Source organism: Streptomyces sp. NRRL S-1813 (assembly GCF_000719605.1).
Lineage (GTDB): Bacteria > Actinomycetota > Actinomycetes > Streptomycetales > Streptomycetaceae > Streptomyces > Streptomyces decoyicus.
The window spans coordinates 1-40,813 of sequence record NZ_JOHB01000050.1 but is presented as its reverse complement, the minus strand read 5'-3'; the positions used below and the strand labels follow the sequence as shown (position 1 = coordinate 40,813).

Sequence of the window (40,813 nt, the reverse complement as noted above, 5' to 3'; positions counted from 1 at the left end):
CCTCCCCCCGGGGCCCCCACCCCACCCCACCTCACTTCCGCCGGTCGTTGCTACGGTCCCTCGGCTCGGCTCGGCTCGGCTCGGCTCGGCTCGGCCCGTCCCGCGTCCTGCCTGTTCCTGTGCCTGTTGCCCTCCTCCCGCCCAGCTCGTAGTGGCTTTCATGCGGAGGTCACGGAGGTCACGGAGGTCACGGAGGCCGGAGGAGCCGGTTGAGGCCGTGTCGGCCGGGGAATGCCGCGACCGACGGGATTGTTGTGCCGCAGGCGACGCCGTACGGTCCGTGGTTGACGGACGCCCCCAGCGGCGACGGAGAGGAGCAGGCCGTGCCCGAGAGCAGCCCCGAGACGCATGTCATCGATTTCCGCGCCGCGGAGCAGCTGTTGGCGGCCCGTGACCCCCGCGGTGCGATCCGGCTGCTGGACTCGGTCATCACCGCGCACCCCGAGAACACCGCAGCCCGACTGCTGCGCGCCCGCGCCTTCTTTCTCGCTGCTCAACTACGGCCTGCGGAGCTGGAGTTCCAGATCGTGCTGGAGCGCGAGCCGGACAACGCCTTCGCGCACTTCGCACTCGGCCGCACCCTGGAGCGTGCCGGGCGCTCCGAGGAGGCACTGCGCCATTTCCGACTTGCAGCGGCCCTCGAACCGCGCCCGGAGTTCATCGAAGCGGCACGCTTCGCACCCGGCGCTGGCGGCGGCGATCGCGACCCCGGCAGCCCGGACCGCGATCCGGAGTAGCCGCGCCGACCGTGCCGGTCGGGTGCCGGCCTCTCTGCCGCCGGAGGCGATGCGCGCATTGTCGCCCTGCAGCATCTCCCGTCTCGCTATAGCTTCTACGGTCTGGTGTTCCGTCGCCGGCCGGTGCCTTTCCGTATGCCGAACGAGTCGTTCCGGCCGCGGTCCGGGGCGTAGGGCGGTATGTCCTTGCCCGGCTGGTAGTGCGGTCCCTGGCGGATATGGCGGATCACCATCGCCAGGTCCGTGGCCGCCACCATCGCCAGTGCGGCACACGCTGCCGCCCATTCCGGTCGCCCGGCATTGGCGAATGCCACGGCTCCTGCGATCGCCCACAGCAACCCCCACAGCGCCAGCCCGCGGCGGATTTTCAACGGGCTGCGAGCCTGAAGGGGCTCATTTCCCGTACGCATCGTCACCCATCTCCCACCTCCAGGATCCTCCCGATCGGCGCCCCAGTCACCTGTCCCTGACACCTCTTTTCGTGGTGGATGCCGTTCTTTTTGGTGCGTGCTCCAAGGGATTCCTCTCGGTGGAGGGCGGGTCGGGGTGCGGGTGGGGCAGTGGGACGCCGGCGGGGTGGCTGTTGATCCAGGACAGTCCGCCGATATCGAGCAGCGACCGGGCGCGGGTCACGGCGACATAGGCCAAGCGCGCCTCGTTGATGTCGATCGGGCCGGGCAGCGGGGCTCCGTCCTCCCCGGCCTCGTCAAGATCATCGGGCCCCGTGAAATCGTCCGCGATACGCACGCTCGCCCACTCCCGTCCCTTGGCCCGATGGACCGTGGACACCGTCACGTCGGCGGAGTCCTCGGGCGACAGCTGATCCAGGGCACGCAGTAACGCTTCCGTGCCGTGCTCGTCGACGACCTCCACCAGGGGCAGCAGATCCCGTCCGGCCGGATCGAACTCCGCGTACTCGCGCAGTTCGCCCCAGGTCTCGAAGAGCATCAGCTCGGGGTGGCCGGTGCGGCGCCCGGCCTCGAGGTCGTGTGCGGCGCGGGCGAGAGCGCTGAGTGCCTCGCCGCCGCCCGCGAGGGCTACCCGGCGGTCCGCCTCCAGCTGTCGTATCACCTCCACCATCGCTCCCACATTTGTCCGGCACAGGATCGCCTCCGGCGCGCGGACGGCACGTAACTCCGTGTGAAGAAGAGGCGAACCTGTGAGCCGGATGGGGGCACCGACGATCGTGAGCCAGCGATTGGCCTCGGTGGCAAGCGCAGGACCGAAGCGGAACGAGCGGGAGAGGCTGAGCTGTCTGCCGTCGAATCCGGTCATCACGTCGCGCGCGCCGCGCCAGCCGTAGATGGCCTGAGCGGAGTCTCCGACCAGCACCAGTTGGGCGTGGTCGCGTTGTGCGGTGAAGACCTGCTCGACCACGGGGTTGGTGTCCTGTGCCTCGTCCAGGAGCAGGAAGTCCGCCGGGATGACGGGCTCACGCAGTGCCCACATCTTGAGGTAGTGGTCGTGCTCGAAGCGGACGACGCCGCGGTCCGGATGCTGTAGGTCGGCCCAGGCCTTGCGCGCGTAGGGCAGGACCAGCTCGGTGAGTTGTGCGTGCAGTGGCTCGGATTCGGCGCCGCGCAGGGGCGGGACGTGGTGCGGCCCGATGTTTCTGTCCGCCGACTGGCAGAAGCGGGTGACCGTGCGCAGGACCGTGTACGAGAGTGCCTTGTGGGTGACCTTGCGGGCGCCGGCCCGCATGGTCATGTTCTCGTCGATGCCCAGAGCCGCGCCCGTGCGCCATCCCGCTTGCCGAGGGGCGTTCATCCGCGCCTGGTAGCGCCTGCCCACGGCGGTGTAGGCAAGGGCATGGGCGGTCCCGCAGGCCACCTCGGCGGGGAACGTCCGTGCGGCATGGCGCGCGACCGCTCTGTTGAAGGCGATATAGCGGCCTGACCGGCCCTGGCGCCGCGCGGTGCGGGCGAGCATCGCGAGGGCCGTCGTCTTGCCGGTCCCGGCGCCGGCCTGGATCACCAGATGCGAGCCGGTCGGAAATGCTTCCGCCGCGGCGGATTGTTCGGGTGTGGGGAGGTGCATGAGCGCTCCTCAGCGATGCTGATCGATTACTGAGAGTGATGACATCACTCACCGTAGCGGATTTCGGGCTGAGGGCAAGAGGGAAATGTGCGGCCTGTGGATAACTCCGGACGGTGCGCGGAAGGCCTGGTCAGGGCGCATTGTCAGTGCCGTCTGCTTCCATCGGTCTCGCGTGGCCGGGTGCCGCGCGGCGAAGTCGGGGTTGGCGGGTAGTGCGCCGCCTCCTGCGTCATGCGGTGGGAGGAGCGTGCGCGGGCCGAGGGAGGGTTCGGTCCACGCGTGCGCGTCCCGTAATGCGTCGCCCGGCGGCGGAGGGCGGTGCGGAGGCCGGGGGCGGAAGGCGTGGCGGATACGTCCGTAGACTCGCAGGTCGGGGGCGTAGGAAGCCGGGGTCAGGTCGGGCTCGGCGGCCGTTGCGGCCGGGGCGGAACGGCCGAGCCGTAACAATCAAGAATGAACGACCGAGAATTTACGACCGAGAATTCATGGCCAAGATCGACGACCGAGAAATGACGAGCTGGAAGTAAGGGATGGCATGACGAGGCGGTGGGAGGCGGCGGCAGGGGAGTCCCGGCCGTGGGGCGAGCCGCCCACGCCCACAACCGGGTCCGGTGGTGTGGGGAAAGATGGTGGAAGCGGCGCTGACATGGGGCGATGTGCCGCAATCTTCCTGCCCGCGCAGCCGCCGCGCGCCGGGAGGGTCGCCTTGTGGCGGCCCGATGGCGGCGCGCTCCCGGACGTCGAAACCGGGGGAAGGGACGATGCGGCGCCGAGCATCGACGGGGTGGCCGAGCAGGGGCAGCTGACGGTCGCCCGCCGTCATGGAAACGGCGCCCGCAGCCGTACGGTCCCCGCGCTGCTGCTCCCGCTGGCCGAGGCCGTCCCGCTGCTGGTCCGTGCCGGGCACGATCCGGCCGCCCACCCGGCCGCCGCCTGCTGGGGCGCGGCCACCCTGCATGCGCTGCATCTCGCCGCGCGCGGCAGACTGCTTCCCGGGCTGACCACCGAGGATACCGACGCCTGGCGCGCCGGCCCGCTCGACCCCGACGACATCGCGCACCTGCGGGCCATCGCCGCCGCCATGCCCGCCGACGCCCATGCGGTGCCGATCCCCGGCAGCCGCCCGCTCCAGGTGCACGACCCCGCGGCCCTGGTGCGGCTCTACGTGGATGCGGTCGCCGATACGCTGCCGCGCACGCCCGCCGCGGCGCTGGTGGCCGGTGCGCCGTTCGCCGCGAGCGCGCCGCAACACCTTCCCGGCGCCCGGGAATGGGCCGCCGAGGTCGCGGCCGGCGTCGACGCGGGAGTACGGCTCTCCCTGCGTCTCGATCTCGCTCCGCACAAGCTCTTCGACAGGGGTGAGGAGAGCGGGACCGGTGGTACCGAGGAGCGCAGTGCGGCGGCTGCGGTTCTCCAGGTGCACAGCCTCACCGACCCCACCCTGGTCGCCGACGCCCGCGGACTGTGGGAGGGCGAAGGCCCTGACCACTTCGGACTGCGCTCCCGTATCGACACCCTCCTCGCCCTGCGCCGCGCCGCCCGCGTCTGGGCGCCGCTCACCCGCCTCCTGGACCAGCCGGTCCCCGACGTACTGGCGCTCAGCGAGGACGAGTTGTACGAGCTGCTGGGGGAGGCGGCGCCACGCCTGGGCGCCGCGGGAGTGACCGTCCACTGGCCCAGGGAACTGACCCGAGGTCTGACCGCGGCGGCCGTGCTGCGCCCGGCGCCGGGCTCGGCAGCGGACGGCTTCGGCTTCTTCGACACCCGTGAACTGCTGGATTTCCGCTGGCAGGTGGCCATGGACGGGGTGCCGCTGAGCGAGGCGGAGATGGACGCCCTCGCCGAGGCGCACCGCCCCGTCGTCCGGCTGCGCGACCAGTGGGTTCTGGTCGACCCCGGGCTCGTCCGCAAGGCCAGGAAGCGCGAACTGGGCTACCTGGAGCCGGCCGATGCCCTCGCCGCGACGCTCAACGGCACCACGGAGGTGGACGGCGAGGAGGTCGAGGTGGTGCCCCTGGGGGCTCTCGCCGCGCTGCGCGGCCGTCTCACCGCTGAGGCGCGCCCCCTGCCCCAGCCGCCCGGACTGCGGGCCACCCTCCGTGACTACCAACTACGGGGCATGGCCTGGCTCGACACCATGGCCTCCCTGGGCCTCGGCGGCTGCCTCGCCGACGACATGGGCCTGGGCAAGACCATCACCGTCATCGCGCTGCATCTGCACCGACAGCCCGCGGAACCGGTGCTCGTGGTCTGCCCGGCGTCTCTCCTCGGCAACTGGCAGCGTGAGATCGAGCGCTTCGCCCCCGGCACGCCCGTACGCCGTTTCCACGGCGCCGGCCGCAGCCTCGACGGCCTGGAGGGCGGCTTCGTGCTGACGACCTACGGGACGATGCGCAGCAGCGCCGCCCAACTGGCCGGACGGTCCTGGGCCTGGATCGTCGCCGATGAGGCCCAGCACGTGAAGAACCCGCGCTCCTCGACGGCCAAGGCGCTGCGCAGCATCGAGGCCCCCGCCCGGATCGCTCTGACCGGCACGCCCGTGGAGAACAACCTCTCCGAGCTGTGGGCGCTCCTCGACTGGACGACCCCCGGGCTCCTCGGCTCCCTCAAAACGTTCCGTGCGCTGCACGCCCGTGAGGTCGAAGGCGGTGAGGACCCGCGGGCGGCCGAGCGGCTGGCCAGACTGGTGCGCCCGTTCATCCTGCGCCGGAAGAAGTCCGACCCCGGGATCGCCCCCGAACTCCCGCCCAAGACCGAGACGGACCACCCGGTGGCGCTCGGGCGCGAACAGGCCGCGCTGTATCAGGCCGTCGTCCGCGAGACCCTCTCCCGGATCGAGACCTCCGAGGGCATCGCGCGCCGCGGCCTGGTCATGAAGCTGCTCACCGCCCTCAAGCAGATCTGCAACCACCCCGCGCAGTACCTCAAGGAAGCCGCCCCCGGCCTCGCCGCCCGCTCCGGGAAGCTCGAACTCCTCGACGAACTCCTGGACACCATCCTCGCCGAGGGCGGCGCCACCTTGATCTTCACCCAGTACGTGGGCATGGCACGGCTGCTCGAAGGCCATCTGTCCCACCGGGGCATCCCGGTACAGCTCCTGCACGGTGGTACCCCCGTCGCCGAACGGGAGAGGATGGTCGACCGCTTCCAGTCGGGCCACGCCCCGGTCTTCCTGCTGTCCCTGAAGGCGGCGGGCACCGGCCTGAACCTGACCCGCGCGGGCCATGTGATCCACTACGACCGCTGGTGGAATCCGGCGGTGGAGGAGCAGGCCACCGACCGCGCGTACCGCATCGGCCAGACCCGGCCCGTCCAGGTCCACCGGCTGATCGCCGAGGGCACGGTCGAGGACAACATCGCCCAACTCCTCAGCGCCAAAAGGATGCTCGCCGACGCGGTGCTCTCCGGTGGCGAGACCGCGCTCACCGAGCTGTCCGATGCCGAACTGGCCGATCTCGTCTCCCTCAGGAGGCCCGGATGACCCCTCGCCCCACCTCCGGGCCCGCCGCCGCGGACCGGCTGGCCCGCGCGGACCGCTCGCGCACCTTCCCGCCCCTGCCGGCCCGGCCCGGTGCCCGCGGGTTGTTCGCCGAATCCTGGTGGGGCAGCGCCTGGCTGGACGCGCTGGAGACCACGGCCCTCGACAGTGCCCGGCTCGCCCGCGGCCGGACCTACGCCCGCGACGGCCATGTCGACACCATCAACGTCACCCCGGGCCGCATCGTCGCCACCGTACGCGGCAGCAGGCCCCGCCCCTACAGCGCGGAAATCCGCCTCAGGACCCTCACCGACCAGGAGTGGGACGGCCTCCTGGACTCCATCGCCGCGGACCCCGGCCGGCTCACCGCCCTGCTGGCCAAGAAGCTGCCCCAGGCCCTGGCCGAGGGCGAGGTGCGTCTCCTCCCAGGGGCGGGCGACCTCGTCCCCCGGTGTTCCTGCCCCGACCACGGCAGGCCCTGCAAACACGCTGCCGCCCTCTGCTTCCAGGTGGCCCGCCTCCTGGACGCGGACCCGTTCGTCCTGCTGCTGATGCGCGGCCGCGGCGAACGCGAACTCCTCGACGAGCTCTCCCGCCGCAACACCGTCCACACCGCCCGCGAAACCCACGCCCACACCCAAACCCACACGCATGTCCACGCGCACTCCCGCACCCCCGCGACCGCCCGGCCGCCCCGGCACCGCCGCGGCCCCGAGGCCGGGGGAGAGACCCGCGCCGCCGGTTCCGCGCCAAGCACCCCGGCGACGCCCGGCGTTGACCCCGGGGAGTCCGAGGCGCCGGGCGCCCCGCCGGTGGGCGGTGTGATGGCCAAGGCGGCGCTCGCCGACCGCCCCCGCCCGCCGCTCCCGCCCCCGCTGCCGGCGCCGGACCGGCCCGGCCGCCCGCCGGCCCTGCCGGACGGCGACACCCTCCCCTTCGACCCCGCCGCCCTCGAATTCCTGGCAGCCGACGCCGCGGCCCGCGCCCACGCCTGCGTCTCCGCCGCCGCATCCCCGGGCCACGGCGGCGGGCACCCGCCCGTCCACAGCCCGTTCCCCGCGCTGCCCCCGTGGGAGGACGCCATCCGCCTGGCCGCCACCGCCCACCCCACCGCCGGCCTGACCTCCGCCACCCGGGCCCTCTACCGCGACCTCGCCACGGCGACCGGCCGTACGACCACGGACGTGGCCCGCTCCGTCGCCGCCTGGCGGCAGGGCGGCCCCGAGGGCCTCGCCCTCCTCGACACCCCCTGGGACCCTCCGGCCGGCGACTTCGACCGGGCCCGCAGCGCCCTCCTCGCCGCGGACCTCCCGGCCCTGCGCCCGCGCCACAACCACCTCACCGACGCGGACCGCGGCATCCAGCTCCGCTTCGGCCACGACAAGCGCTGGTACCCGTACGAATCCGAGCCCGGCACCGAGGACTGGTGGCCCACCGGCCCCGCGGAGCCCGACCCCGTAGGCGCCCTCAGCACCCTGCTCGCGCGATGACTAACCTCAACGCCGTGGAAGGTCTCGACGCACTCACCCGGTCCCTCGCCCGGCGCACCCCCGAGCAGCTCGCCGCGCTCCTCACCCGTCATGCCGAGCCGCTCGCCCGCCGCCCCGCCCCCACTGAACTGCGCGGCCTGGCACAGGCGTTGTGGTCCTACGAAACCCTCCATCAACTGGTGCTGCATCTCGACCACCCCCAGATCCAGGTGCTCGCCGCCACCGCCCGCATCAGCCAGGAGCGCGCCGGGCGGGACGCCCCCGGCCCCGCCGCCCCCGCCCCGGGCGCCGGCTACCAGTCCCTGATGGCGCACCGGCTGTCCTTCGCGCATCTGGCCACCGAACCCGTCGAGCCCGAGGAGGTCTTCGCCGCGCTCGGAGCCACCTCGCCCGGACCCGCGCGCACCGCCGCGGAAACCGCGCTGCACCACCTCTGCGACGACGGCCTCGCCGCGCCGGCCGAGGACGGCACGGTCGTCGTACCGCCGCGCGCCCCGCAACTCCTGGCCGCCCACGACCTCGGCCCGTTCCTCGCGGACGCCCCCCGGCCCGCCCCGGACGACACCGCCACCCCCGCGACGCCCGCCGCCACCCCTCCCCCGACGACCTCGCCGCACGACGAATCGCGGGCCGCCGCGGCCACCCTCGCCGCCACCGTCGACCGCCTGCTGGCCGCCCTGGCGACGCAGCCCGCCGCGCTGCGCAAGTCGGGCGGGCTGGCCGTACGGGAGATCAAACGGCTGGCCAAGGCGGCCGGCGCCACCGAACCGCACACCCGCCTCCTCCTCGACCTCACGCTCGCCGCCGACCTGATCGCGCTGACCCGCAGCCCGTCCGGCATCACCGCGCTGCCCACCGGCGCCTACGACGACTGGCTCGGCCGCCCGCCCGGCGCCCGCCTCGCCCCCCTCCTGGCCGCCTGGTCAGGGCTGTGGGACATCCCCACCCACACCCCGTTCGGCGAGACCCCGACCGCCCTGGTCCGCGGACACGACCGGCACGCACCCGCCCTCCGGCACGCCCTCCTCGCCGCCCTGGACACCGTCCCCCTCGGCGCGGGAGCACCCCTCCCGCCGCTACCGTTCACGGAACCCCCGGAGCCGGCGGCGGGCATGCGCACCCCGTGGAAGGACCTCCTCCGGGCAGCGGACTGGCACCGCCCCCTCGCCGTCACCCACCAGCCGATGGCCGGGGAACGCGCCGCCCACACCCTCCACGAAGCCACCTACCTGGGGCTGGCCGCCCACGGCACCCTCACCCCCCTCGGCCGGGCGCTGCTCGCCGACCCGCGTTCCCTCGACGAGCCGCTCGCCGATCTGCTCCCGCCGTTCCTCGAACAGGCCCACTTCCAGGCCGATCTGACCGCCGTCGTGCCCGGCCGCCCCGCCGCCGCGCTCGACGCACTGCTCGCCTCCGCGGCCGACCGCGAATCCGAGGGCCACGCCGTGACCTGGCGCTTCACCCACCGCTCCGTACGCCGCGCGCTGGACGCCGGCCACAGCGCCGAGACCCTCCGGGAGGACCTCACCCGCGCCTCGGCGACCGGCACCCTGCCCCAGCCGCTCGGCTACCTCCTCCAGGACGCCGCCCGCTCCCACGGCCGGATGCGCGTCCTGCCCGCCGCCTGCTGCATCCGCTCCGACGACGAAGCCCTGGTCGAAGAGCTTGCCGCGCACCGTGCACTGCGCGACCTCGGGCTGCGTGCCATCGCCCCGACCGTCCTGGTCAGCGGCCGCCCGCCGGCCGCCACCCTGGACGCGCTGCGTGCCGCGGGCTACGCACCGGCCCTGGAATCCGACACCGGCACCGCCACCGTCGAACGCCTCCCCGCGCACCGCGCCAAGGCACCCGCCCCCACCCGCAACCCCCACGCGCCGCTGGCCCTCGCCCACCGCCTCCTGGGGCACCCGACGGAACAGGAGGCCGCTGCGGCAGGTGAGAGATGACCCGGTGGCCGACCGCACTGCGCACCGCACCACGGGCCGCAATGCGGGGGCGGGCTACTCGTACTCCGTGCCGCCCTTGCGCGTCAGATACGCGCCGCTCACCACCTTCGCGAGGGCCCGCCCGCCCAATTCCGCGCTGTAGCGGCCTTGGAGCGGACGGACGACCACCCCCTCCCGGAGGTGGACGGCACGTCCCGACAGGGTTTCGCGGCCCTCGGCCAGCTCCATCACCAGCCGCGCGTCGTACGGGCCGCTGTACAGCGTCGGCACCACCGGAAGCCTGCCGTCCAGCACCGTCGTCAGCTCCTGCTGATCCAGCCACCGCAGCTGTCCGCCGATGTCCACGGCGATATCGAACACCGCGTACGCCGGCTCGCCGCGCCGTAGCCGAGATCCTGGACGCCGTCGCCGTACCCCTCGCCGAACACGCCGACCCGCGACGCCCCCAGCTCCCCGGCGATCTTCGCCGCGACCCGCGGTACGTCATGGCCGCGCACCGCCCGCCAGTACAGGTTCTTCGGATCCTCGACCAGCGCGAGCCGCTGCGCACCGAGCCCCTTGGACGTCACCTGAACGTGCTCGTCCCGGACGTCGAGATCCCATTCCCCGTTCTGCACCAGCAGTCGGGCGCCGCCGACGCGGCTGCCCCGCCACCACTGTGCGCGAGGCCGGGCCGCCGGGCGACCGGTTTTCACCCGGGACGGGGGCCGGGCCGGCGGGCGGGACCTCAGTCGTCGGCCGGTTTCCGCCTGCCGGCCCCGCCGATGCGGCGCAGTGCCGTCGGGCCGAAGCCGAGCGGGCGCGGGAGACGCCTGGGGGCGGGTTCGGAGGCGGGGTGCGGCGGGGGCGAGGGGCGTCCCGGAACGGGCGGCGCGGCCGAGAGCGTGGCGGCAGGTGTCGCCGGGAGGGCGGCGGCACCGGTCGCTGCCGGGGGGCGCGGGCCGGCGGCCGACGATGTGCCGGTCGTGGCCGGCACAGGGGCCGGGGCCGGCTCCGGCGCGGCCGGTACGCCTGGTGCGCCACTTGCCGCCGGGCGGATCCGTGCCGTACCCCGGAGCAGGCCGAGCGCCGCGGAGAGCCGCGGGGCCGGGGCTTTCGGAGCGGCGGGCGTCACCACGTCGAGGTAGGCGCGGCTGACGACGGGCCGGCCCGCGGTGGGGGAGTGGAGCCCCGTGCCGGCGGCCAGCGACCACGGTTCCTGCACGAGGCGCCCGATGGTCTGCTGCACCTTGCGGGCGAGTGCCGGATCGTCCATCCCGTGCCGCCGCAGCGCCCCGCGCAGCGTGGCGGCACCATGGGCGGCGAGGGACAGGCCCTGTCCGCAGTCGGGGGCGAGGGAGGCGACGGCACCGCCGAGGACGACGAACCCCGTCGGCCAGGACGGCAGTTGCTCATAGCGCCGACGCCGGCTGGTCGTGCGGGACAGCCGTACCTCGCTCAGCGGCTCGGCGTCGGTGATGAGGTCGCCGATGACGGCGCTGCCCGTGCGACGGGCGAACGGCACGAACCGGCCCGCGTGTTCGGAGGGCCGGTCGTCCCCGGCGCCGGTGAGCGTGACCAGCCAGCGTCCGCCCTCGATCGGGACCAGTGTCGCCGTCTTCCCGGGAACCGGGCGCCGCGACGCGAAGGGGCCGGGAACCGGGCCGGTGAACGCCGAACGGGTGGTGAGCACCGGGACCTCCATGCCGACCGGGGCCCGGAAGATACGGGTCGCCGAGACGATCCCGGAGTCCGAGACGTCTTCGCGCGCGGTGGGCAGTCCCAGTGCGGTCAGCCGGTCCTGGGTGGCGGAGTGCCGCCCGGTGGCGTCGACGACGAGGTCGGCGTCCAGGCGGTAGGTGGCGCCGGTGGTGGTGTCGCGGACGCGTACCCCGGTGATGTGTTCCGCGGTGCCGGTCAGCTCGGCCGCTTCGGTGCCGTCGAGGACGCTCACCCCGGGGAGGGCCGGTACCTGCCGGCGGATGACCCGGTCGAGCAGATCGCGGGAGCAGGCGATCAGACACTCCCTGCGGGCCCGTCGCCCTGACCAGCCCTTCGAGGGGCGGCCGGTGAGCTCCGCCGGTTGCGGCACCCGGCGGGCGCCCTCGGCCAGCCAGCTGTCGACGCTCCCGGGCAGCAGGGCGTCGACCAGCCGGGCGCCGGCCGCCGTCAGCAGATGGGCGTGCCGCGCCTGCGGGAGGTCGGTGGGGAGGGCGGGGGTCCGCGGCAGCCGTTCCCGCTCCACGACGATGACGTCGGCGTGTTCGGACAGTGTCGCGGCGGCGAGCATGCCCGTGAAGCCGCCGCCGAGCACCACGGCGAGGTAGGGATGGGTGAACTGGAGCCCGTCGCTGCTCGTCGTGCTCGACCCGGTCATGGGCAGTCCCTCTCTCGGCGGCGGAGCACGGATCCCCGGCGGGCGCGGGACACGTCCAGAAAGGGCGGTGCCGCATACGGTCGGGAATGCCGGCGTGCGGCGGCGATGACGGCGCCGGTGGCGGCCGTGAGCGAAGCCGTCACCGAGGCCGTGAACGAAGCCCTGAACGAAGCCGTCAACGAGGACGGCAGGGACGCGGTAGCGGTCCGCAGCATGCGCAGAGGTGCCGGTGGAAGCGGTTGCGCGCGTTGTGGGTCCCGGCAGGCCGACGCGAACGCCGGCCTGCCGCCCCCCGATTTCCCCATCATGATTCCCCCTCAGGCCGTGCCCGCCCTGCCCTGCGCACCGCCACGTCCTCCTCCGCCACCCGCCCGTATCACCGGGTGGGGCGGGCGAGCGCAGCTGCCTCGCACAAAGCGCTCTGCCCCGGGGGACGCAGCCGTCGCATCTGGTCAACGGCGGACACATTTCGGGATCGTAGGCGGCGGCGATCACATCCGACAGCCGGGTTTGAGCGAGGGACGCATGGTAGCCACCCGGGCGATACCGCTGGGTAGATCTGCTGCAAAACGGCGTAAGCGGTGGAAAACGCTGCGGAGCTTTCTCGCGACGCGAGAAAGCAGCCCGGAACTTCTCGTGACGAGAGGGGCGGCGGGCTGTGAAGCGCCGCAGGGTTGGCGCGAAATAGCCGGGCAACCGCGGGCAGATGACCGACGTGCCTACCCTGTGCGGGCACCGCACCGGAGAACCTGAGGGAGAGTCGTGCGCGCGATTGTGATGCGAGAATTCGGCGGCCCGGACGTGCTGCGGCTCGAGGACGTCCCCGAGCCCGCGCCCCGCGGCGGCCACGCGCTGGTCGAGGTGGCCCTGGCCGGTATCAACTACGCGGACGTGCACGCACGGGGCGACTCCTACCTCGCGCCCGTCGAGCTGCCGTACGTACCCGGGAACGAGGTCGTGGGGACGGTGGACGGCGGACGGCGCGTCGTCGGGCTGTGCCGCGGCGGCGGATACGCGGAGCGGACGCTGCTGCACCGCCGCGTCACCTGGGACGTCCCCGACGCCGTCAGCGACGAACAGGCCGTCGCGCTCGCGCTCCAGGGCAACAGCGCCTGGCATCTGCTGTTCACCTCGCTGCGCCTCACCGCGGGAGAGACCGTCGTCGTGCCGGCCGCGGCGGGGGGCGTCGGTTCGCTGGCCGTCCAGCTCGCCGCGCACGCCGGAGCCAAGGTCATCGGCCTCGCGGGCTCCCCGGAAAAGCGCAAGCTGGCCGAGGAGTTCGGCGCCCACGCGGTGATCGACTCGACCGCCGGCGATCTGACCGAGCGCATCCTGGAGGCGGCCGGCGGCCCGGTCGAGGCGGCGCTGGAGATGACCGGTGGTGTCACCTTCGAGCAGACCCTCGCCGCCGTCGCGCCGCGCGGCCGGCTCGCCGTCTACGGGTTCGCCGGGGGCGAGCTGGCGAGCGTGCCGACCCGGACGCTGATGGAGCGGAGCATCACCGTCTCGGGCTTCTGGCTGCCGCAGCTCTACGCGGACCGTACGGCGCTGCCGACGTCGATGCGGGCGCTGTTCGACGCGGTCGCCGACGGCACCCTCAAGCCGCTGACCGGCGCGGTCCATCCGCTCGGCGAGGCGGCACGGGCGCACCACGATCTGGCCGCACGCACCCAGGCCGGGAAACTGGCCCTCGACGCCGCCCGATAATTCCGGTAGCCCGGGAAGCCGGACGGGCACCACGGCTGCGGGAGCACACCCCGCCGGCCGCCGGGAACCGCGGGCGGCGGGAGTGCCGGCTCGCAGCGCAACTGCCGTGCGCCTTCGGGCGCGGACCACTGCCAGGGGAGACAGCACATGGGCAACAGCACCGCAGCCACGGGAGCACCGGCCTCGGCCGCCGCGCCCGCCACCGGCGTGGCGTCGGGTGGCGCGGGTCCCAAGAAGGCGCGCCAGGCACCCAAGGGCGCGTCGTCCACGGGCTCCCGGGCGTCGGGATCCGGCCATGCCGAGCGGGTCTTTCTCGTCCAGACGGCCTTCGCCGAGCTGGGGGGATCCGCCCATGGGCCCGGTGAGATAGCCGAGTTCACCGGCCTGGACGACTCCGTCGTCTACCGCATTCTCCAGTCCGGCATCTACCAGCGGATCTTCGAGCGGGTGGACCGCGGCCTCTACCGGCTGCGGACCTCGGCCGCCCAGCTCGCCTTCACCGCGCTCGACCACCGCCTCGACGGCGCCACCTCGCAGACGGTGCTCCGCGAACTGCGAATGGCCACCGACGGCGGACTGGCGTTCCTCTACATGGTGGCGCCGTTCTCCGGCGCGCAACGGCAGTGCGTCGACATGGCCGTCGGCGACTCCGATCTCGCGGAGCTCGGAATGACGCCGCGCGATGTGCTGTCCGTGACGCGTTCGCTGCGCACCGGCGCCTCCGGGCGGACGATCCTCGCCTACCTGCCGGAGGTGCTCCAGCAGCGGGTGCTGGCCGAGCCCGTACCCGACCAGGCGGGACCCGGCGTCTACCGGGACAACGAGGCGCTGGTGGCGTCGCTCGCGGAGGTACGCGACCTCGGCCATGCGCTCGGCTACGAGGAGTGCATGGCCGGCTGGAACTCCTGCGCGGCACCGATCATGTGGGACGGCTCCATCATGGGAGCCGTGCTGCTTCTCCAGCTCAAGTCCGTGATGCCGGTGGCCCCCTACAGCGTCATCGAGGCGACGAAGGAGGCGGCGGCCGAACTCAGCCGCTACGGAGCCGCCCGGCCGTCCGCGGACCAGGCCTGAACCGCGGCGCCCGGCCGCCTGCCCGGCCCTGAACCGGCCCGCCTCTCCCGTGGGGCACAGGCGGCGGCACGGAGAGCTACCTGCACAATGGGCGGGGTGCGGCTCGAAGCGATCACCTGGGAACGGCTCACCGACGCGCTCGCCGGGCGCATCGCCACGATGACGGCGAAGGACGGGAGCCCCTGGCTGCGCGTGGCCGTCGACGGGGCTCCCGCCGCCGCGCCCGGCGAGCTGGCCGGCCGGCTCGCCGAGGCGCTGCGGATCCGGGGGCGGGCGGTGCACAAGGCCGGCACCTTCGGCTTTCTGCGCCCCGCCTCGCTGCGGCTCGAATACGGCCGCGAGGACCCCGACGCCTACCACGACGAGTGGTTCGACCGGCAGGCCCTGTGGCGCGAGGTGTTCCAGCCGCTGGACCCGGGCGGTACCGGGCGGGTGCTCCCGGACCTGTGGGACCCCGAGGCGGACCGGGCGACGCGCAGCGCGTACGTGGAGCTGCCGCCCGGCGGCGTTCTGCTGCTGCACGGCCCCCTGCTGCTCGGTCACTGGTTCCCCTTCGATCTCTCCGTGCATCTGAAGCTGTCGCCGGCCGCGCTCGCCCGCCGCACCCCACGGGAAGAGCAATGGACGCTGCCCGCGTTCGCGCGCTACGAGGCCGAGACGCGGCCCGAGGAGGCGGCGGATGTGGTCGTGCGGGCCGACGATCCCCGCCGGCCGGCCTGGAGCGGCCCGGCCTGAGCACCCGGCCCGCTGAGCACCCGACCGGGCCGGAGCACCCCGACCCGGCCGGAGCCCCCGGCCTCAGACGAGCTGCCGGATCTCGCCCCGGACGCGGTAGAAGCCGCCCGCCGCCGAGAGCTCATCGACGACATACCGCGCACCGGGCCGGCGTATATGGCGCGGGAACTGCACGTTCCAGGACGGTTCATAGCCGTCGGAGACGACATGGACCCGCAGTCGGCCGCTCTCCTGCACGCACTCCACCACGACCCCCGAGGCGGCGGCCGACGTCACCGTCCGCACCGTGGCCGACGGCGTGTACGTGGGCAGCGCGGCGGCCGACTTCACATCCCTGGCCACCGGCACCGTGCCCGACCTGGCGGCGGCCACGGCCGCGTCGCTCGCGTCCACACACACCAGGGATCCGTCGGTGGTGACCATGTACAGCTTCTCGTCGAGGTACTGCATGGACAGCGCCGATCCGCCGCCGGTGCCCAGCTTCCACAGGCGGGTGCCGTCGGCGGCGAAGCAGTACACCGAGGAGGCCGAGTCACCGGCGAAGACATAGCGGCCGCCGGGGGCCGTGGCACAGGAGTAGACGACCGTGTCGCACTGGTACGTGGCCTCCAGCGCGCCGCTGTCCTTCGTCAGCCGCTGGACGACGCGCCGGTCGGTGCCGGCGTACACGGAGTGGTCCTCCTGCCAGCCGAACAGCACCCCACCCGTGGTCGGGGTGTGCCACAACTCGCCGCTGCCGTCGGCGGAGTAGGCGGTCACGCCGCGGCGATGACCGTGGTAGACGGCGCGTTCGTCCCGCCGCACCATCCAGGCGTGCTCGCCCGCACTGCGCCGCGACCACTGGTACTCGTCCTCGTGGTCGATCACCGTCAGCCCGCCGTTGCGGTCGGCGACGTTGAGGATGCCTTCGCGGATGTCCAGCCAGAAGATGTCGACGTCGGGGGCGATGCCGTAGGCGGCGAAGGGGAGCTTCGAGGAGAGGTCGTAGACCGTGCCGTCGTCGCAGCCCGCGTAGATCCAGAAGTCGTCCGCCACCAGGCACTTGACGCCGTCGGGGAGCTGATAGCGCGCCAGCACCTCGCCGTCATGGCCGAGGGTGTGGACATCGCCGTTCTGGTTGCCCACCCAGCAGCGGTCCTCCGCGATGTGGATGCCGAAGGCGGCGGCACCCGTACGGAAACGCCACAGCACCGGTGCGACCGCACGGGCCGTCGACGGCGCGGAGGCGACCTGGCGCCGCGTCACCGGCCGGGCGGTGCGCTGCCCCCGGACCGCCGGCGCATAGCCCTTGCGGACCTTCTCGCCGATCTTCCTGGCGGCCGCGGCCTGCGCCTTCTCCCGTGTCGGGAACGTCGAGGTCTGCTGCTGGCCGCCCGCTCCGATGCGTCCGTAGCGCACCGAGACGACGGTGCCCTGCACCGTCACCTCGTAGAATTTGTGGGCGCCGCCGCCCTCTTGCGACAGCTCCAGATACGTCGTGGCCTCGGACATGGCGATCCCCTCCCCCGGGCGGCCCCCACGGCCGTCCCCCGCTGGAAAAAACCGTACGGCCGACCACTGACAATCGAGCCGGGACCGCCGGGCGCGGACCGCTGGTGGCCGCGCCGGGGACGGAAGTTAGCGTGATCCCGTGACCACTTCATTCAACGCATCCGACGAGTCCGCCGCGCTGCCCGGCAGCCAGGGGCCCACCGCGACCGTGGAGGCCCGGCCGCGCTCCGTCGGCACCGTCAAGATGTCCTACGCACCCGACCCCGACGGCGACCCGGACCCCGGAGAGATCGTGTGGACCTGGGTGCCCTACGAGGAGAACGACGGCCGGGGCAAGGACCGCCCCGTGCTGGTCGTCGCCCGCGAGACCGGCGGAACGCTGCTGGCCGTGCAGCTGTCGAGCAAGCGGCACAGCAACGACTGGGAATGGGTGCCGCTCGGGACCGGCCCGTGGGACCGCGCGGGCCGCGACTCATGGGTTGCCGTGGACCGGGTGCTGAGGGTGCACCCGGCCGGGATGCGGCGCGAGGCCTGCGCGCTGGACCGGGGCCGCTTCAATCTGGTGGTCAACCGGCTGCGCGAGCGCTACGGCTGGCGCTGACGGGCGCGGCGCCGGGACCTCAGGCGTCCGCCAGGTCCAGGAGTTTGGTGACGGTGTTCCAGTTACGGGCGGTGGCCGTCACCCCGAGCGGGGCGCGGCTCACCGCCGCGGCCAGCTTGGAGCGGCCGATTCCGTCGGGGCACCACAGATAGAGTTCGCGCCCGATCAGCCGGTACTGGTCGGGCGCGAACGCGTCCAGGTCGAGTGCGTCCAGCCGGGAAGTGTCGGCCGGCACCGCCGACAGGAACGTGACATGCAGGCTCCTGGGCTCCGGTACGGCCTGCGGAAACGGGTTCGCGGCGACGGCGGCGGCCAGCTCGTCGCGGGTGCGGACGAGGACCGGAACCGTCAGGCCGAGGTCGGCGGCGATCCGCTCGTGCAGCACCCGGGCCGTCTCCTGCGGCGGTGTACCCGGGTCGGCGAAGACGATATTGCCGGTCTGGAGCAGGACCGAGACGTCCTCGAAGCCCAGGGACTCGGCCAGCTCCCGCTGCTTCGCCTTGGGGAAGGAGTTGTGGCCGCCGACATTGATGCCGCGGAGCAGAGCGATCTGACGGGTCATGGCGCTGCCATTCGTAGAGGCCGGCCTCGGCGAGGGCGGACGACGGGGGAGCCGACGGGAGGAGCCGTCGCGGGAGTCAGAAGAGCGGAGCGGGCAGGACACCTTCGAGGGCCAGCAGCAGACGCTTGGTCTCCAGTCCGCCGCCGAAGCCGCCGATGCCGCCGTCACTGGCCACGACACGGTGGCAGGGGACGATGACCGGCAGCGGATTGGAACCCATCGCGGCGCCCACCGCACGGGCGGCTCCCGGCTCCCCGACCCGGTCGGCGAGGTCCTGGTAGCCGACGACGCTGCCGTAGGGAACTCCGTCGGCCAGGGCATGCAGGACCCGTGCGGGGAAGCCGGAGGACAGCGACCAGTCCAGGGGGACGGTGAAGGAGTGCAGCTCCCCGGCGAAATAGGCGGTGAGCTCGGCGGTGGCCGTCTCCAGATGAGGGACCGACGCGAGCGGCGCGCCGCCGAAGAACTGCTCCAGACGGGTCAGCTCACGGCCGGCCGTCCGCTCGTCGGCATGGAAGACGACCCGCACCAGGCCCTCCCGGGTCGCGGCGAGCAGCAGCGGACCGATGGGGGTCACCAGGCGCTTCCAGGCCCAGTCACGCCGGGCCGCCGCCTCCGGGGTGGCGTCGGGGGGTGCCGCCGGACGGGAAACCTGCTCGGAATTCGTCACCTGATCAGGGTAGGACGCACCACTGACAAGGTGACGGGGAACGGACCGGCGGAGGGCGCCGGCACCCGTTCCCCGTCGGACCGGGCCCTCAGCCGTCGCTGTCCTCCAGCGCGTCACGCACCGCGTCGGGCTTGTTGGTGATGATGCCGTCCACGCCCAGACCGGCGACCTTGACCGCGGTCGCCGGGTCGTCGACGGTCCAGGTGTACAGGTCCAGCGGGCGGCGGTGCGGACCCTTCAGGCCGTGCACGGCGGCGACGTACTCCGGGGTGACCGCCGTGTGGACGGGGTTGATCTGGTCGCAGTACTTCGCGAACTTCGGGAGGTCGGCGACGGACGGGTTGCCGAGGAAGCCCGTCTTGATGTCCGGCCGCAGTTTGTGCACGGTCTTGATCGCGTCGGCGTTGAAGCTCTGGATGATCAGACGGCGCTTGACGTGCCTGTTGTCCAGCCAGCCCGCGCGGCGCAGCTCCGTGAGGGTCTGTAGCTCGATACCGGGGTAGAGCTCCGGAGACTTCAGCTCCATCAGCAGAGTCTGGTCGTTGTGCTCGACCTCGTCCATGTAGTCCTCGAGGGTCGGCACCCGCTCCCCGCGGAACTTCGGTCCGAACCAGCTGCCCGCGTCCAGTTTCTCGATCTCGTTGAGCGTGAAGTCCGATACGTTCCACGGAGAGCGGCCGGGGAAGACCTGCTCCACGTCGGTCGTCCGGGCGAGCGAGTTGTCATGGAGGATGACAAGCTCGCCGTCCTTGGTGCGCTGGACGTCGTTCTCGACCCACTCGAAGCCGAGCCGTTCGGCCGCGTCGATCGAGGCGAGGGTGTTCTCGGGCGCGTACGACGAGGCGCCGCGGTGGGCGACCGTCACCGGAGTGTGCCGGTCCGGTGCGGCCTGGGCGACGGTTGTGGAGAGGGCGAGCGCGGACAGACCCATGAGCGCACCGGCGACAACGGTGGCGACGGGGCGAATACGCATACGGGCTCCTCATGACGTCGTGGACGTGAGCTGACGTGAAGTGACGTGAACCGGGTCGGACGGACAGAGGCTCGCAGCCGGGCCGTAGCAGGAGGCAGTCGTGTGATGGCCGGGCGCTGAACGAGAAGTGACCGGTATTCCGTTGTGGAGCGACACGCAGTTGCAGGATGCCCGGATTAGCCGTGCCACCGACGTACGCTCCGCCGCCGTCCAACTTGCCGGAGCCACGGCATCCGCGCATCTTGGCCGATGATGCGTCACCCCTCGTGCTTCTGACCGGTTTTGGCCGGAGGTCTCACAAGGGCGGGCCGCCGCGGCCGACTTCGCCCGAGCACACCGCGCTCACGCACCTGGATCCGGGCGGGGAGCCGGACAGCCATCCCGGGTACTCGACGGCCACGGCCTGTCGCCCGCACGCGAGGGTCATGGCCCTCGGTGTCCCCCGCCGCGGCTCGCCCTCCCCACCGCCCGCCCCGCCCGCCGGGCACCGCGGGATGCCCGCAGAGAGCGCCGTTAACGACGAAACCGCAGGTCGGAGCGCTGTTCGTGCCGGTTGTCAGTGCCGAGTCGTACGGTTGATGCCATGCGGCCCGTATCAAACATCGAACGCACGGTGGCGCCCTTCGAGGTCGTCAGCCCCTACCAGCCCAATGGCGACCAGCCGGCGGCCATCGCCGAACTCGAGCGGCGTATCCGCGGGGGTGAAAAGGATGTGGTCCTGCTCGGCGCGACCGGCACCGGCAAGTCGGCGACCACCGCGTGGATGATCGAGAAGCTGCAACGCCCGACGCTCGTCATGGCGCCCAACAAGACCCTCGCGGCCCAGCTCGCCAACGAATTCCGTGAGCTGCTGCCGAACAACGCCGTCGAATACTTCGTCTCCTACTACGACTACTACCAGCCCGAGGCGTACGTCCCGCAGTCCGATACGTACATCGAAAAGGACTCCTCCATCAACGAGGAGGTCGAACGCCTGCGCCACTCCGCGACGAACTCCCTGCTCACCCGGCGTGACGTCGTCGTGGTCGCCTCGGTGTCCTGCATCTACGGCCTGGGCACGCCGCAGGAGTACGTCGACCGGATGGTGCCGCTGAAGGTCGGCGACGAGATCGACCGCGACCAGCTGCTGCGCCGCTTCGTCGACATCCAGTACACCCGGAACGACGTGGCCTTCACCCGGGGCACCTTCCGGGTACGCGGCGACACCATCGAGATCTTCCCGGTCTACGAAGAGCTGGCCGTGCGGATCGAGATGTTCGGGGACGAGATCGAGGCGCTCTCCACCCTCCACCCCCTCACCGGCGAGGTCATCAGCGACGACGAGCAGCTGTACATCTTCCCGGCCAGCCACTACATCGCCGGCCCGGAGCGGATGGAGAAGGCCATCGCCGGGATCGAGGCCGAGCTGGCCGACAGCCTCGCCACGATGGAGAAGCAGGGCAAGCACCTGGAGGCCCAGCGGCTGCGGATGCGCACCACCTACGACATCGAGATGATGCGCCAGATCGGCTCCTGCTCCGGCATCGAGAACTACTCGATGCACATGGACGACCGTGAGCCCGGCTCCGCGCCCAACACGCTCCTCGACTACTTCCCGGACGACTTCCTCCTGGTCATCGACGAGTCGCATGTCACCGTCCCGCAGATCGGCGCCATGTACGAGGGCGACGCCTCGCGGAAGCGGACCCTCGTCGAGCACGGCTTCCGGCTGCCCTCCGCCATGGACAACCGGCCGCTGAAGTGGGAAGAGTTCCTGGGGCGCATCGGCCAGACCGTCTATCTGTCCGCGACCCCCGGGAAGTACGAGCTCTCCCGGGGCGACGGCTTCGTGGAGCAGATCATCCGCCCGACCGGCCTGGTCGACCCGGAAGTGGTGGTCAAGCCCACCGACGGGCAGATCGACGACCTGGTGCACGAGATCCGTGCGCGCACGGAGAAGAACGAGCGCATCCTGGTCACCACCCTCACCAAGAAGATGGCCGAGGACCTCACGGACTACTTCCTCGAGCTCGGTATCCAGGTCCGCTATCTGCACAGCGACGTGGACACCCTGCGCCGGGTGGAGCTGCTGCGTGAGCTGCGATCGGGTGAGTACGACGTCCTGGTGGGCATCAACTTGCTGCGGGAGGGCCTCGACCTCCCCGAGGTCTCCCTGGTGGCCATTCTGGACGCCGACAAGGAGGGCTTCCTGCGGTCCGGTTCGGCGCTCATCCAGACCATCGGACGCGCGGCGCGCAACGTCTCCGGACAGGTGCACATGTACGCCGACAAGGTCACCCCGGCGATGGAGAAGGCCATCGACGAGACCAACCGCCGCCGGGAGAAGCAACTGGCGTACAACAAGGAGAACGGCATCGACCCGCAGCCGCTCCGCAAGAAGATCGGCGACATCGTCGCCACCATCGCCCGCGAGACGATCGACACCCAGGAGCTGCTGGGCACGGGGTACCGCAAGGGCTCCGACGCCAAGGAGGCCCAGGGCACGGCGCCGGTCCCGGCGCTCGGCGGGAAGGCCGCGAAGGGCAAGGGCGGCAAGGCGGCCGCGACGCTGACGGACCGTCCCGCCGCCGAACTGGCCGAGCTCATCGAGGAGATGACGGAGCGGATGCGGGCCGCCGCGGCCGAGCTCCAGTTCGAGGTCGCCGCCCGGCTGCGCGACGAGGTCGGCGAACTGAAGAAGGAGCTGCGGCAAATGAGGGAGGCCGGAGTGAAGTGAGGGGGAGTACGGGTGGCCGTGCGCGGCCGCCCGCCGGGAGGGGCACACCCGCCCCGTTACGACATCGCCGCACGTGAGCGGGGTCTGTCCAGCGGTGCCCGGTGTGTTGCAGAAGCGCCACAAAACGCGGGTCCGGCGCGCCCCGGGCCCGCCGTCGTGCGTAGGGTCGAAGGGGCCGCCGGAAACCTGGGCGGGGACAGTACAGAGAGGGGACGGCGCGTGTCGGTCAATTTGTCCAAGGGTCAGGGCATCAGCCTCCAGAAGTCCGACGGAGGAAACCTGACGTCGGTGCGGATGGGGCTGGGGTGGCGCTCGGCGCCGCGCCGGGGCCTGTTCGGGAGGCGGACCAGCGAGATCGACCTCGATGCCTCGGCGGTGCTGTTCGCCGACAAGAAGCCCATAGATGTCGTCTTCTTCCAGCACCTCGTCAGCGACGACGGCGCGGTCCGGCACACCGGCGACAACCTGGTCGGCGGCGCGGGCCAGGGCGGCGACGACGAGGCGATCCTGGTCGACCTGGCGCGGGTGCCGGTACACATCGACCAGATCGTGTTCACCGTCAACTCCTTCACCGGCCAGACCTTCGCCGAGGTGCAGGACGCCTTCTGCCGCCTGGTGGACGAGGCCACGGGCCAGGAGCTGGCCCGCTACACCCTCACGGGCGGCGGCAACTACACCGCGCAGGTCATGTCCAAGGTGCACCGCGTGGGCAACGGCTGGCAGATGACCGCCATCGGCGAGCCCTCCGTCGGCCGCACGTTCCAGGACCTCGTGCCGGCGATCCTGCCGCACCTGTAACCACCAGCACCGCGGCAGCGCGTACCGGGCAGCGCCGCCGCCGCTCCGGGCCCGCGCCCGGGGCCGGCCCGGGACGCCACGATCACCAGGGGGAACAACGATGACGGCCGAGCTGGTCCGGGGGCAGAACCATCCACTGGACCGGGCACGGGTGGAGATCCGGGTGACGGCGGGCTCTCCCGTCGTGGCCGGGGTCACCCTCGGCGACGAGCAGGGCCGGCTCGCCGGCGCCGAGGCGGTGGCCCACCCGGGCGCGCCCCGGCGCCCCGGCATCGAGGTTCCCCGCCAGGCGGCCGCCGACCACCGCATCGCGGTCGATCTCGACGCGCTGCCCGGCGACGTCCACCGGGTGAGCGTGCTGCTGGCGCTGCCCCGCGGGATCGGCGCGCTGAGCACCTTCGGATCGGCCGCCGCGCCCTCCGTCACGGTCACCGGCCTCGACGGCACCGGCATCGCCCGCTACACCGTCACCGGCCTGGGTGCCGAGTCCGCCGTCGTCGCCGTCGAGCTCTACCGCAGGCAGGGCGTGTGGAAGGTGCGCGCCGTGGGCCAGGGCTACGCCGACGGCCTCACGGCGATGCTGCACGATCAGGGCCTGCCGCAGGCGGCGGAGCTGGCCGCGGAGATCGAGGAAGCGATCAGCCGGGGCCAGGCGCGCGCCGTCCAGGCGCCCGCCGTGGCGGCGGGCCGGTCCGAACGGGCCGGGGCCGGGCCGGCCGCCGCGGACCGGCCGTCTCCCGCGTGCCCTCCCGCATCTGACGGCCCGCCATCCGCGCCGGGAGCCGCATCAGGCACCGGAGCGAAGGCCGCAGCCGCAGCCCAGCCCGCAGACGTCTCGCCCGCCCCCGTGGGCGGCGGCCCCATCGACTACCGGCACCCGCAGCGCCGCAGCACCCCTCCGCCGGCCGGCCAGGCGCCGACCGCCCCCGCTGCTCCGGCCCCCGCGGCCCCGGCGGACGCCTCCGCGCCGGCCGGGACCCCCGCACCGCCCGACGGGCCTTCGCTGCCGGTGGCCGGTGACGCCGCCGGCTGGAGCATGGAGGAGCGGCTCTACAACCAGGTCTGGGGCATGTTCGAGGACCTGGCCCGCTCGGTCGCGGCCTACCGCAGCGCCTCCGGCTTCGCGGAGTCCCGCCTGGAGCAGGAGCTCGACCAGGCCCTGTCCGACCCGCGCAACCGCCTCGGTACGGCCGCCGATGCCGCCCGCGCCACCGCCCGTGACAAGCACGCCGCCCTCGTCGCCCAGGCCCGCGCCGCCCTCGACCGTGACCTCGCCCAGCTCGCGGCCGAGTCGGCGGTCGTGGAGCCCGCGCTGCCGCCCGCCTTCGCCCGCTGGGACCACCCCGTCTGGCAGGGCCACCACGCCCCCCTGGAGCGCCCGATGGCGCTGCGCCTGGGCGATCTGCACCTCCCGGAGGTCCTGGACCTGCGCATTCCCATGCTCGTACGCCTCCCCCTGGAGCGCGGGCTGTGGATCGACAGCGGGCCCGATGCCTACGCCGGGAGCGCCGGCCCCGATCCCGACCGCGACATCGCCCGGCGGGAGCTGGGCAGCGCGCTCACGGACGGGCCGCCCGACGAGGCCGGGCTGCGCCGCCTGGCGATGGAGACGGCCGTCGCGATCGCCGCCCGGATGCTCGCCATCCACCCCGCGGGTGATTTCGCGGTCCAGGTCATCGACCCGGGCGGCACCGCCGCGCCCGCGCTCGCGCCGCTGGTGGAGAGCGGTGCGCTGCCCGCCGCCCCGGTGCCCGGCGCCAAGGGCGTCGCGACGGTGCTGGAGGCGCTGACGCGCCGGGTGGACCTCGTCCAGATGGCCGTGCGCCATCGCGCCGGGGACGCACTCCCGCCGGATCTCGACACTGCCGAGCAGCTGCTGATCGTGCATGACTTCCCGCACGGCTTCGACGACCGGGCCCTCACCCAGCTCCGCTATCTGGCCGACGAGGGGCCGGCGGTCGGGGTGCATCTGCTGATGGTCGCCGACCGCGCCCAGTCCCGGGAGTACGGCCCGGTCCTGGACCCGCTGTGGCGCTCCCTGCTGCGGATCACGCCGGTGCCCGATGCCCACCTCGCCGACCCCTGGGTCGGCCATGCCTGGACGTACGAGCCCTTGCTCGCCCCGAAGGGCAGTCAGGTGGTGCGCCAGGTGCTGGGCCGGGTCGCGGCCGCCCGTCGGGCGTCCTGACCAGGTATTTTGCCTTTTCCTTTACTATTCGTTGGTCTTCCTTTACGCTTCTTTGTGCGGAGGGGAGTATTCCCATACGACGTACCCGTCATCACGGATTGCGAGTGTGACGAGATCCCGGGGCGTCGGTCCCGTTCCTCCATTGGGCGGAACGGGGCGGAAGAGACCTCCGGCAGCGACGACGCTGTAAGTGCCGTACGACTCTGCCGGAGGAGCAGTGGACGTTTCCCTGATGCCGTGGGTCCTGACCATCCTTGGTCTGTGCGCCCTGATCGCCGCCGATTTCTTCATCGGCGGACGCAAACCACACGAGGTCTCCCTCAAGGAGGCCGGAATCTGGACCGGAGTCTGGGTCGCGCTCGCCGCGCTCTTCGGCCTCGGACTGCTGCTGTTCGCCGGCACCGCGCCGGCCGGTGAATTCTTCGCGGGATTCATCACCGAGAAGTCCCTGAGCGTCGACAACCTCTTCGTCTTCGTACTGATCATGGGGAAGTTCGCGGTCCCGACGATCTACCAGCAGCGGGTGCTGATGGTGGGTGTGCTGATCGCGCTGGTGCTGCGGGCCGGATTCATCGCCGCGGGCGCCGCGATCATCGCCAACTTCTCCTGGGTGTTCTACCTCTTCGGCGCGTTCCTCATCTGGACCGCGTGGAAGCTCATCCAGGACGCCCGTGCCGGGGCGGAGGACGAGGAGTACGAGGAGAACCGCTTCCTGAAGGTGGTCGAGAAGCGCTTCCCGTCGACCGACAAGTACCACGGGACCAAGCTGTTCATCGTCGAGAACGGCAAGCGGCTGATGACGCCGATGCTGATCGTCATGCTGGCGATCGGCACCACCGACGTCCTCTTCGCGCTGGACTCCATCCCGGCGATCTTCGGCCTCACCCAGGACCCGTACATCGTCTTCACCGCCAACGCCTTCGCCCTGATGGGCCTGCGGCAGCTGTACTTCCTGATCGGCGGACTGCTCAAGAAGCTGGTCCACCTCTCGTACGGCCTGTCGATCATCCTGGGCTTCATCGGCGTGAAGCTGGTACTGCACGCCCTGCACGAGTCGGGGGTGGCCGTTCCGGAGATCAGCATTCCGGTCTCGCTGGGCGTCATCTGCGCCGTGCTGGTCGTCACCACGATCACCAGCCTGCGCGCCTCGAAGAAGCAGGCCGCGGCAGAGGCGGCGGACCAGGAGCGCATCGACGTCTGAGGCCGGTCCCCACGGCCCGTGGCAGCGCAACTGACGGCGCCCGGTTCCCGCTCCTTGCCGGAGCGGGAACCGGGCGCCGTCGCGTGATCCGCGGCCTGTGGCGCCGCCCTCCTGCGCTACCAGCCGCGCTCGTGCCACTGCGCGAGGTGCGGCCGCTCCGCGCCGAGGGTGGTGTCGCTGCCGTGGCCCGGGTAGACCCAGGTCTCGTCGGGCAGTTCGCCGAAGAGCTTGCGCTCCACATCGTCGATCAGGCGGGTGAAGTTCTCGGCGCTGCCGAAGGTGTTGCCGACGCCGCCGGGGAACAGGCAGTCGCCGGTGAAGAGATGAGGGGCGCCGTGCGGGTCGTCGTAGACCAGCGCGATGCTGCCCGGCGTGTGTCCGGCCAGATGGCGCGCGGTCAGCTCGACACGGCCGACCCTGAGGGTGTCGCCGTCCTCGACCAGCACATCCGTGGGGACGGGGATGCCCTCGGCGTCATGGCGCCCCGCATAGGTCCGCGCGCCCGTCGCCTCGACGACCTCGCGCAGCGCGCCCCAGTGGTCACCGTGCCGGTGCGTGGTGACCACGGAGGCGATGCCGCTGTCGCCGATCAGCGCGAGAAGGGTGTGCGGTTCGGCGGCCGCGTCGATCAGCAGTTGCTCATCGGTCGCCCGGCACCGCAGCACATAGGCGTTGTTGTCCATCGGACCGACCGCGACCTTCGAGATCATCAGGTCGGTCAGCTCGTGCACGTCGGCCGGTCCGCCGACCTTCACTGCTCCGCTGTAGCCCATGGGACCACTCTAGAGCGGGGCCACCCTCTAGAGCGGCGGCACCTCGGGCAGGACGGAGCCGTGGCTGTCGAGTTTGCCGCCGTCGCCGCGCCCGGTGAGCCAGCCCACCAGCGCGGTCGCGGAGCCCGTCACCACCACGGGTGCGGCCTCGGCGCCCGATCCGGGGTCGAGGCGGCCGGTGCGCCACCGGCGGCCGTCGTCGGCCCGCAGTTCCAGCGCGGGCAGGTCCGGGTGCCCGGCGAACTTGATCGTGGCCAGGAAGGCCAGTTCGCGGTCGACGAAGGCAGGTGGCAGCTGGTCGACGGTGTGGCCCACGCCGAGGTCGACATGGTGCAGTTCGAGTTCGGCCAGCCGGCGCAGGGGCAGCCGGTCCGCCCGTTCGATGACGTCGTTGCGCATCTCGACCTCGTACGCCCGGCGGGCCTCGGGCAGTGCGTCCATCGCCGCGTCGAACCGCGCGGCGGTCTCCTTGAGATCTTCCAGATGCGCCGCCAGCGGCCGGTCGGCGCCCCGCTCGATATCGGCCTGACGGGCCTCGGGACTGGCGTACATCGGCGTCCGCACCTCCGTACGCGCCCAGGTGAGGAGGTTGCCCAGCGCGTCGGCGTTGCGCGCCAGATGGGCAAGGACATGGCCGCGGGTCCAGCCGGGGAGCAGCGACGGCTCGCCGATCGCCGCGTCGTCGAGCTTGCTCACCGCGACGAGGAGCCGGTCGGTGGCCTCGCGGACGGCTGCCACATCGCGCGGGAAGTCGGGCGGGGTGAGGGTCATGGTCCGACGCTAGCGCCGCCGGGGCGGGTTCGGGAGTGGGCCGGAGCCGATCGGGGCGTACGCGGGTGGAGCGGGCGGCGCGCGGCTGCCGGAAGGGCCGCCGGTCCGCGCCGCCCGCGGTGGTCAGGCCGCCGCCGCGTCGGGCGTCCCGAACCAGCGCCGGAGCGCGGCATCCAGCGCGTCCGGCGCGTCCGGGCCGCCGGGGGAGTCCGCCGCCCAGGCGGTGGCACCGTCCGGCCGCACCAGGAGGCCGGCCAGACCGGGCCGCTCCGGGCAGCCCGCCGTGAGCACCCGCAGCCGGTCGCCGTATCCCGCGGCGCGCTTGCGCACCTCGCCGTCATCGGCGAGATCGAGCAACAGCCCCTGCCCGCCGTGGAGATGCCCGGCGAGCCGGGTGCCGTCGGAGAGCACCAGGTCGGGTGCGCTGCGGCCGGTCAGCGGATGGCTGCCGGGCAGGTCGTAGCGCTGCCCGGCACCGGAGATCTTCTTGGCGAAGAAGGTGGTGGCGTCGACCGTCCCGGTCAGTTCGGCGATCACCCCGCGCAGTGCCCGGGTGTGCGACTCCGGCCGCATCAGTGCCACTTGGGCCCGGGTCCACTCCAGTACCCATGCGCCCAGGGGGTGCCGCTCGGCGGTGTACGTGTCGAGCAGCCCCTCGGGAGCCCAGCCGCGCACCGTGGCGGCCAGTTTCCAGCCGAGGTTCATCGCGTCGCCGATGCCGAGGTTCAGCCCCTGGCCACCGAACGGCGAGTGGACGTGCGCCGCGTCACCGGCGAGCAGCACCCGCCCCGCACGGTAGTCGGGCACCTGGCGCGCATTGTCCGTGAACCGGGTCGCCGAGAGCACCTTGTGGATCCTGACGTCCGCCACCCCGGAAACCTTCCGCAGTGAGGTCTCCAACTCCTCGGCGGTGACGGGGGCTTCACGGTCCGTGGGCGGCCCGTCGAACTCCACGGTGAGGATCCGGCCGGGCAGGGGGCCGTGGGCATAGGTCCCGGTGCTGGTCCAGTGCCAGCCGGCGCCCAGGGCGTCGGCGCCGGTCATCTCCACGAGGGCCTGACGGCCGGTGATCTCGGGAGCCGTACCGGGGAAGGGGAAACCGGCGAGCCGGCGGACCGTGCTGCGGCCGCCGTCGCAGCCGACCAGCCGGCCGGTGCGCAGCGACCCCTCCGAGGTGTGGACCTGCACCCCGTCCTCGCCGGCGTCGAAGCCGGTCAGGGTCACCCCGCGGCGCAGGTCGACGCCCAACTCGGCGGCGCGGGCGCCGAGCAGCCGTTCCAGGGCCTCCTGCGGTACGAGCCCGACCTCGGCGGCGGGCCCGGGGCCGTCGAAGTCCGGGTCGGACTCGTCCAGCAGATCGCCGCGCAGCATGATGCCGGCGAAGTGCCCGGCGAACTTCGGCGGCTGTTTCACCCCGGCAGCACCGGCGGCCCGGCGCTGCCGCAGGAACGAACCGAACCTCTCGAAGGCGTCGCGCTGTGCCTCCGCCAGGCCGGGCAGCATCCCGCGCCGGTAGAAGGCCTCCGCGGTGGGGGAGTTGATCGCCCCTGCCTTGATCGTCGTATCCACGTCGGTCAGCCGCTCCAGGACGACGACCGACACCTGTGCCAGGGCGAGTTCGCAGGCGAGCATCAGCCCCACCGGGCCGCCCCCTGCCACCACTACGTCTGCGTCATGATTCATGGGCGTAAGTGTAGTGACTATAAATTTGTTGCGGCTAAAAATTGTCCTAGGATTCCGGCCATGACGGATCAGGAGCGGCGCGGTGGTGGACCGGCGACGGACGGCGGCCGGACCGGCGGCCGGCAGGCGGAGACCGGTTTCGCCGAGGAGGACGGACGGCTGACGCTGCGCGAGCGCAAGAAGCTGCGCACCCGGCAGCGGATCTCCGGCGAGGCCACACTGCTGTTCATCCGGCGGGGCTTCGACAACGTCACGGTCGCCGAGGTGGCCCGCGCCGCCGAAGTGTCCACGATGACGGTGTTCAACTACTTCCCGCGCAAGGAGGACCTCTTCCTCGACCGGATCCCCGAGGGCCGGGAGCTGCTCACCCGCACCGTCCGCGAGCGCGGCGCGGACGAGCCGCCGCTCGCCGCGCTGCGCCGGCTCACCGTCGGCCTGCTGGCGGAGCGGCACCCGCTGGCCGGTGTGGGGGAGGGGTTCGAGCACTTCTGGCGCACGGTGCTGGACTCGCCGGCGCTGCGGGCACGGGGCCGCGAGGCGGTCGAGGAGATGGAGGACGCCCTCGCCGCGCTGCTGGCCGAGGCCGTGGGCGGCGAGGCCGGCCGCCCCGGCCGTGACGTCCGGCTGGCCGCGGCGCTGATCATCGCGGGGATCCGGGCGGCGTATGCCGGAGCGGCGGCCCGGCAGCTCGGGGGTGACCCGGTGGACGAGGTGGCCGTTGAGCAGGCGGAGGTGCTGCGGCGCACGTTCGATGCGCTGGAGCGGGCGCTGCCCGGCTTCGCCTGACGGGAGAGTTCCCGCAGCGTACGGGCGTGTGGCGGGCGCGGGAAGATTGTGGGGCCGCCACACGTTCGGGTGAAGAGGACTTGCGAGTCCGGTAAATCGAATGCGCGTGCTATAGGCTCGTGTGTGGCATCCCAAAGACAGTGCCGCGGAGGTCCCCATACCCTGGGGCGGGGGCTCCGCTCCGCCCCGCCGCCTCTGCTCACCCACCGCGCGGCGGACGTGGAGCCGCGGCCCCACCCCCTTCCAAGAAAGGTGCCGACCGGCGTGGCCGACCGTCTCATCGTCCGTGGCGCTCGCGAGCACAACCTCAAGAACGTCTCGCTCGACCTCCCCCGCGACTCCCTCATCGTCTTCACGGGGCTCTCCGGGTCGGGCAAGTCCTCGCTCGCCTTCGACACGATCTTCGCCGAGGGGCAGCGGCGTTATGTCGAGTCGCTCTCTTCCTATGCCCGGCAGTTCCTCGGGCAGATGGACAAGCCCGATGTGGACTTCATCGAGGGCCTGTCCCCCGCGGTTTCGATCGACCAGAAGTCGACGTCGCGCAACCCGCGCTCGACGGTCGGCACGATCACCGAGGTCTACGACTACCTCCGCCTGCTCTTCGCCCGTATCGGCAAGCCGCACTGTCCTGAGTGCGGGCGTCCGATCGCCCGGCAGTCGCCGCAGGCCATCGTCGACAAGGTGCTCGAACTCCCCGAGGGCAGCCGCTTCCAGGTGCTCTCCCCGCTGGTGCGCGAGCGCAAGGGCGAGTTCGTCGATCTCTTCTCCGACCTCCAGACCAAGGGCTACAGCCGGGCGCGGGTCGACGGGGAGACGATCCAGCTCTCCGAGCCGCCGAAGCTGAAGAAGCAGGAGAAGCACACCATCGAGGTGGTCGTCGACCGCCTCACGGTCAAGGAGTCCGCCAAGCGCCGGCTGACCGACTCCGTCGAGACCGCCCTCGGGCTCTCCGGTGGCATGGTCATCCTCGACTTCGTCGACCTGGACGCGGACGACCCGCAGCGCGAGCGGATGTATTCGGAGCATCTGTACTGCGCCTACGACGATCTCTCCTTCGAGGAGCTGGAGCCGCGCTCCTTCTCCTTCAACTCGCCCTTCGGCGCCTGCCCGGACTGCACCGGCATCGGCACGCGCATGGAGGTCGACCCCGAGCTGATCATCCCCGACGAGGACCGTTCCCTCGACGAGGGAGCGATCCACCCCTGGTCGCACGGCCACACCAAGGAGTACTTCGGCCGCCTGGTCGGCGCGCTGGCGGACGCCCTCGGATTCCGTACGGACATCCCCTGGGCCGGGCTGCCGGCCCGCGCAAAGAAGGCCCTGCTGAACGGCCACAAGACCCAGATCGAGGTGCGCTACCGCAACCGGTACGGCCGCCAGCGGGCTTACACGACCCCCTTCGAGGGCGCGGTGCCGTTCGTCAAGCGGCGGCACTCCGAGGCGGAGAGCGACAGCAGCCGGGAGCGCTTCGAGGGCTATATGCGCGAGGTGCCCTGCCCGACCTGTGAGGGCACCCGGCTCAAGCCGATCGTGCTCGCCGTCACGGTCCAGCAGAAGTCGATCGCCGAGGTCGCGGCCATGTCGATCAGCGACTGCGCCGACTTCCTGCGGGAGATGAGGCTCGACGCGCGCGAGAAGAAGATCGCCGAGCGGGTCCTCAAGGAGGTCAACGAGCGGCTGAAGTTCCTGGTCGACGTCGGCCTGGACTACCTCTCGCTGAACCGCGCGGCCGGCACCCTCTCCGGCGGTGAGGCCCAGCGCATCCGCCTCGCCACCCAGATCGGCTCCGGCCTGGTGGGCGTGCTCTACGTCCTCGACGAGCCGTCCATCGGTCTGCACCAGCGCGACAACCACCGGCTCATCGAGACCCTGGTGCGGCTGCGCGACATGGGCAACACCCTGATCGTCGTGGAGCACGACGAGGACACCATCAAGGTCGCGGACTGGGTCGTGGACATCGGCCCCGGCGCCGGTGAGCACGGCGGCAAGGTCGTGCACAGCGGCCCGATGAAGCAGCTGCTGACCAACAAGGAGTCGATCACCGGTCAGTATCTGGCCGGCAAGAAGGCCATCGCGACGCCGGACATCCGGCGGCCCGCCGACCCGTCGCGGCAGCTGACGGTCCATGGCGCGAAGGAGAACAACCTCCGCGACATCGACGTCTCCTTCCCGCTAGGGGTGTTCACCGCCGTCACCGGCGTCTCAGGATCCGGCAAGTCGACGCTGGTCAACGACATCCTCTACACCCACCTGGCGCGCGAGCTGAACGGCGCCAAGTCGGTGCCGGGACGGCACACCCGGGTCGCCGGCGACGATCTGGTGGACAAGGTCGTGCATGTCGACCAGTCGCCGATCGGCCGCACCCCGCGCTCCAACCCGGCCACCTACACCGGCGTCTTCGATCATGTCCGCAGGCTCTTCGCGGAGACGATGGAGGCCAAGGTCCGCGGCTATCTGCCGGGACGCTTCTCCTTCAACGTCAAGGGCGGCCGCTGCGAGAACTGCTCCGGCGACGGCACGATCAAGATCGAGATGAACTTCCTGCCGGATGTGTATGTGCCGTGCGAGGTCTGCCATGGTGCGCGCTACAACCGGGAGACGCTGGAGGTCCACTACAAGGGCAAGTCCATCGCCGAGGTGCTGGACATGCCCATCGAGGAGGCCTTGAGCTTCTTCGAGGCGGTGCCGACCATCGCCCGCCATCTCAAGACGCTCAACGAGGTCGGTCTCGGCTATGTCCGGCTCGGGCAGTCCGCGCCGACGCTCTCGGGCGGTGAGGCGCAGCGCGTCAAGCTGGCCAGCGAGCTCCAGAAGCGCTCGACGGGCAGCACGGTCTACGTCCTCGACGAGCCGACCACCGGTCTGCACTTCGACGACATCAGCAAGCTGATCAACGTGCTGGCCGGCCTGGTGGACAAGGGCAACACGGTGATCGTCATCGAGCACAACCTCGATGTGATCAAGACGGCGGACTGGGTCGTCGACATGGGACCCGAAGGCGGCAACGGCGGCGGCCTGGTCGTCGCCGAGGGCACGCCGGAGGATGTCGCGTCCCTCCCGGCCAGCCACACCGGCAAGTTCCTGCGGGAGATCCTCGGCGACCGCGTCAGCGATGCCGCGCCGGCGGGGGCCTCCGCGAGGAAGCCGGCGGCGAAGAAGGCCGCTGCCAAGACGACGGCGGCGAAGAAGACGGCTGCCAAGAAGACCGCGGCCAAGAAGACGACGGCGCGGGCCCGCCAGGCCTCCTGACCCGGCGGACCGTTCCCGGACGGGCCGTCACCGCTCCCCGTACAACGGGAGCGGTGACGGCCCGTCGTGTGTACGGGGGACCGGAACCGCGGACACGGGCGGTCGCCGAAGCCCCCGGCCCCTGCCCCGCCCCGCTCCTACGCCGCCAACTCCGTGGCGAACGGCGGTTCCGCGCCCGCGCGTGAACAGGTGACGGCGGCCGCGCGGGCGGCGAAGCGCAGGATGTCGCGCCAGTCGTCATCGCCGAGGCCGGCGACGGCGGCGTAGGAGAGCGCGTCGTGGGCGTCCAGGCGGTGCAGGAGCGCGGCATTGACCGTGTCGCCGGCGCCGATGGTGTCGACGACGGTGACCCGCTCACCGGGAACCGTCAGCTCGGCGCCGCCCCGCGTCAGCACCGTCAGACCGTCCCCGCCACGGGTGAGGACGATCGCCGCGGGCCCCGCGCCCAGCCACTCCTTCGCCGCCGCGGTGACCGCCGCCCAGCCGTCGCCCGGCGCGGCGCCGGACCCGGCCAGCCACAGGGCGTCCTCCTCCGACAGCTTCAGCAGGGCGAGGTCGGGGAGCCAGGAACGGAAGCGGGCCCGGTAGGCGTCCGGATCCGGGATCAGGCCGGGCCGGATGTTGGGGTCGAGCGCGGTGAAGACACCGCGCCCGGCCTCGCGGCGCAGCAGGGACTCGTACGCACTCGCCCCCGGTTCCAGGACGAGCGAGCAGGTGCCCAGGGAGAGCGCACGGGCCGCGGCGGGCAGCGCCGGCGGCAGGGTGAAGAGCCGGTCGGCGGTGCCGTCCGCATAGAAGCCGTAGCCCGCCGACCCGTCCGGGCTGATGTCCGCCACGGCGAGGGTGGTCGGCTCACCGCCGCGCTGCACCAAAGAGGTGTCCACACCATCGCCGCGCAGCCCCTGGAGCAGCGCTTCGCCGAAGGCGTCGGTCGAGATCCGCGAGCAGAACGCGGCGGGCGAGCCCAGCCGCCCCAGGGCGACCGCGGTGTTGTACGGACCGCCGCCGCGCCGCGGCAGCAGCGCCGGCAGCCGGGAGTCCGGCGTGGGGATACCTCCGGTGCCCGGTACGGACGGGGGAGTGGCCTGCGGGCTGGGGACGAGGTCGATCAGTGCCTCGCCGGCGACGACGATCACGGGGTGGGGTTCCTTTCCTGGGCGGCCGGGGGCGTGGCCGGGGCGGGTTCGGCGCAGCCGCACGACGTACGGTGCACAAACGTGCAGGGGAGGCGGACGGTGCGCGGAGGCCGGTCCGGCTCCGTCAGGCGTTCCAGCAGCAGCCGGACCGCCGCCGCCCCGATGTCCTTGCTGGGCTGGGCGATGGCGGTCAGCCGGGGTGTGAACAGATCGGCCCACGAGAAGTCGTCGAAGCAGGCCAGCGCGATGTCGCGGGGCACCTCCAGGCCAAGCTCGCGGAGGGCCCGGAGCGCGCCGATGGTCATCGCGTTGTTGGCGGTGATGACCGCGGTGGGAGGCTGCGGTACGGCCAGCAGACGGCGGGTGGCGTCCTGGGCGCCCTGTGCCTCGGAGTTGCCGCCGGCGAGGAGCTCGGGCGCGAAGGGCAGACCGCAGGCGCGCAGTCCCTCGCGGTAGCCCTGGACCCGCTCGCTGGTCGTGCTCAGCCCGGGCAGACCGGCCACCAGGCCGATCCGGGTGTGCCCCAAGCCGGCCAGATGCCCGACCAGTTGGCGCACCGGGCCGGTGCTCTCGGCGCACACCTGGTCATGGTCGTCGCCGACCAGCCGGTCCAGGAAGACGGTGGGCACCTCTCGGCGGGCCAGATACTCCACCATCGCGGAGGGTTCCGCGGACGGCGCCACGATCATGCCGTCCACGCGCCGTTCGTGCAGCAGCTGGACGACCTTGCGCTCGTGCTGCGGATCGTCGTGCGGATCGGTGAGCAGCAGGCTGTAGCCGGCCTCCAGGGCACCCGCCTCGACGCCTTGGAGGATCTCGGTGAAGTACGGGTTGCTGATCGCCGAGACCGCCAGGCCGATCGAGCGGGTGCGGGAGGTGACCAGGGAGCGGGCCAGGGTGTTGGGGGTGTAGCCGAGCTCGTCGATCGCGCCGAGCACCGCGGCGCGGGTGTCGGGGCGGACCGGACGGGTCTCGTTCAGCACATGCGAGACCGTGGCGACGGAGACCCCCGCACGCCGCGCCACATCCGTCATCGTCGTCATCCGGCTCTTCCTCCCCGAGCGTGCGGCACCACGTCGGCGCCGCGGCCTCCCACGGCCTCGTCCCGCGAAGTCCACCACATTACGAGCATCCCACCGAAAACGTAAACGCTTGCGTAAGCGTTTACGTCCAAGCTACCTTCCCGGCATCGCAATCCCGCACGACGTTGTGAGGAGGCGCCGATGCGCGCTCTCGTGGTCACCGCCCCGGGCAAGGGAGGGCAGCACCGCTGTCACCGAACTGCCCGATCCCGTCCCGGAGCCCGATGAGGTGGTCGTGCGCGTCACGTCCTGCGGGCTGTGCGGCACCGATATGCACCTCCTCGGCGGCGAGCTGCCCGCCGCGGCCTATCCGCTGGTTCCCGGGCACGAGCTGACCGGCGAGATCGTGGCGGTGGGCGCGGCGGTGACCGGCCGGGCGGCCGGGCGGCCGGGGAGCCGGTCGCCGTCGATCCCCACATGCCGTGCGGCGCCTGCCACTACTGCATGGGCCTGCTGATGGCCGCCCTCGTACGGACCGCGGGCGCCGCCTCGGTGTCCGTCGTCGGCCTCAACGAGGACCGGCTGGCGTTCGCCGGGTCCTTCGGCGTCGACGCGGCCGTGACCAGCGCCGACAAGCTCGGCCGTACGCCCGGCTTCGAGGTCGTGGTCGATCCGACCGGCGTCGTGGCGGCCCTCACCCAGCCGGAGAGCCCGCGCTGGCTGGTGGGCAAGGGCCGCACCGACGAGGCCCGTACGGTGCTGACCCGGCTGCGCGGTGATGCCGGGGCGGCGGGGGAGGAGCCGGCGGAGATCGCCATCGGCCTGCTCAACATGCTGATGACGCTCCCGGCGATGCGGCTCATCGACCGCAAGGGGCGCAAGCCGCTGCTGCTGTTCGGCGCGCTGGGTATGTGCGCGGCGATGGTGCTGCTGGCCGTCACCAACCTCTCAGGGCTCGGCTATGGCACGCTGCTGTCGGTGCTCAGCCTCCTGGGGATCGCGGGGATCGCGCTCTACATCGCGTCCTTCGCGATCTCCTGGGGGCCGGTGCAGTGGGTGATGCTGCCCGAGCTGTTCCCGATGCGGATCAGGGCGGCCGCGGTCAGCCTGTGTGTGCTCCTCAACTGGCTGTTCAACATGATCGTCGCGCTGGTCTTCCCGTCGCCGCTGCACGCCTGGGGCGCCGGCATCAACTTCCTGTTCTTCGCCGGTACGACCCTGCTGGCGTTCCTCTTCGTGCAGCGGCTGCTGCCGGAGACCAAGGGCCGGAGCCTGGAGGAGATCGAGCAGGACCTGCTGCGGGGGCGTCCGGCCCGGCCGGAAGCGGAAGGATCTGTGCCGGTATCGTCGGGAGCCGCCAGCCACTGACGCCGTCACCTCCGGAGCAGCCATGAGCCAGTCCCCCGCCCGCCGCACCGTGCTGCGGGGGGCCGCGCTCGCCGGCGCCGCCGGCTTCGGTCTGGCGGCCTGCTCGCCGGGGGACTCGGGTGCGAACGGCTCGGCGGTGCCCTCCGAGCCGGTCGAACTCGGGGCCGCCGCCGACGTGCCGGTCGGCGGCGCCAGGCTCTACCGCGAGGACCGGCTCGTGGTGTCGCAGCCCGCCAAGGGCACCTTCAAATGCTTCAGCGCCAAGTGCACCCACGCCGGCTGCATCCTGGCCGAGGTCGAGAAGGAAGAGGGCAACTGTCCCTGCCACGGCAGCCGCTTCGACGTCACCACCGGCAAGGTCCTCCAGGGGCCGGCGACCGAGCCGCTGCCCGAGGTCCCGGTCAAGACCGAGGGCGGCAAGCTGATCGCGGGCTGAGGCGCCGGACCGGCAGGCGCTGCCGGGGCCTCACCCCCAGTCCCAGGCGATGCCCAGGATCCCGGGCCGTACGCCCTGCTCGACGAGGTGCACGGCGCGGTGCCGCCCGCTGAGGGTCAGCTCCTGCCGGCCGCTGCGCGGGGCGCCCGCCGAGGTCTGGGCGAAACGGCAGCAGCGCACCGGCAGCGCCGCCTCGTCGAAGCGCACCTGGAGGACGTACTGGCCGCCGGCGAAGCTGAAGCCGCGCAGATACTCCGCGCTCGGGCCGCCGCTGCCGTCCTCGAAGGCGTAGCCGAAGACATGGGTGTCGCCGGCCCGCAGCCGGGCGTCGAAGAGCAGCTCGGCGACCACCATCCCGGCCTCGGCGTGCCCGCGCACCCGGCCCAGCCGGCAGTTCTCCGCGGCCCGTACCCGCACCCGGGACGGATCGCAGCCCGGGTCGCCGCGGTGGATGGCGACATAGCGGTCCACACCGTCCCGGTGGGCGCGGACCACCTGGAGCGATTCGCGTGCGAGGAGCCGGCGCTCGGGCCCGATGCGGACCCGCTCGTGATGGCCCACGGTGTGCAGCCCGCCGTCCGCGGGAGCCTCCAGCTCGGCGAACAGCTGCCGCAGCGCGGTGGCGGGCGCCATCAGCGAGCGGTACGAGCGGGCGGCCGGCCGCTCGGTCTCGGGGGTGCGGCCCTCCGGCACCAGCAGCCGGTGCAGCGAGTAAGCGGGCAGTTCGAGGACCTCTTCCAGGGCGCGCACCGCCCGCAGCGACTCGGGGCGCTGCGGCCGCCGGGCGCCCTGCTGCCAGTAACTCAGGCTGGTCACCCCGATGGTGATGCCACGCTGGGCGAGTTTGTGCTGGACGCGGGAGAGGGCGAGGCCCCGTTCGGTGAGCGCGGAGCGCAGCGCGAGATGGAACGGACCGGTCCGCAGCAGTTGGGCCAAGTCCGGCGACTGGGGGGTGTTTCGTGCCATTGCTTCATTCCTCCGGCGCGCGCGTGAACGTTCACAACCGGATCGCACGCTGCACGCTCTGCCTGCCTGTTCACCGCAGTACGCCGGGCACCGGCCGTTCACATGGGGGCGTGTCCGTCCACACCCCCATGTCACCTCGCATTGAAGCGTGTTGACCTGCCTGCGACAACACTTGATGCTCCTCAGCAGCATCCGGATGCGCTCCTCTCCCCCTCACCCCCCTCAGTTCGGGAGGAACGCCATGACTCGTGCACCCCACGCACGCCGTTCCCGCCGCAGACGGCTGTCGGCCGCCGCGCTCACCGTCGCCGCATTCACCCTGCTCACCGGGGCGGCCGCCGCCTCGGCAGCGCCCCTCGCGCCCCCGGCGCACGCTGCCACCACCACGGAGCAGGCCGCCGCCCCGCGCGCCGCCAACCGCCTCGGCGTCTCCATGCAGGCCCAGGAGCAGACCAACTGGTGCTGGGCGGGCTCCGGCAACACCATCGCGGCCTGGTACGGCAGGAACTACAGCCAGACCCAGTTCTGCAACGCCGCCTTCCAGCGCCAGCAGGGCACCGACTGCCCCAACGACCAGGCCACCCTCGGCAATGTGCAGAACGCGTTCGCCTGGATGGGCCTCAACTCCGGTTCCTACGTGAGCGGTTGGCTCCGCTACGACACCGTGCGGAGCGAGATCGACGCCAGCCGGCCCATCGAGACCCGCATCCAGTGGTCCTCCGGCGGTGGCCACATGCATGTGATTTACGGATATGACACGGATCGCCATTGGGTTTACTGGGGTGATCCATGGGCGACCAACAATCGCTATAACTGGGGCGATTTCGACTACTACGTGAACGGCAGCTCCTTCTCCTGGACACACTCCCTGTACCGGATAGGAGCCTGAGGCCATGACGAAGCGCCCCGCCGTCCGCACCGCCCTCCGCGCCGTCGCCACCGGCACGTTCGCCACCGCTCTCCTCGGCCTCGCCCCGCACACCGCAACGGCCGCACCGGTGCCCACACCCCTGACCCCGGGCCGGGCGAGCGTCACGGCCGCGCACGCCGCGGCCACCACCCCCGCGACCCTCGACACCCTCGCCCGCTTCTTCGCCGCCGACCGGAAACGCAGCGGCGCACGCGCCGTGGCACCCGGCACCGCGCAGGCCGTGGTGCACATCGAGGGCGGCACGGTCCCCGTCCACGTCCTGTCACCTGACTTCGTCCGCGGCCGGGACGGGTCGCCCGTCGCCCGCCCGGAGTTCCTCGCCAGCAAGGCCGTCTCCGGTGACGGCCGCACGGCCTCGGTGTGGACCGCGCGGCGAGGTGACACCTGGAAGGTCGTCAACATCGCCGGCGGCGACGACGAGACCCGCTACACCGCGGCCGGGGCCGCACGGGCCAAGGGCGGCACGGTCTTCCACGAGCCGCAGATCGACGCCTGGTATGTGCAGCACGGCGACCGGATCGAGCCGCTGGACGCCGACGCCCGCAAGGCCGTCGGCGCGCACGGCACCACCGTCACCGCCTACCAAAAGCGGGTGGCGCAGGCCTATGGGGACAAGCTCCCCGGCTCCGCGTACGACAAGCGGGGCGAGGCCGGCGGCTACGGGAAGGGGCCGGCCGAGGCCGGGGAACCCCCTGCCCGGCGCCCCGTCGCGGCGGGTGCGCTCGCGGACGACAGTCTGCCGGTGACCGCCGCCACGACGTTCGCGGGCGCCGCAGCCCTGCTCGCCCTGGGGCTGTCCCTCTCGGCGGCGCTGCGCAGGCGGCACAGCGGCTGACCCGGTCCGCCGGCCCGTCGGATGCCGTCCGTGCGGCGGGCAGGCCGTCCCCCGCCCCCTCTCCCTTCGGGGGAGGGGGCGGGGGTGGGTTCGGGGG

At 72.4% G+C, this 40,813-nt stretch carries 32 protein-coding genes and 1 pseudogene; 19 read left to right on the top strand and 14 right to left on the bottom strand.

Annotation, left to right across the window (positions count from 1 at the left end; translation table 11 throughout):
- The first annotated feature begins 323 nt into the window (after positions 1 to 323).
- A complete protein-coding gene (locus IF67_RS0136560; protein ID WP_030993084.1) occupies positions 324 to 737 on the top strand; it encodes a tetratricopeptide repeat protein in 414 nt (137 codons plus the stop codon).
- A gap of 95 nt (positions 738 to 832) precedes the next feature.
- Here the strand turns inward: IF67_RS0136560 and IF67_RS0136555 are convergent, their stop codons facing one another.
- Positions 833 to 1,147: a DUF6343 family protein gene (locus tag IF67_RS0136555; RefSeq protein WP_030993083.1), complete on the bottom strand. Its 315-nt coding sequence runs from the start codon at positions 1,145 to 1,147 to the stop codon at positions 833 to 835.
- 46 nt (positions 1,148 to 1,193) lie between these two features.
- Positions 1,194 to 2,774 carry a UvrD-helicase domain-containing protein gene (locus IF67_RS0136550; RefSeq protein WP_051819017.1) on the bottom strand — a complete coding sequence of 527 codons (1,581 nt, stop codon included), beginning with the start codon at positions 2,772 to 2,774 and terminating at the stop codon, positions 1,194 to 1,196.
- A gap of 535 nt (positions 2,775 to 3,309) precedes the next feature.
- On the opposite strand from IF67_RS0136550, the gene IF67_RS0136545 reads away from it, so the two are divergent.
- Genes IF67_RS0136545 through IF67_RS45885 form a run of 3 tightly spaced genes read left to right on the top strand, consistent with a single transcriptional unit; the run spans position 3,310 to position 9,688 of the window.
- Positions 3,310 to 6,255 carry an SNF2-related protein gene (locus IF67_RS0136545; protein WP_030993081.1) on the top strand — a complete coding sequence of 982 codons (2,946 nt, stop codon included), beginning with the start codon at positions 3,310 to 3,312 and terminating at the stop codon, positions 6,253 to 6,255.
- Entirely contained in the window at positions 6,252 to 7,742 is a 1,491-nt protein-coding gene (locus IF67_RS0136540; RefSeq protein WP_030993080.1) for an SWIM zinc finger family protein, read from the top strand. Before IF67_RS0136545 ends, IF67_RS0136540 begins: the two co-directional genes overlap by 4 nt.
- Complete coding sequence (locus IF67_RS45885; protein ID WP_030993079.1) at positions 7,739 to 9,688, top strand: helicase-associated domain-containing protein; 1,950 nt, start codon at positions 7,739 to 7,741, stop codon at positions 9,686 to 9,688. Before IF67_RS0136540 ends, IF67_RS45885 begins: the two co-directional genes overlap by 4 nt.
- Before the next feature lie 54 nt (positions 9,689 to 9,742).
- On the opposite strand, the pseudogene IF67_RS42530 reads toward IF67_RS45885, so the two are convergent.
- Positions 9,743 to 10,272: pseudogene (locus tag IF67_RS42530) on the bottom strand (RNA ligase family protein); the annotation flags it as partial.
- Positions 10,273 to 10,415: 143 nt separating this feature from the next.
- Positions 10,416 to 12,044 (bottom strand): FAD-dependent oxidoreductase, encoded by a 1,629-nt coding sequence (locus tag IF67_RS0136525; RefSeq protein ID WP_030993078.1) that lies wholly within the window; start codon positions 12,042 to 12,044, stop codon positions 10,416 to 10,418.
- Between the two features lie 762 nt (positions 12,045 to 12,806).
- On the opposite strand from IF67_RS0136525, the gene IF67_RS0136520 reads away from it, so the two are divergent.
- The 3 genes from IF67_RS0136520 to IF67_RS0136510 all read left to right on the top strand — a co-directional run bounded on the left by IF67_RS0136520 (position 12,807) and on the right by IF67_RS0136510 (position 15,560).
- The gene (locus tag IF67_RS0136520; protein WP_030993077.1) at positions 12,807 to 13,751 is read left to right on the top strand and encodes a quinone oxidoreductase family protein; all 945 of its coding nucleotides are present in this window, start codon (positions 12,807 to 12,809) and stop codon (positions 13,749 to 13,751) included.
- A gap of 147 nt (positions 13,752 to 13,898) precedes the next feature.
- Positions 13,899 to 14,825, top strand: a complete 927-nt coding sequence (locus IF67_RS0136515; RefSeq protein ID WP_030993076.1) for an IclR family transcriptional regulator domain-containing protein — start codon at positions 13,899 to 13,901, stop codon at positions 14,823 to 14,825.
- A 96-nt stretch (positions 14,826 to 14,921) separates the two neighbouring features.
- Positions 14,922 to 15,560, top strand: coding sequence for a uridine kinase (locus IF67_RS0136510; protein ID WP_030993075.1), 639 nt, complete (start codon positions 14,922 to 14,924; stop codon positions 15,558 to 15,560).
- A 63-nt stretch (positions 15,561 to 15,623) separates the two neighbouring features.
- Here the strand turns inward: IF67_RS0136510 and IF67_RS0136505 are convergent, their stop codons facing one another.
- Positions 15,624 to 17,051 carry a WGR domain-containing protein gene (locus tag IF67_RS0136505; protein WP_030993074.1) on the bottom strand — a complete coding sequence of 476 codons (1,428 nt, stop codon included), beginning with the start codon at positions 17,049 to 17,051 and terminating at the stop codon, positions 15,624 to 15,626.
- A 139-nt stretch (positions 17,052 to 17,190) separates the two neighbouring features.
- Between IF67_RS0136505 and IF67_RS0136500 the strand changes: the two genes are divergently transcribed.
- Complete coding sequence (locus IF67_RS0136500; protein WP_030993072.1) at positions 17,191 to 17,652, top strand: type II toxin-antitoxin system PemK/MazF family toxin; 462 nt, start codon at positions 17,191 to 17,193, stop codon at positions 17,650 to 17,652.
- A gap of 19 nt (positions 17,653 to 17,671) precedes the next feature.
- Here IF67_RS0136500 and IF67_RS0136495 read toward each other — a convergent pair whose 3' ends face one another.
- From IF67_RS0136495 to IF67_RS0136485, 3 genes are all read right to left on the bottom strand, one after another.
- Complete coding sequence (locus IF67_RS0136495) at positions 17,672 to 18,214, bottom strand: DUF1697 domain-containing protein (protein WP_030993070.1); 543 nt, start codon at positions 18,212 to 18,214, stop codon at positions 17,672 to 17,674.
- A gap of 76 nt (positions 18,215 to 18,290) precedes the next feature.
- Positions 18,291 to 18,884 (bottom strand): methylated-DNA--[protein]-cysteine S-methyltransferase, encoded by a 594-nt coding sequence (locus IF67_RS0136490; RefSeq protein WP_030993068.1) that lies wholly within the window; start codon positions 18,882 to 18,884, stop codon positions 18,291 to 18,293.
- 88 nt (positions 18,885 to 18,972) lie between these two features.
- Positions 18,973 to 19,857: a glycerophosphodiester phosphodiesterase gene (locus IF67_RS0136485; protein ID WP_030993067.1), complete on the bottom strand. Its 885-nt coding sequence runs from the start codon at positions 19,855 to 19,857 to the stop codon at positions 18,973 to 18,975.
- Between the two features lie 583 nt (positions 19,858 to 20,440).
- Here IF67_RS0136485 and uvrB point away from each other — a divergent pair.
- From uvrB to IF67_RS0136465, 4 genes are all read left to right on the top strand, one after another.
- Entirely contained in the window at positions 20,441 to 22,573 is a 2,133-nt protein-coding gene (gene uvrB / locus IF67_RS0136480) for an excinuclease ABC subunit UvrB (RefSeq protein WP_030993066.1), read from the top strand.
- 219 nt (positions 22,574 to 22,792) lie between these two features.
- Positions 22,793 to 23,371, top strand: a complete 579-nt coding sequence (locus IF67_RS0136475) for a TerD family protein (RefSeq protein WP_030993064.1) — start codon at positions 22,793 to 22,795, stop codon at positions 23,369 to 23,371.
- Positions 23,372 to 23,471: 100 nt separating this feature from the next.
- Positions 23,472 to 25,559: a TerD family protein gene (locus IF67_RS0136470; RefSeq protein ID WP_030993062.1), complete on the top strand. Its 2,088-nt coding sequence runs from the start codon at positions 23,472 to 23,474 to the stop codon at positions 25,557 to 25,559.
- Between the two features lie 217 nt (positions 25,560 to 25,776).
- Entirely contained in the window at positions 25,777 to 26,760 is a 984-nt protein-coding gene (locus IF67_RS0136465) for a TerC family protein (RefSeq protein ID WP_030993059.1), read from the top strand.
- Positions 26,761 to 26,876: 116 nt separating this feature from the next.
- Here IF67_RS0136465 and IF67_RS0136460 read toward each other — a convergent pair whose 3' ends face one another.
- The 3 genes from IF67_RS0136460 to IF67_RS0136450 all read right to left on the bottom strand — a co-directional run bounded on the left by IF67_RS0136460 (position 26,877) and on the right by IF67_RS0136450 (position 29,987).
- Positions 26,877 to 27,533, bottom strand: a complete 657-nt coding sequence (locus IF67_RS0136460) for an MBL fold metallo-hydrolase (RefSeq protein ID WP_030993057.1) — start codon at positions 27,531 to 27,533, stop codon at positions 26,877 to 26,879.
- Between the two features lie 27 nt (positions 27,534 to 27,560).
- Positions 27,561 to 28,304: a maleylpyruvate isomerase family mycothiol-dependent enzyme gene (locus IF67_RS0136455; protein ID WP_030993055.1), complete on the bottom strand. Its 744-nt coding sequence runs from the start codon at positions 28,302 to 28,304 to the stop codon at positions 27,561 to 27,563.
- Positions 28,305 to 28,427: 123 nt separating this feature from the next.
- Positions 28,428 to 29,987 (bottom strand): FAD-dependent monooxygenase, encoded by a 1,560-nt coding sequence (locus tag IF67_RS0136450; protein ID WP_030993052.1) that lies wholly within the window; start codon positions 29,985 to 29,987, stop codon positions 28,428 to 28,430.
- Between the two features lie 60 nt (positions 29,988 to 30,047).
- Between IF67_RS0136450 and IF67_RS0136445 the strand changes: the two genes are divergently transcribed.
- A complete protein-coding gene (locus tag IF67_RS0136445; RefSeq protein WP_030993051.1) occupies positions 30,048 to 30,773 on the top strand; it encodes a TetR/AcrR family transcriptional regulator in 726 nt (241 codons plus the stop codon).
- 264 nt (positions 30,774 to 31,037) lie between these two features.
- Complete coding sequence (gene uvrA / locus IF67_RS0136440; protein ID WP_037840293.1) at positions 31,038 to 34,022, top strand: excinuclease ABC subunit UvrA; 2,985 nt, start codon at positions 31,038 to 31,040, stop codon at positions 34,020 to 34,022.
- A gap of 137 nt (positions 34,023 to 34,159) precedes the next feature.
- Here uvrA and IF67_RS0136435 read toward each other — a convergent pair whose 3' ends face one another.
- Both IF67_RS0136435 and IF67_RS0136430 read right to left on the bottom strand, forming a co-directional pair.
- Positions 34,160 to 35,158 carry a carbohydrate kinase family protein gene (locus tag IF67_RS0136435; RefSeq protein WP_030993047.1) on the bottom strand — a complete coding sequence of 333 codons (999 nt, stop codon included), beginning with the start codon at positions 35,156 to 35,158 and terminating at the stop codon, positions 34,160 to 34,162.
- Positions 35,155 to 36,201, bottom strand: a complete 1,047-nt coding sequence (locus IF67_RS0136430; RefSeq protein WP_030993045.1) for a LacI family DNA-binding transcriptional regulator — start codon at positions 36,199 to 36,201, stop codon at positions 35,155 to 35,157. The genes IF67_RS0136435 and IF67_RS0136430 overlap by 4 nt, the downstream gene beginning before the upstream one ends.
- 274 nt (positions 36,202 to 36,475) lie before the next feature.
- Here IF67_RS0136430 and IF67_RS45530 point away from each other — a divergent pair, with 274 nt between their 5' ends.
- The 3 genes from IF67_RS45530 to IF67_RS0136415 are packed head-to-tail and all read left to right on the top strand — an operon-like array spanning position 36,476 to position 37,984.
- On the top strand, positions 36,476 to 36,697 hold the full coding sequence (locus IF67_RS45530; RefSeq protein ID WP_234341585.1) for an alcohol dehydrogenase catalytic domain-containing protein: 222 nt from the start codon (positions 36,476 to 36,478) through the stop codon (positions 36,695 to 36,697).
- Positions 36,658 to 37,548 carry an MFS transporter gene (locus IF67_RS0136420; protein WP_234341583.1) on the top strand — a complete coding sequence of 297 codons (891 nt, stop codon included), beginning with the start codon at positions 36,658 to 36,660 and terminating at the stop codon, positions 37,546 to 37,548. The genes IF67_RS45530 and IF67_RS0136420 overlap by 40 nt, the downstream gene beginning before the upstream one ends.
- 22 nt (positions 37,549 to 37,570) lie before the next feature.
- Positions 37,571 to 37,984, top strand: a complete 414-nt coding sequence (locus IF67_RS0136415; protein WP_030993042.1) for a Rieske (2Fe-2S) protein — start codon at positions 37,571 to 37,573, stop codon at positions 37,982 to 37,984.
- 30 nt (positions 37,985 to 38,014) lie between these two features.
- Here the strand turns inward: IF67_RS0136415 and IF67_RS0136410 are convergent, their stop codons facing one another.
- Positions 38,015 to 38,950, bottom strand: a complete 936-nt coding sequence (locus IF67_RS0136410) for a hypothetical protein (protein WP_030993040.1) — start codon at positions 38,948 to 38,950, stop codon at positions 38,015 to 38,017.
- Between the two features lie 241 nt (positions 38,951 to 39,191).
- Between IF67_RS0136410 and IF67_RS0136405 the strand changes: the two genes are divergently transcribed.
- Entirely contained in the window at positions 39,192 to 39,839 is a 648-nt protein-coding gene (locus IF67_RS0136405) for a papain-like cysteine protease family protein (protein ID WP_030993038.1), read from the top strand.
- A 4-nt stretch (positions 39,840 to 39,843) separates the two neighbouring features.
- A complete protein-coding gene (locus IF67_RS0136400; protein ID WP_030993037.1) occupies positions 39,844 to 40,716 on the top strand; it encodes a hypothetical protein in 873 nt (290 codons plus the stop codon).
- Positions 40,717 to 40,813: the final 97 nt, after the last annotated feature.

Excerpts from the sequence above, each read along its gene's own strand:
- IF67_RS0136505 (WP_030993074.1), bottom strand. The coding sequence starts at position 17,051 with ATGTCCGAGGCCACGACGTATCTGGAGCTGTCGCAAGAGGGCGGCGGC.
- IF67_RS0136400 (WP_030993037.1), top strand. The coding sequence starts at position 39,844 with ATGACGAAGCGCCCCGCCGTCCGCACCGCCCTCCGCGCCGTCGCCACC.
- IF67_RS0136515 (WP_030993076.1), top strand. The coding sequence starts at position 13,899 with ATGGGCAACAGCACCGCAGCCACGGGAGCACCGGCCTCGGCCGCCGCG.
- IF67_RS0136430 (WP_030993045.1), bottom strand. The coding sequence starts at position 36,201 with ATGACGACGATGACGGATGTGGCGCGGCGTGCGGGGGTCTCCGTCGCC.
- IF67_RS0136540 (WP_030993080.1), top strand. The coding sequence starts at position 6,252 with ATGACCCCTCGCCCCACCTCCGGGCCCGCCGCCGCGGACCGGCTGGCC.
- IF67_RS0136405 (WP_030993038.1), top strand. The coding sequence starts at position 39,192 with ATGACTCGTGCACCCCACGCACGCCGTTCCCGCCGCAGACGGCTGTCG.
- IF67_RS0136410 (WP_030993040.1), bottom strand. The coding sequence starts at position 38,950 with ATGGCACGAAACACCCCCCAGTCGCCGGACTTGGCCCAACTGCTGCGG.
- IF67_RS0136470 (WP_030993062.1), top strand. The coding sequence starts at position 23,472 with ATGACGGCCGAGCTGGTCCGGGGGCAGAACCATCCACTGGACCGGGCA.
- IF67_RS0136445 (WP_030993051.1), top strand. The coding sequence starts at position 30,048 with ATGACGGATCAGGAGCGGCGCGGTGGTGGACCGGCGACGGACGGCGGC.
- IF67_RS45885 (WP_030993079.1), top strand. The coding sequence starts at position 7,739 with ATGACTAACCTCAACGCCGTGGAAGGTCTCGACGCACTCACCCGGTCC.
- IF67_RS0136550 (WP_051819017.1), bottom strand. The coding sequence starts at position 2,774 with ATGCACCTCCCCACACCCGAACAATCCGCCGCGGCGGAAGCATTTCCG.
- IF67_RS0136485 (WP_030993067.1), bottom strand. The coding sequence starts at position 19,857 with ATGCGTATTCGCCCCGTCGCCACCGTTGTCGCCGGTGCGCTCATGGGT.
- IF67_RS0136450 (WP_030993052.1), bottom strand. The coding sequence starts at position 29,987 with ATGAATCATGACGCAGACGTAGTGGTGGCAGGGGGCGGCCCGGTGGGG.
- uvrB (WP_030993066.1), top strand. The coding sequence starts at position 20,441 with ATGCGGCCCGTATCAAACATCGAACGCACGGTGGCGCCCTTCGAGGTC.
- IF67_RS0136460 (WP_030993057.1), bottom strand. The coding sequence starts at position 27,533 with ATGGGCTACAGCGGAGCAGTGAAGGTCGGCGGACCGGCCGACGTGCAC.
- IF67_RS0136555 (WP_030993083.1), bottom strand. The coding sequence starts at position 1,147 with ATGCGTACGGGAAATGAGCCCCTTCAGGCTCGCAGCCCGTTGAAAATC.
- IF67_RS0136495 (WP_030993070.1), bottom strand. The coding sequence starts at position 18,214 with ATGACCCGTCAGATCGCTCTGCTCCGCGGCATCAATGTCGGCGGCCAC.
- IF67_RS0136420 (WP_234341583.1), top strand. The coding sequence starts at position 36,658 with ATGCCGTGCGGCGCCTGCCACTACTGCATGGGCCTGCTGATGGCCGCC.
- IF67_RS0136525 (WP_030993078.1), bottom strand. The coding sequence starts at position 12,044 with ATGACCGGGTCGAGCACGACGAGCAGCGACGGGCTCCAGTTCACCCAT.
- IF67_RS0136415 (WP_030993042.1), top strand. The coding sequence starts at position 37,571 with ATGAGCCAGTCCCCCGCCCGCCGCACCGTGCTGCGGGGGGCCGCGCTC.
- IF67_RS0136455 (WP_030993055.1), bottom strand. The coding sequence starts at position 28,304 with ATGACCCTCACCCCGCCCGACTTCCCGCGCGATGTGGCAGCCGTCCGC.
- IF67_RS0136545 (WP_030993081.1), top strand. The coding sequence starts at position 3,310 with ATGACGAGGCGGTGGGAGGCGGCGGCAGGGGAGTCCCGGCCGTGGGGC.